This is a genomic window from Azospirillum sp. UENF 111221, from assembly GCF_058780625.1.
On record NZ_JBSNCH010000004.1, the window covers coordinates 317,714 to 373,957 of the forward strand.

General features: G+C 68.9%; 50 protein-coding genes and 2 pseudogenes (2 of these 52 only partly in view). 26 read left to right on the forward strand and 26 right to left on the reverse strand.

Annotation, left to right across the window (positions count from 1 at the left end; all coding sequences use genetic code 11):
* The 3 genes from ACWPN3_RS13460 to ACWPN3_RS13470 form a co-directional block, all read right to left on the reverse strand.
* Positions 1-913: the 5' portion of a LysM peptidoglycan-binding domain-containing protein gene (locus ACWPN3_RS13460; protein ID WP_492239573.1), read on the reverse strand. Its footprint begins 74 nt before the window's first position; 913 of the gene's 987 nt are visible here — the first part of the coding sequence; its start codon is at positions 911-913; its stop codon lies off the left edge, out of view.
* A gap of 260 nt (positions 914-1,173) precedes the next feature.
* Positions 1,174-2,073: a c-type cytochrome gene (locus ACWPN3_RS13465; RefSeq protein WP_492261480.1), complete on the reverse strand. Its 900-nt coding sequence runs from the start codon at positions 2,071-2,073 to the stop codon at positions 1,174-1,176.
* Positions 2,074-2,076: 3 nt separating this feature from the next.
* Positions 2,077-2,562 (reverse strand): c-type cytochrome, encoded by a 486-nt coding sequence (locus tag ACWPN3_RS13470; RefSeq protein ID WP_109446438.1) that lies wholly within the window; start codon positions 2,560-2,562, stop codon positions 2,077-2,079.
* Between the two features lie 146 nt (positions 2,563-2,708).
* Between ACWPN3_RS13470 and ACWPN3_RS13475 the strand changes: the two genes are divergently transcribed.
* From ACWPN3_RS13475 to alr, 3 genes are all read left to right on the forward strand, one after another.
* Positions 2,709-3,293 carry an LOG family protein gene (locus ACWPN3_RS13475; protein ID WP_109446436.1) on the forward strand — a complete coding sequence of 195 codons (585 nt, stop codon included), beginning with the start codon at positions 2,709-2,711 and terminating at the stop codon, positions 3,291-3,293.
* A gap of 158 nt (positions 3,294-3,451) precedes the next feature.
* A complete protein-coding gene (locus ACWPN3_RS13480; RefSeq protein ID WP_492261507.1) occupies positions 3,452-4,936 on the forward strand; it encodes a replicative DNA helicase in 1,485 nt (494 codons plus the stop codon).
* Between the two features lie 5 nt (positions 4,937-4,941).
* Complete coding sequence (alr, locus tag ACWPN3_RS13485) at positions 4,942-6,054, forward strand: alanine racemase (protein ID WP_492239571.1); 1,113 nt, start codon at positions 4,942-4,944, stop codon at positions 6,052-6,054.
* Between the two features lie 18 nt (positions 6,055-6,072).
* Here the strand turns inward: alr and ACWPN3_RS13490 are convergent, their stop codons facing one another.
* Positions 6,073-7,293: a GGDEF domain-containing protein gene (locus ACWPN3_RS13490; protein ID WP_492261481.1), complete on the reverse strand. Its 1,221-nt coding sequence runs from the start codon at positions 7,291-7,293 to the stop codon at positions 6,073-6,075.
* A 504-nt stretch (positions 7,294-7,797) separates the two neighbouring features.
* Here ACWPN3_RS13490 and ACWPN3_RS13495 point away from each other — a divergent pair.
* The 4 genes from ACWPN3_RS13495 (at position 7,798) to ACWPN3_RS13510 (ending at position 10,423) form a co-directional block, all read left to right on the forward strand.
* Positions 7,798-8,574: an MlaE family ABC transporter permease gene (locus tag ACWPN3_RS13495; RefSeq protein ID WP_012978311.1), complete on the forward strand. Its 777-nt coding sequence runs from the start codon at positions 7,798-7,800 to the stop codon at positions 8,572-8,574.
* Between the two features lie 10 nt (positions 8,575-8,584).
* Entirely contained in the window at positions 8,585-9,358 is a 774-nt protein-coding gene (locus ACWPN3_RS13500; protein WP_098735151.1) for an ABC transporter ATP-binding protein, read from the forward strand.
* A 74-nt stretch (positions 9,359-9,432) separates the two neighbouring features.
* The gene (locus tag ACWPN3_RS13505; protein ID WP_492239569.1) at positions 9,433-10,113 is read left to right on the forward strand and encodes an endonuclease III domain-containing protein; all 681 of its coding nucleotides are present in this window, start codon (positions 9,433-9,435) and stop codon (positions 10,111-10,113) included.
* A gap of 85 nt (positions 10,114-10,198) precedes the next feature.
* A complete protein-coding gene (locus tag ACWPN3_RS13510) occupies positions 10,199-10,423 on the forward strand; it encodes a DUF1178 family protein (RefSeq protein ID WP_492239568.1) in 225 nt (74 codons plus the stop codon).
* A 22-nt stretch (positions 10,424-10,445) separates the two neighbouring features.
* Here ACWPN3_RS13510 and ACWPN3_RS13515 read toward each other — a convergent pair whose 3' ends face one another.
* On the reverse strand, positions 10,446-11,417 hold the full coding sequence (locus ACWPN3_RS13515) for a peptidoglycan-binding domain-containing protein (RefSeq protein WP_492239567.1): 972 nt from the start codon (positions 11,415-11,417) through the stop codon (positions 10,446-10,448).
* A gap of 244 nt (positions 11,418-11,661) precedes the next feature.
* Between ACWPN3_RS13515 and ACWPN3_RS13520 the strand changes: the two genes are divergently transcribed.
* Entirely contained in the window at positions 11,662-11,988 is a 327-nt protein-coding gene (locus ACWPN3_RS13520) for a hypothetical protein (protein ID WP_492239566.1), read from the forward strand.
* Between the two features lie 4 nt (positions 11,989-11,992).
* Here ACWPN3_RS13520 and ACWPN3_RS13525 read toward each other — a convergent pair whose 3' ends face one another.
* Positions 11,993-12,448 (reverse strand): hypothetical protein, encoded by a 456-nt coding sequence (locus tag ACWPN3_RS13525; RefSeq protein WP_492239565.1) that lies wholly within the window; start codon positions 12,446-12,448, stop codon positions 11,993-11,995.
* A gap of 22 nt (positions 12,449-12,470) precedes the next feature.
* Positions 12,471-13,958 carry a GH1 family beta-glucosidase gene (locus ACWPN3_RS13530; RefSeq protein ID WP_492239564.1) on the reverse strand — a complete coding sequence of 496 codons (1,488 nt, stop codon included), beginning with the start codon at positions 13,956-13,958 and terminating at the stop codon, positions 12,471-12,473.
* A gap of 180 nt (positions 13,959-14,138) precedes the next feature.
* Here ACWPN3_RS13530 and ACWPN3_RS13535 point away from each other — a divergent pair, with 180 nt between their 5' ends.
* The 5 genes from ACWPN3_RS13535 to ACWPN3_RS13555 all read left to right on the forward strand — a co-directional run bounded on the left by ACWPN3_RS13535 (position 14,139) and on the right by ACWPN3_RS13555 (position 17,747).
* Positions 14,139-14,303 carry a twin transmembrane helix small protein gene (locus ACWPN3_RS13535; protein WP_492261482.1) on the forward strand — a complete coding sequence of 55 codons (165 nt, stop codon included), beginning with the start codon at positions 14,139-14,141 and terminating at the stop codon, positions 14,301-14,303.
* Between the two features lie 9 nt (positions 14,304-14,312).
* The gene (locus tag ACWPN3_RS13540; RefSeq protein ID WP_492239562.1) at positions 14,313-14,882 is read left to right on the forward strand and encodes a cob(I)yrinic acid a,c-diamide adenosyltransferase; all 570 of its coding nucleotides are present in this window, start codon (positions 14,313-14,315) and stop codon (positions 14,880-14,882) included.
* A 187-nt stretch (positions 14,883-15,069) separates the two neighbouring features.
* Positions 15,070-15,819 carry an electron transfer flavoprotein subunit beta/FixA family protein gene (locus ACWPN3_RS13545; protein ID WP_492239561.1) on the forward strand — a complete coding sequence of 250 codons (750 nt, stop codon included), beginning with the start codon at positions 15,070-15,072 and terminating at the stop codon, positions 15,817-15,819.
* A 16-nt stretch (positions 15,820-15,835) separates the two neighbouring features.
* Positions 15,836-16,774, forward strand: coding sequence for an electron transfer flavoprotein subunit alpha/FixB family protein (locus tag ACWPN3_RS13550; RefSeq protein ID WP_492239560.1), 939 nt, complete (start codon positions 15,836-15,838; stop codon positions 16,772-16,774).
* Positions 16,775-16,868: 94 nt separating this feature from the next.
* Positions 16,869-17,747 carry a 3-hydroxybutyryl-CoA dehydrogenase gene (locus ACWPN3_RS13555; RefSeq protein WP_109448981.1) on the forward strand — a complete coding sequence of 293 codons (879 nt, stop codon included), beginning with the start codon at positions 16,869-16,871 and terminating at the stop codon, positions 17,745-17,747.
* Positions 17,748-17,812: 65 nt separating this feature from the next.
* Here ACWPN3_RS13555 and ACWPN3_RS13560 read toward each other — a convergent pair whose 3' ends face one another.
* The 3 genes and pseudogenes from ACWPN3_RS13560 to ACWPN3_RS13570 all read right to left on the reverse strand — a co-directional run.
* Positions 17,813-18,430, reverse strand: coding sequence for a glutathione S-transferase (locus tag ACWPN3_RS13560; protein WP_109448983.1), 618 nt, complete (start codon positions 18,428-18,430; stop codon positions 17,813-17,815).
* Positions 18,431-18,483: 53 nt separating this feature from the next.
* Entirely contained in the window at positions 18,484-18,882 is a 399-nt protein-coding gene (locus tag ACWPN3_RS13565) for an outer membrane protein assembly factor BamB family protein (protein WP_492261483.1), read from the reverse strand.
* Between the two features lie 154 nt (positions 18,883-19,036).
* A pseudogene (locus ACWPN3_RS13570) lies at positions 19,037-21,025 on the reverse strand (membrane-bound PQQ-dependent dehydrogenase, glucose/quinate/shikimate family); the annotation flags it as partial.
* 118 nt (positions 21,026-21,143) lie between these two features.
* Here ACWPN3_RS13570 and ACWPN3_RS13575 point away from each other — a divergent pair.
* On the forward strand, positions 21,144-21,665 hold the full coding sequence (locus tag ACWPN3_RS13575; RefSeq protein ID WP_492239558.1) for a BON domain-containing protein: 522 nt from the start codon (positions 21,144-21,146) through the stop codon (positions 21,663-21,665).
* 174 nt (positions 21,666-21,839) lie between these two features.
* Positions 21,840-22,049 carry a hypothetical protein gene (locus ACWPN3_RS13580; RefSeq protein ID WP_085090871.1) on the forward strand — a complete coding sequence of 70 codons (210 nt, stop codon included), beginning with the start codon at positions 21,840-21,842 and terminating at the stop codon, positions 22,047-22,049.
* A gap of 43 nt (positions 22,050-22,092) precedes the next feature.
* Here ACWPN3_RS13580 and ACWPN3_RS13585 read toward each other — a convergent pair whose 3' ends face one another.
* Positions 22,093-22,392, reverse strand: coding sequence for a hypothetical protein (locus ACWPN3_RS13585; RefSeq protein ID WP_492239557.1), 300 nt, complete (start codon positions 22,390-22,392; stop codon positions 22,093-22,095).
* Between the two features lie 320 nt (positions 22,393-22,712).
* Between ACWPN3_RS13585 and ACWPN3_RS13590 the strand changes: the two genes are divergently transcribed.
* Both ACWPN3_RS13590 and ACWPN3_RS13595 read left to right on the forward strand, forming a co-directional pair.
* Complete coding sequence (locus tag ACWPN3_RS13590; RefSeq protein WP_492239556.1) at positions 22,713-23,984, forward strand: allantoate amidohydrolase; 1,272 nt, start codon at positions 22,713-22,715, stop codon at positions 23,982-23,984.
* A gap of 13 nt (positions 23,985-23,997) precedes the next feature.
* Entirely contained in the window at positions 23,998-25,236 is a 1,239-nt protein-coding gene (locus tag ACWPN3_RS13595; protein WP_492239555.1) for a M20/M25/M40 family metallo-hydrolase, read from the forward strand.
* Between the two features lie 235 nt (positions 25,237-25,471).
* On the opposite strand, the gene ACWPN3_RS13600 is transcribed toward ACWPN3_RS13595, so the two are convergent.
* Genes ACWPN3_RS13600 through ACWPN3_RS13625 form a run of 6 tightly spaced genes read right to left on the reverse strand, consistent with a single transcriptional unit; the run spans position 25,472 to position 33,249 of the window.
* The gene (locus ACWPN3_RS13600; RefSeq protein ID WP_109448996.1) at positions 25,472-27,268 is read right to left on the reverse strand and encodes an alpha/beta hydrolase; all 1,797 of its coding nucleotides are present in this window, start codon (positions 27,266-27,268) and stop codon (positions 25,472-25,474) included.
* A complete protein-coding gene (locus tag ACWPN3_RS13605; RefSeq protein ID WP_492239554.1) occupies positions 27,265-29,784 on the reverse strand; it encodes a glycoside hydrolase family 2 protein in 2,520 nt (839 codons plus the stop codon). The genes ACWPN3_RS13600 and ACWPN3_RS13605 overlap by 4 nt, the downstream gene beginning before the upstream one ends.
* 6 nt (positions 29,785-29,790) lie before the next feature.
* Positions 29,791-30,738, reverse strand: coding sequence for a DUF1839 family protein (locus ACWPN3_RS13610; protein ID WP_492261484.1), 948 nt, complete (start codon positions 30,736-30,738; stop codon positions 29,791-29,793).
* 8 nt (positions 30,739-30,746) lie between these two features.
* The gene (locus ACWPN3_RS13615) at positions 30,747-31,667 is read right to left on the reverse strand and encodes an amino acid--[acyl-carrier-protein] ligase (RefSeq protein WP_109449002.1); all 921 of its coding nucleotides are present in this window, start codon (positions 31,665-31,667) and stop codon (positions 30,747-30,749) included.
* Between the two features lie 2 nt (positions 31,668-31,669).
* Positions 31,670-32,893, reverse strand: a complete 1,224-nt coding sequence (locus ACWPN3_RS13620; RefSeq protein ID WP_492239552.1) for an acyl-CoA dehydrogenase family protein — start codon at positions 32,891-32,893, stop codon at positions 31,670-31,672.
* Positions 32,890-33,249 carry an acyl carrier protein gene (locus tag ACWPN3_RS13625; RefSeq protein WP_492239551.1) on the reverse strand — a complete coding sequence of 120 codons (360 nt, stop codon included), beginning with the start codon at positions 33,247-33,249 and terminating at the stop codon, positions 32,890-32,892. Before ACWPN3_RS13625 ends, ACWPN3_RS13620 begins: the two co-directional genes overlap by 4 nt.
* A 2,146-nt stretch (positions 33,250-35,395) precedes the next feature.
* On the opposite strand from ACWPN3_RS13625, the pseudogene ACWPN3_RS13630 reads away from it, so the two are divergent.
* Positions 35,396-35,572, forward strand: a pseudogene (locus tag ACWPN3_RS13630) (HAMP domain-containing protein); the annotation flags it as partial.
* A 502-nt stretch (positions 35,573-36,074) separates the two neighbouring features.
* A complete protein-coding gene (locus ACWPN3_RS13635; protein WP_492261508.1) occupies positions 36,075-36,542 on the forward strand; it encodes a methyl-accepting chemotaxis protein in 468 nt (155 codons plus the stop codon).
* Here the strand turns inward: ACWPN3_RS13635 and ACWPN3_RS13640 are convergent.
* From ACWPN3_RS13640 to ACWPN3_RS13650, 3 genes are all read right to left on the reverse strand, one after another.
* Positions 36,539-37,240, reverse strand: coding sequence for a Crp/Fnr family transcriptional regulator (locus ACWPN3_RS13640; protein ID WP_492239549.1), 702 nt, complete (start codon positions 37,238-37,240; stop codon positions 36,539-36,541). The genes ACWPN3_RS13635 and ACWPN3_RS13640 overlap by 4 nt on opposite strands.
* A 109-nt stretch (positions 37,241-37,349) precedes the next feature.
* Positions 37,350-39,188 (reverse strand): ABC transporter ATP-binding protein/permease, encoded by a 1,839-nt coding sequence (locus ACWPN3_RS13645; RefSeq protein WP_492239548.1) that lies wholly within the window; start codon positions 39,186-39,188, stop codon positions 37,350-37,352.
* A 99-nt stretch (positions 39,189-39,287) separates the two neighbouring features.
* Entirely contained in the window at positions 39,288-40,652 is a 1,365-nt protein-coding gene (locus ACWPN3_RS13650) for a GH1 family beta-glucosidase (protein WP_492239547.1), read from the reverse strand.
* Between the two features lie 210 nt (positions 40,653-40,862).
* Here ACWPN3_RS13650 and ACWPN3_RS13655 point away from each other — a divergent pair, with 210 nt between their 5' ends.
* Positions 40,863-42,146 carry a family 4 glycosyl hydrolase gene (locus ACWPN3_RS13655; RefSeq protein ID WP_492261485.1) on the forward strand — a complete coding sequence of 428 codons (1,284 nt, stop codon included), beginning with the start codon at positions 40,863-40,865 and terminating at the stop codon, positions 42,144-42,146.
* A 90-nt stretch (positions 42,147-42,236) separates the two neighbouring features.
* Here the strand turns inward: ACWPN3_RS13655 and ACWPN3_RS13660 are convergent, their stop codons facing one another.
* The 3 genes from ACWPN3_RS13660 to ACWPN3_RS13670 form a co-directional block, all read right to left on the reverse strand.
* Positions 42,237-42,416 (reverse strand): hypothetical protein, encoded by a 180-nt coding sequence (locus ACWPN3_RS13660; protein ID WP_492239546.1) that lies wholly within the window; start codon positions 42,414-42,416, stop codon positions 42,237-42,239.
* 84 nt (positions 42,417-42,500) lie between these two features.
* A complete protein-coding gene (locus ACWPN3_RS13665) occupies positions 42,501-42,971 on the reverse strand; it encodes a hypothetical protein (protein WP_492239545.1) in 471 nt (156 codons plus the stop codon).
* Positions 42,972-43,052: 81 nt separating this feature from the next.
* Complete coding sequence (locus ACWPN3_RS13670; protein ID WP_492239544.1) at positions 43,053-44,204, reverse strand: MFS transporter; 1,152 nt, start codon at positions 44,202-44,204, stop codon at positions 43,053-43,055.
* Positions 44,205-44,413: 209 nt separating this feature from the next.
* Between ACWPN3_RS13670 and ACWPN3_RS13675 the strand changes: the two genes are divergently transcribed.
* Both ACWPN3_RS13675 and ACWPN3_RS13680 read left to right on the forward strand, forming a co-directional pair.
* On the forward strand, positions 44,414-45,229 hold the full coding sequence (locus tag ACWPN3_RS13675) for an alpha/beta fold hydrolase (protein ID WP_492239543.1): 816 nt from the start codon (positions 44,414-44,416) through the stop codon (positions 45,227-45,229).
* A gap of 41 nt (positions 45,230-45,270) precedes the next feature.
* A complete protein-coding gene (locus tag ACWPN3_RS13680; protein ID WP_492239542.1) occupies positions 45,271-46,155 on the forward strand; it encodes a helix-turn-helix domain-containing protein in 885 nt (294 codons plus the stop codon).
* On the opposite strand, the gene putA is transcribed toward ACWPN3_RS13680, so the two are convergent.
* Together putA and ACWPN3_RS13690 are read right to left on the reverse strand one after the other, a co-directional pair.
* Positions 46,152-49,895: a trifunctional transcriptional regulator/proline dehydrogenase/L-glutamate gamma-semialdehyde dehydrogenase gene (putA, locus tag ACWPN3_RS13685; RefSeq protein ID WP_492239541.1), complete on the reverse strand. Its 3,744-nt coding sequence runs from the start codon at positions 49,893-49,895 to the stop codon at positions 46,152-46,154. The two genes, ACWPN3_RS13680 and putA, sit on opposite strands and share 4 nt — an antisense overlap.
* A gap of 360 nt (positions 49,896-50,255) precedes the next feature.
* Complete coding sequence (locus ACWPN3_RS13690; RefSeq protein ID WP_109449020.1) at positions 50,256-50,873, reverse strand: metal-dependent hydrolase; 618 nt, start codon at positions 50,871-50,873, stop codon at positions 50,256-50,258.
* 444 nt (positions 50,874-51,317) lie between these two features.
* Here ACWPN3_RS13690 and ACWPN3_RS13695 point away from each other — a divergent pair, with 444 nt between their 5' ends.
* From ACWPN3_RS13695 to ACWPN3_RS13710, 4 genes are all read left to right on the forward strand, one after another.
* Complete coding sequence (locus tag ACWPN3_RS13695) at positions 51,318-52,811, forward strand: glycosyltransferase family 87 protein (protein WP_109449022.1); 1,494 nt, start codon at positions 51,318-51,320, stop codon at positions 52,809-52,811.
* A gap of 92 nt (positions 52,812-52,903) precedes the next feature.
* Positions 52,904-53,509, forward strand: a complete 606-nt coding sequence (locus ACWPN3_RS13700) for a hemerythrin domain-containing protein (protein WP_109449024.1) — start codon at positions 52,904-52,906, stop codon at positions 53,507-53,509.
* A gap of 100 nt (positions 53,510-53,609) precedes the next feature.
* A complete protein-coding gene (locus tag ACWPN3_RS13705) occupies positions 53,610-54,782 on the forward strand; it encodes a zinc-dependent alcohol dehydrogenase (protein WP_492239540.1) in 1,173 nt (390 codons plus the stop codon).
* Between the two features lie 9 nt (positions 54,783-54,791).
* Positions 54,792-55,343 carry a cyclase dehydrase gene (locus tag ACWPN3_RS13710; RefSeq protein ID WP_492239539.1) on the forward strand — a complete coding sequence of 184 codons (552 nt, stop codon included), beginning with the start codon at positions 54,792-54,794 and terminating at the stop codon, positions 55,341-55,343.
* A gap of 87 nt (positions 55,344-55,430) precedes the next feature.
* On the opposite strand, the gene ACWPN3_RS13715 is transcribed toward ACWPN3_RS13710, so the two are convergent.
* Positions 55,431-56,244, reverse strand: the 3' portion of a protein-coding gene (locus ACWPN3_RS13715; protein WP_492261486.1) for an MFS transporter. Its footprint extends 452 nt past the window's final position; 814 of the gene's 1,266 nt are visible here — the last part of the coding sequence; the start codon falls outside the window, past its right edge; it ends in the stop codon at positions 55,431-55,433.

The following is a 56,244-nucleotide window of genomic DNA, read 5'->3' on the forward strand; positions in this document are numbered from 1 at the left end:
CGGTGTAGATGGTGGTGTAGAGCATGCCGTCGCCATAGGTGCGGCGTGCCAGCCGCCACAGGCTGTTGCCGGGCTGGACGACGATGTTGCGCCCGTCGGTGGCGGATGCCGGCATGGCGGAGACCTGGACCGGCAGTTCCGCCCGCGACACCACCTTGCCGGACAGGGTGACCTGATCGGCGCGGAGCGTGTAGAGGCCGGGGTCGATCAGCTTTTCCGGGGTCAAACGCCAGTTGCCCTTGGGGTCGCTGTGGGCGCTGCCGACGAGGATGTTGTCGAGGTAGAGCTGCACCGCGCTGTTCGGCGCCGCCCGCCCGCCCAGCGCCACCCGGCCGGCGGGATCGTAGTCCATCGTCTCCACCGACACGCCGCCCGGCGGCGGCGGCGCGCCATTGTCGGGAATCGGCGGGGCCTGCAGAAGCGAACTGCCGCCCATGGCCGGCGCCGCACCGGCCAGCCCGTCGCGCGGCACCGCCACCGCGACCGGTGCCGCCGGCAGGGGCGACTCGGGTCCGGGCTTCGCCGCGGGTTCCGGCACCATCACCACCATCACCTTGTCGGCGGGAAGCGGGGCATCGGCGCCGGGGCGGGTTTCGGTCAGGTTCAACTCGCGGGTGCCGGGCGACAGCGGCTTGTCAGGCAGCATCACCCATTCGCCGCGCTGGTCGGCCTTGGCCGAGGCGACGCGGGTGCCGGCGTCGGTGACGGTGACCTCCGATCCGGGAGCGGCGCGGCCCGCCATCACCGTCGCCCCGTCCGGCGCCACCCGCACCACGTCGAAGCTGGGTGCGGCGGGTTTCGCCTGTTCCCTGGCCGGTTCCGGTGTTGCCGCCGCCGGGGTCGCCGGTGCGGCCTTCTGCGTCTCGGTCCGCGCCGCCGTCTGTGCCGGAGCTGTCGTGGCAGCGGGGGCCACAGTCGCCGGTTTCCCGGCGGGCCAAAGGGCAATCGCCGCCGCCCCACCCATCAGAGCCACGCCCAAAGCTGCGAACAACGCGTTTCGTTTCACCTGAGCACCCATCCGGCGGCCCGCCACCCTGGCAGGATGGCTGACTATAGCAGAAGGACAGGTCGCAAAAGAATGGCGCCGTTGGAGCGGACCCCTCCGCCAAACGGGCTCGATTGCCCGAACGGATCATGAGTCCGCACCAAATCGGCGCCTGTTGCCGCGAAGACTCACTCCTTCGCCGGCACCGTCCGCAGATAGGCGACGATGGCGGCGCGGTCGTCCGCCGTCAGCTTGGAGGTGGTGTTGCGCACGACCTCGCCCATGGCGCCGCCGGCGACGTCGCCGTCGGGGGTCAGGCCGGCTTCCAGGAACAGCGACAGGTCGCCGTCGGACCAGTCGCCGATCCCCTTGCCCTTGGCCTTGGATCCGGTGATGCCCGGCACCTTGTCGTTGTCCGGCCCCTGCGGGTTGCCGGCGAGATAGCGGTCGGAGTCGAGCCCGCCGAGCTGGGTGCGCGGGCTGTGGCATTCGGCGCAATGGCCAAGCGCATCGACCAGATAGCGCCCGCGGTTCCAGGCCGGCGGCCTGGACGGGTCGTCGGCGACCGGGCCGGGGGTCAAATACATCCACTGCCAGACCGGGACGAGGAAGCGCCAGGAGAAGGGCGGCGACAGGTCGTGCGGCTTGTTGGCGGTGGACGCCGCCGGCAGGCTGAGCAGGTAGGCCTTCAAATCCAGCAGGTCGCGGTCGGTCATCCGCGTGTAGCTGGCATAGGGAAAGGCCGGGAACAGCGCGGCGCCGTCCGGGCGCACGCCCTCGCGCACCGCGCGGATGAAGTCGGCGTCGCTCCAGCGGCCGATGCCGTTCACCGGGTCAGCCGTGATGTTCGGGGTGTAGAAGGTGCCGAAGGGGGTCGCCAGCGCCCGGCCGCCGGCCAGCGGCTGGCCGCCGCCCTTCTCGTCCGTATGGCAGCCGAGGCAGCCGGCGGCGTTGAAGATGTAGGCGCCCCGGCTGACGAAATCGTTGGCGGGACCCTCACCCGTTTGAAGGGGGCCGGCGGCACGCGCACTGCCGCCCGCGAAGGCGAGCGGCAGCAGCAGGGCGGCGGCGGTCAGGAGGCGCCGCACCGGTCAGTTCTTCTTGACGCGGAAGTCCTCGTGGCAGCTTCCGCAGGTCTTGGAGGTGGCGCCGAGCGCCTGGGCGATCTGCGCGCGGTCGCCGGTCTTGATGGCGGCGTCGAGCTTCTCGGCGGCGGGCTGGACGGCGCTCCAGTATTTCTGGGTCTCGGCCCAGCTCTTCCACAGCTCCGGCTTGGCGGCGCTGTCGGCCACGCCGACGGCGGTGCCTTCGGGGAAGATCTTCTTCACGTCCATCTTCGACACCGCCAGCACGGCTTCCGCCCCCTTGGCCGCGTCCTCGGCGGTGGCTCCCTCGTTCTTCACGAACTTGGCGACGGCGCCCATGCCGCCGCCCAGCTTCTTCATGGTCTGCTGCCGGTCCTTGACCTGCTCGGCCGGATCGGCCGCGCCGGCGGCGCCGGCCGACATGCCGAACAGCGTGAACATCAGACCGGCGACGGATGCCGCCGCAAGAACATTGACGACCCGGTTGCTCATGTGGTCCCTCCCGATGATGCCGTGGCTTAAACGGTGCCTGTGCCGCTGTTGACGCGCCGCCCCCACCCGATATTCCATGGCATTCGCCAGATTTTTTTGCGGCCCCGCCTCCTTTGGAGGACGGTGGCGAGAAAGGTTGACCCGCGATGAAGAGCCTGTCGTCCGTCTGCGTCTATTGCGGTGCATCGTCCCGTGTCGCCGATGTCCACAAGGAGGCCGCCCACGCGCTGGGCGACGGGCTGGCGCGGCGCGGCATCCGCATGGTCTATGGCGGCGGCCGGGTCGGGCTGATGGGCATCGCCGCCGACGCCGCGATTGCCGCCGGCGGCGAGGTGGTCGGCATCATCCCGGAACACATCCAGTCGGCCGAAGTCGAGCACACCGGCCTGACCGAGCTGCATGTCGTCGACAGCATGCACACCCGCAAGCGCATGATGGTGGAGCGGTCGGACGCCTTCGTCATCCTGCCGGGCGGCCTGGGCACGCTGGACGAGGCCTTCGAGATCCTGACCTGGAAGCAGCTTCAGCTGCACGACAAGCCCATCGTCATCGCCGACATCGACGGCTACTGGCGCCCGCTTCTGGGGCTGATCGACCATATGGTCGCCCAGGGCTTCGCCCGCATCGACCGCTCCGCCCTCTACCGCGTCGCCGACCATGTCGACGGCGTGTTCGAGGCGCTGGGGGCGATGCCCGACCAGGCCCATCCGGCCCAGCCCGGGAAGATGTGAGGCTTAGGCGTCGAAGCCCTTCCCGCGGTTATCCCCAGACTTCCCAACCTGTGGATAACTTCTGTGCACAGCTTTTGTGGATGGCTCCCCGCCCTTCACCGAGCGTTCGCGTTCTGTTTCTGATACTGTGTCCTCCATGAGCAACCAGAACCTCATCGCTGTTCGATCCCCGCCCCTCCTCCGCGGTCAAGCCGACGGCGGAATACCGAACGCCTCCCAACAACGAGGAGGCGGAGCAGGCGCTGCTGGGCGCGATCCTGGTCAACAACAAGGCCTATGAGAAGGTCGGCGAGTTCCTGCGGCCGGAGCATTTCTACGACCCGGCCCACCAGCGCATCTTCGCCGCCATCACCAAGATGGTCGACCGCGGCCAGATCGCGAACCCGGTCACGCTGAAGGCCCTGTTCGACAACGATCCCGAACTGGCGGTCGAAGGCGGCAGCGCCTATCTGGCGGAACTGGCCGCCAACGTGGTGACGGTGGTCAATGCCGGCGATTACGGCAAGACCATCCACGACCTGTTCATCCGCCGGCAGCTGATCGAGGTCGGCACCGACATGGTGAACGAGGCGTACCGCCACGACCTCGACATCACCGCGCTCGACCAGATCGGCGAGGCGGAAAAGCAGCTGTTCGACCTCGCCTCCACCGGCGACGTGCAGGGCGGCTTCGTGGCCTTCGGCGAGTCGGTCAAGCACGCCATCACGACGGCGGAGGCAGCCTTCCGCCGGTCCAGCCACGTCACCGGCGTCACCACCGGCCTGATCGACATCGACCGCAAGCTGGGCGGCCTGCACCCGTCGGATCTGATCATCCTCGCCGGCCGCCCCTCGATGGGCAAGACGGCGCTGGCCACCAACATCGCCTTCAACGCCGCCAAGGCGCACATGCGCTCCAGCGGCCAGGAGGGCGGCGTCGTCGGCTTCTTCTCGCTGGAAATGTCGGCGGAACAGCTCGCCACCCGTATCCTCGCCGACGAGGTGCAGGTGCCCGGCGACAAGATCCGCCGCGGCGAGATCCGCGACACCGACTTCCCGAAATTCGTCCAGGCCAGCCAGGATCTGGCGCGCTGCCCCTTCTATGTCGACGACACGCCGGCCCTGTCGGTCGCCGCGGTGCGCACGCGCTGCCGCCGGCTGAAGCGGACCTCGGGGCTCAGCATGGTGGTGGTCGACTACCTCCAGCTGCTGCGCGGCTCGTCGTCGCGCGGGGCGGAGAACCGGGTGCAGGAAATCTCGGAGATCACCCGCGGCCTGAAGGCCATCGCCAAGGAGCTGGACGTGCCGGTGGTGGCGCTGTCGCAGCTGAGCCGCGCGGTCGAGCTGCGCGAGGACAAGCGCCCGCAGCTGGCCGACCTTCGCGAATCGGGCTCGATCGAGCAGGACGCCGACGTCGTGATGTTCGTTTTCCGCGAACAGTATTATCTTGAGCGCGCCGAGCCCTCGCGCCGGCCCGACGAGAGCGACGACAAGTTCAACGACCGTTATCAGCGCTGGCAGCAGCGCCTGGGCGAGGTGCACAACACCGCCGAGGTGATCATCGCCAAGCAGCGTCACGGTCCGATCGGCACCGTCCGTCTCTACTTCGACGGCCAGTTCACCAAGTTCGGCGATCTCGACCAGCACCACCAGACCGACGAGTGACCAGAGTGACTAGCGACCTGAGCCCGCGCGCCTGCGCAATCCTCACCGTGGATCTCGGCGCCGTCGTCGCCAACTGGACGCAGCTGCGCGACCGGGTGGCTCCGGCGGACTGTTCCGCCGTGGTCAAGGCCGACGCCTATGGGCTGGGGGTGGCGCAGGTGGTGCCGGCGCTGGCCGCCGCCGGTTGCCGGACCTTCGTCGTCGCCCAGCTGGAGGAGGCTCTGGCCGTCCGCCGGGCGTTGGAGCCGGTCGCGCCGCAAGCGCAGGTCTTCTCGCTGGGCGGCCTGCCGCCCGGATACGAGGGGGAGTTCATCGCCGGGCGCATCCTGCCGGTGCTGAATCACCTGGGCGACATCGCAGCGTGGCGGGCCTTCGCCGCCTCGCGCGGCGAGGTGCTGCCGGCGGTGATCCACATCGACACCGGCATGAACCGGCTGGGGCTCGGCCCCGACGAGCTGGACGATCTCGCCGCCCATCCTGAGTGGCTGGAGGGCATCGACGTCCGCTATTGGATGACCCACCTCGCCTGCGCCGACGAGTTCGACAGCCCGATGACCGGGGAGCAGCTGGAGCGGTTCCGCGGCGCGCTGGCCCGGCTGCCCAAGGCGAAGGCCAGCTTCGCCAACTCGTCCGGCATCTTCCATGGGCCGGACCATCATTTCGACCTCGCCCGGCCGGGCTGCGCGCTCTATGGCGTGAACCCGACGCCGCATCTGCCCAACCCGATGCGCGGCACGGTGCGGCTGGACGCGCGGCTCTTGCAGGTGCGCAACTGCACGGCGCCGATGACGGTCGGCTATGGCGCCGCCCACAGGGTGACCGGCCCGGCGCGGATCGCCACCATCGGCGTCGGCTATGCCGACGGCTACCTGCGCTCGCTGAGCGGCAAGGGGCACGTCTTCGTCGACGGCGTCGCCGCCCCCATCGTCGGCCGCATCTCGATGGACCTGATCACCATCGACGTGACCGGCCTGCCGGAAAGCGTGGAGGCCGGCCGCATGGTCGAGCTGATCGGGCCCAGCCGCCCGGTCGACACGGTAGCGGATGAGGCCGGCACCATCGGCTACGAAGTGCTGACCTCGCTCGGCCGGCGTTATCACCGGGTTTATGCATCGTGAGCCGATGGCCGGACGACGCTATCGGCCGGCCTTTTCATGCCGGGATCCCGGACGCATGAATTCTCCGCCGACGACGCGATTGCGCCCCTTGTTCTTGGCCTTGTAAAGGTAGGCGTCGGCGGCGGCCAGGATCTCGGGGCGTGGCGCGTTGTCCAAGCAACGAATCGTCAGCACGCCCAAACTCGCAGTCACCACTTCGGCGGCAGGCGACCCTGCATGCGGGATCGCCAGCGCCATGATCCCGGTTCGGATCCCTTCGGCAACCCGCATCGCACCCTCCAGCTCAGTGGCCGGCAGGATGCACGCGAACTCCTCGCCACCGAACCGTGCCGCCAGATCGCCCGACCGTTGAACGGCTCTGGACAGCACCCCGGCGATCTGCCGAAGACAATCGTCACCGGCCACATGACCGTAACGATCGTTGAAGGCCTTGAAAGCATCGACATCGCAGAGGATGAGGGAGAGCGGTGCACGGGAGCGCAAGTGGCTTTTCAACTCGGCATCGAATGCCGTGTCGAATCGGCGACGGTTTCCAATTCCAGTCAACGCGTCCGTAAGGCTGAGCTGAAGCGCTTTCTCATTCAAAAACCGCCATTCCGCCTCCATTCTTCTGCGCTCGGTGATATCCCTGACTATGCTGCAATTGTAGAATTTGCCTTTGTATTCGACAAGATTTGCCGTCACTTCGATAGGAATCTCAACGCCATCTCTTGTTTTGTTTATCGTTTCGATCCTGACCACGCCCTGGTCGACGAGATCCTGCCAATGCTCACGCCATATTTCTTCATTGAACAACGGATCGACGTCCCAAACTCTTTTCCGGCCGAACTCCGCTGCCGAATAGCCGAACATCCGCGTCGCCGCCCGATTGACGAAGACATACCGCCCATCCGCATCGAGCCAGATGATCATATCCGAAACTTTATCAACCGAAACTTGGGTGAGCATGGCACGATGCCCGCACTCCGCCATTTCAGCGAACCCGTTGATGGCAATCGAAAACACCCCCGGCGCGTCCGTCCGGCACCGCACCGTGAGTTCCACACGGCATGTCGAGCCGTCTCCGCAAGCTAAGGTTGCATCAACGATGGCGCCATGGATGTGGCCGGGCGCCTGCATGAACTCCCTGATAGCAGCCCCGCTTGCGCTGTCGAGGATGGTGTCAATCGGTCGCCCAAGGAGATCGGCCCGGCAATACCCTGTCCTCGACAGGCACCCGTCCGTGACGTCGAGGACCACTCCCTCCGGAGTGACGGCTACATCGCTGACGGAGCGGCCCGAACTCATGCGCTTCCGCAGACCGGCACGTCTCGCCGGTGAACGCCGGAATGGGGTTGCCCGGTCCCATTTCCTCGTCTCCACGGGTGTCGTCGGGTCGGCCATCCAGCAGCAGCTTGAATCGATCAGAACTCCATGGCGTAGCCCACGATGCTCTTGTGTAGAAGTGACGGAAAATGGCCGGCTGCAGCTTAGTCCTTTATACTGGAGTATGATGCTTTCCGTACAAATAAGAATCGACTATGAAAATAGATGTGATTATTACGAGGCTGTGCGGGCGGCCCTTCCCGCCCCTTGACCGGAGATCCCGGACTGCCAGCCGCTGCGGCCGCGACCGCCGACCGGACCAGCCCAGATGGTGCCGCAACGTCCCTCCCCTGCAAAGTCCAAGGATGACCTAGCCCTTCATCGGTGCTATGACCGCATCGCCCAAACAAGTCTCTAACCAAGGATGCGGGCCGACTGATGGGTTTCCTCGCCGCTACCGGCCGGGCCTTCCTGATCTTCCTGGAAGCGACCGGACGCCTTGCCCTGTTCACCGGGTCCGCCCTGTCGCACTGCGTGCGCCCGCCGCTCTATCCGCGCCAGATCCTGCGGCAGATGATCGACATCGGCTATTATTCGCTGCCGGTGGTCGGGCTGACCGCGCTGTTCACCGGCATGGTGCTGGCGTTGCAGAGCTACAGCGGCTTCTCCCGCTTCCAGGCGGAGGGCGCCATCGCCACCGTCGTCGTGCTGTCGATCACCCGCGAACTGGGGCCGGTGCTGGCCGGCCTGATGGTCGCGGGGCGCATCGGCGCCGCCATGGCGGCGGAGATCGGCACCATGCGGGTGACCGAGCAGATCGACGCGCTGTCCACCCTGTCGACCAACCCCTACAAGTATCTGGTGGCGCCGCGGCTGATCGCCGGGCTGACCATGGTGCCGCTGCTGGTGGTGGTCGCCGACATCATCGGCGTGTTCGGCGGCTTCCTGGTCGGCGTCTACCGGCTGGACTTCAACGCCGCCAGCTACATCAACCGCACCTGGGAATTCCTCCAGCCGGTCGACGTCATCTCCGGCCTGGTCAAGGCGGCGATCTTCGGCTTCCTGATCGCGCTGATGGGCTGCTACCACGGCTACCACTCCAAGGGCGGCGCCCAGGGCGTCGGGGCGGCGACCACCAATGCGGTGGTGTCGGCCTCGATCATGATCCTGGTGTGGAACTACCTGATCACCGGCCTCTTCTTCTCGACCAAGTGAGCGCCACCGCATGACCGTTCCCAAGATCGCGCTCAAGAACGTCACCAAGCATTTCGGCCCGAAGAAGGTGCTGAACGGCATCGACCTGGAGGTGGCGAAGGGCGAGTCGCTGGTCGTCATCGGCGGGTCGGGCACCGGCAAGTCGGTGATGCTGAAGAGCATCCTCGGGCTGCTGACGCCGGATTCCGGCTCGATCCAGGTTGATGGGCAGGAGACGACCCGGCTGCGCTCGCGCGAGCGCGAGAAGCTGCTGCACAAGTTCGGCATGCTGTTCCAGGGCGCCGCCCTGTTCGACAGCCTGAAGGTGTGGGAGAACGTCGCCTTCGGCCTGATCCAGGGCGCCCATATGCCGCGTGCCCAGGCCAAGGAGATCGCCGTCGCCAAGCTCGGCGCCGTCGGCCTCACCCCCGACGTGGCGGAGCTGTCGCCCTCGGAGCTGTCGGGCGGCATGCAGAAGCGCGTCGGCCTCGCCCGCGCCATCGCCGACGAGCCGGAGATCATCTTCTTCGACGAGCCGACGACCGGCCTCGACCCGATCATGGCCGACGTCATCAACGAGCTGATCGTGCAGTGCGTGAAGGATCTCGGCGCCACCGCGGTCACCATCACCCACGACATGGCGTCCGCCCGCAAGATCGCCGACCGCATCGCTATGATCTACCAGGGCCGGATCATCTGGACCGGCCACGCCCGCGACATCGACAATTCGGGCAACGCCTATGTCGACCAGTTCGTCCATGGCCGGGCGGACGGGCCGATCAAGATGCAGATCAAGGCGCTGTAAGCGGAACATTAGCGGGGACTGGCCGGTTACCGGACGGGCGCTTGTTGCCGCCCGTTCCCCGACGGTGGCCTCCCGTGAGCATACAGCCCGCGACATCCCAGCACTTCGACATCGACGAGGTCTTCCGCCGCCTGCGGGTCGCGGTCGCCCCCTACCCCAAGGCGGCGATGTTCGAGCTGCGCGACCGCGGCTATGCCTCCCCGTTCCAGCAACTGGTCGCCAGCCTGATTTCCGCCCGCACGCGGGACGAGACGAGCCTGGAGGTGGCAGAGCGGCTGTTCGCCGTCGCCGACACGCCGGCCGCCATGGCCGCCCTGCCGGAGGAGCGGCTTGTGGAGCTGCTGCACGGCGCCACCTTCCCCGAACCGAAGGCGCGCGACATCCGCGCGCTGTCCCGCCGCATCGTCGAGGAGCTGGGCGGCGAGGTGCCCGACACGCCGGACGGGCTGATGCGCTTCCATGGGGTGGGGCCGAAGATCGCGGCGCTGACGCTGGCGGTCGGCTTCGGCATCCCGGCGCTGGCGGTCGACATCCATGTCCACCGCATCGCCAACCGCTGGGGCTACGTGCAGGCACGCAACCCCGAGAAGACGATGGCGGCGCTGCTGGCGGTGCTGCCGAAACGCTACTGGGTCGAGATCAACGAGCGGCTGGTGCCCTTCGGCAAATGGGTGTGTACCGGCGAACGGCCGCGCTGCTCCACCTGCCCGCTCTTGTCGATGTGCGCGCGGGTGGGAGTGACCGAGTCACGGTGACGCTTGCGATTGATGCAGATCCTGGCGGGACGCCGGAGGGCTGACTAGAAGAGCGGCCGAAATTCCGCTTTTCGAGGCTCCCGCGATGATCGTTTACGCCCTGCACTGCGCCTGCGGCCATGATTTCGACCAGTGGTTCGACAATATGGCCGATTACGACGCCAAGAAGGCCGTCGGCATTCCCTGCCCGTCCTGCAGCGGCACCGAGGTCGCCAAGGCCATCATGGCGCCGCGCGTCGGAAAGTCCCAGCCCGCCCCCGCCTGCGGCCCTGGCGGCTGCGGCGGAGGCGGCTGCCCGATGATGATGTGACCGGACCCGGGCGCGGCGCCGTTCAGCGCCGCCGTGCCTCCGCCGTCAGGCGCGGGCCGGTGGTCAGCTCCTCGCGGCGGCGGGGGGTGCCGAAGCTCGGTTCGACGCGGTTTTCACGCGGCCGGTCGTCGCCGGCGGGCTTCCGGCTGAGCGGATCGACGCCGCGGCCGCTGCGCCACCAGGCGAAGCCGATGCCGCCCAGCGTCGCGGCGATCAGCCCGGCGACCCCGGCCCGCGCCGCATTGGACTGCCAGATCGACGGACCGCCGCCGACCGCCGCCGCTTCCTCGACCGGGGCCGGCTTGCCGTCGGGCGTGGTCGCCGCCACCGCCCCGCGCGGTGCCGCCTGCGGAGTCGGGCCTTCGGAGGCGTTGGACGCCGCGCTGGCCGATGGGGAGACCGATGGGCGCGGCGCGCTCTGGGGCGTGGCGCTGGATGTTGCGGCGGCAGCCGGCGCCGACGGACGGGCCGCCGGAGCCGCGGCGGGCGCGCTGTGGCTGGCCGAGGAGGACGCGGAGGAAGACGACGAGGAAGAAGACGACACCGGGGCGCCGCCGAACTGGGCCATGCCGCCGACGCTCTCGTTGCCGGATTCGACCCGGCCGGTCGGGGCGGCGCGCGGCGCCACCTCCTTGTCGTGGCGGGTCTGGCCGACCTGGCTCTTGGACAGGCTGCCCATGGTCGGCGCGGCCTTGCTCTCGCGCTCGCCCATCATCTTGGCGATGGTGGCCTGGTCGAGGTTGCCGGTGGCGGGAAGGCCCGCCGACTTCTGATAGGCGCTGAGCGCGGACCGGGTTTCCGGCGTCATCTGGCCCTTGGCCCGGCCGCCGATGTTGTAGCCCTTGTCCTTCAGGATGGTCTGCGCCCACTGGATGTCGGCGACCGACGCCTCGGCCCTTGCCGAACCGGGCGCTCCCACGGTCAGGGCCGAAACCACCAGTGCCACTGCCGCCACCGCGGCGCCACCATGCACCCGCCGCGAAATCCCAGACATTGCCTCTCCCTCCGTCCGTGACATCAGACCGACTTCAGAGCCACGACACTCCCCCGAATCGGGGACTAAGATCGTGTTACCAGATTGCGTCGCATTTCCGGCGGCGATTTTTCGGCGTCTGCTTTGTCAGCCGCGCAGCGTTGCCGAAAAGGCGCGTTCCCGGAAATGGTGCGCGAAAATGGATCGGAAAGGGCCGGACGTGGTAGCGTCAAATCGGGGGCGAAAAAGGAACAGGACGCACGCCATGACCGGGACCATGACCGGCGCCAAGACCGGAACCGACACCGCACGCCCGCGACTCCTGGCAGCCTTGCCGGGGCTGGCCTGCCTGTCCGCGGCCCTGTCCGCGCTGGCCCTGCTGTCCGGATGCAGCAGCCCGCCCGCCTACCGCGAATGGACCGCCAGCCCGGACGTGCCGACCGTCGCCTATGACGAATGCACCGAGCAGGTGGACACCACCATGCGCCTGCGCGGCTATCCGCTGCGCCCGCTGCCGGAAACGCCGCAGTTCGGCTACCGCAAGGAAATCTTCGCCCAGTGCATGCGCCGCAAGGGCTACACGACGGAGTGAGGGCTTATCTTCCGGCGAAGTGCAGATAGGCGAGGACGCCCGCCAGCGTGCCGATCAGGATCACCGCCAGATAGATGCGCAGCGGCAACGCGACGGCTTCCCCGGCCCTGCGCCTGTCCGTCGGTTTGCGCGGGGCCGTCGGACCAGGCTTGGGCGGGACGGGCTTGGGCAGGACGGGCTTGGGCGAAACCGGCTTGGCCGCCGGCCTGACCCGGCCGCCTTGGGTCGGGTCGTACAGCTCGATCAGCGTCCAGTTGAACTCCATGCCCTCATAGCCGGAGTCGGCGTTGTAATCGAGCTGGATCAGCCGGAAATAGGCCCGCGGGTTGACGCCGACCATCCGGTCGAAGCGCGCCTTGGCATGGGCCAGCTCCTCCCCGACCTCCAGCGTCTTCCAGCCCTTGCCGCGCGCCTTCTGGATGGCGAAACGGGTCGGCTGTTGCGGGCGGGGCGTCGGCATGGCCGGCAGTTTAACGCCGCCCTCAGACCAGCGGAACCGCGTTGTTGCGGATGACCGAGGCGTACCAGTCGTAGCTGGCCTTCGGCGTGCGGGCCAGCGTCTTGCGGTCGACCTGGACAAGGCCGAAATGGCGGCGGTAGCCCTCCGACCATTCGAAATTGTCCAGCAGGGTCCAGGCCATGTAGCCCTTGAGGTTGCAGCCCTCGTCGATCGACTTGGCGGCGGCCAGCAGATGGTCACGCAGGTAGGCGATGCGGTCGCGGTCCTCGACCCGGCCGTTCGGGCCGACGCTGTCGGGGTAATCGGCGCCGTTCTCCGTCACATAGACCGGCGGGTTGCCGTATTTCTCCTGCAGCTCAGCCAGGATCTCGCTGAGCCCGTCCGGCTCGACCGGCCATTCCATGCCGGTCTTGCGCGTGCCCTCGGGGGCCGAGCCGTAGCCGGTGCCGAACAGCCCCTGCGGGTCGGGCTGCTGGTGCATGCGGCTGTAGTAATTGACGCCGAGGAAATCGACCGGCTGCTTGATGCGGGCCAGATCGTCGGGCTTGGCGATGCGGGTGAATTCGGCCTCCAGCTGCTCGGGGAAACGGCCCTTGAACAGCGGATCCAGGCAGGAGCGGTTCCACAGCGCGTCCCACATCAGCGAGGCGGGATAGTTCGAGTCGAGCCCGCCGACCGGCCAGGAGGGCTGGAGCGACAGCACGGTGCCGAGCCGCCAGTTCTTGCCGCCGGCCTGGCGCAGCGCCGCGATCGCCGTGCCCTGGGCCAGGTTCTGGTGGTGGATCGCCTTCAGGCAGTTCTGCCGGCCGGTCAGGCCCGGCGCATGCCCGCCGGTGCCGTGGCCGAAGATGGCGACCACCGACGGCTCGTTCAGCATCGCCCAGTTGCGGGCGCGGTCGCCCAGCCGGGCGGTCACCGCCAGCGCGTAGTCGGTGAACCAGCCGGCGATGTCGCGGTTGGTCCAGCCGCCCTTGTCCTGCAACGCCTGCGGCAGGTCCCAATGGAACAGGCAGGGCCAGGGCTGGATGCCCTTGGCCAGCAGCGTGTCGGTCAGCCGGTCGTAGAAGTCCAGCCCCTTGGCGTTCACCGCCCCGGTGCCCTGCGGCATCACCCGCGGCCAGGCGATGGAGAAGCGGTAGGCCTTCATCCCGGCCTTCGCCATCAGATCCACATCCTCGGCATAGCGGTGGTAATGGTCGCAGGCGACGTCGCCGGTGTCGCCGTTGGCGATCCGCCCGAAGGAATGGCTGTAGGTGTCCCAGACGCTGGGCCCCCGCCCATCCTCGGCGACGGCGCCCTCGATCTGGTAGCTGGAGGTGGAGACGCCCCACAGGAAGTCCATCGGGAAGGACACCGACGGGACAACGGCACCGGCAGCACCCGGAGCGGCCTGGACGGTCTCGCGGCCCAGCACCGCCAGGGCGCCGGCGCCGGCCGCGGTGGCCGCGGTCGCCTTCAGGGCCGTCTTCAGGAAAGTCCGCCGCTGCATCGCCTGCTTCTCCAAAGTCATTTCAGTTCCGCCAGTCCGTTCCGCTGGCTTCCCCGGTCCCGACGCCGCGCACTGTATGCAGTCCAACGGCTTTGGCAACCGGGTGATTACCCCAAGTCCCAATTCCGTCGCCATAGGCGCGGGCCGGATGCTGGGATATAGTGAGCCCCATGCAGAACTCTCTTCCCCATCCTGATGGTCATGGCGATGCTGGCGGTGGTCGGCTCGCTGTTCGTCGGCCTCTTCTTCATGGCCCGCGGCGGACGGGGCGACCCGCGCCGCTCCAACAGGGCGATGCGGCTGCGCGTGATGCTCCAGGGTGCGGCCCTGCTGCTGTTCGTCCTCGCCATCCTGACCCAAGGCTGACGCTTCCCCATGGTTAAGCTGACCAAGATCTACACGCGCGGCGGCGACGCCGGCGAAACCTCGCTCGGCGACGGCAGCCGGGTGCCGAAGGACGACCGCCGCGTCGCCGCCTACGGCACGGTGGACGAGGCGAACGCCGTCATCGGCATGGCACGCCTGCACATGCGGGACTGGCCGGATGCCGACGCCATGCTCGGCCGCATCCAGAACGACCTGTTCGATCTGGGCGCCGACCTCTGCACGCCGGAGGAGGAGGCGCCGAAATACCCGCCGCTGCGCATCGTGCAGGCCCAGGTCGACCGGCTGGAGGCGGAGATCGATGCGATGAACGCCGGTCTGGCGCCGCTGACCTCCTTCATCCTGCCCGGCGGCTCGCCGGCCGCGGCCCATCTGCATCTGGCCCGCACCGTGGTGCGCCGGGCGGAACGGCTGATGACCGATCTGGCACGGCACGAGCCGGTGACAGCGGCGGCGCTGAAATACGTCAACCGGCTGTCGGACCATCTGTTCGTGCTGAGCCGGGTGGTGAACCGCAACGGGGCGGACGACGTGCTGTGGGTGCCCGGCGCCAACCGCTGAGCGTGCGCATTCCGATTGACGCCGTGCGGTCTCCCCTGCCGCGACAACCGGGGCGGCACACGAGGCCGCCCGCGCGTCCGGCGCGTCATTGACAGTGGTATTTCCAGATCCTATGGTCCGTTCGCAACCACAGCAATTTTCGCGGTGTTCGCCGTAACAGGCGCGCGCTCAGCAGCCAGGGTGAGTTATGAAAGTCCTCGTCCCCGTTAAGCGAGTGGTCGACTACAACGTGAAGATCCGCGTCAAGGCGGATGGCAGCGGCGTCGAGACCGCCAACGTGAAGATGAGCATGAACCCCTTCGACGAGATCGCCGTCGAAGAAGCCGTGCGCCTCAAGGAAGCTGGCAAGGCGACCGAGATCGTCGTGGTGTCCGTCGGCCCGACCCAGGCCCAGGAGACGCTGCGAACGGCGCTGGCCATGGGTGCCGACCGCGCCATCCTGGTGCAGACCGACGTGACGACCGAACCGCTGGCCGTCGCCAAGGTCCTCAAGGCGCTGGTCGAGAAGGAGGCCCCCGGCCTCGTCATCCTCGGCAAGCAGGCCATCGACGACGACTGCAACCAGACCGGCCAGATGCTGGCCGCCCTGCTCGGCTGGGGCCAGGGCACCTTCGCCTCCAAGATCGCCGCCGGTGACGGCACGGTCGCCGTGACCCGTGAGATCGACGGCGGGCTGGAGACGGTGGAGCTCAAGCTGCCGGCGGTGGTCACCGCCGATTTGCGCCTGAACGAGCCGCGCTATGCCTCGCTGCCGAACATCATGAAGGCGAAGAAGAAGCCGCTGGAGACCGTCACGCCGGACAGCCTGGGCGTCGACGTCACGCCGCGCCTGAAGACGGTGAAGGTGACGGAGCCGCCGAAGCGCCAGGCCGGCATCAAGGTGCCGGACGTCGCCACGCTGGTCGACAAGCTCAAGACCGAAGCCCGCGTGATCTGAGGGGAATGAACTGACCATGGCCAACATTCTCGTCATCGCCGACCACGACGGCGCCTCGCTGAAGCCCGCCACGCTGAACGCCGTCACCGCTGCGTCCAAGATTGGCGGCGATGTCCATATCCTGGTCGCCGGCAAGGGCGCGCAGGCCGCCGCCGATGCCGCATCGAAGGTGGCCGGCGTCGCCAAGGTGCTGCTGGCCGACGATGCCGCCTACGAGCATCAGTTGCCGGAGGATGTCGCCCCGCTGGTGGTGTCGGTTACCAAGACTGGCTACGGCCATGTGCTGGCCGGCGCCACCTCGGTCGGCAAGAACCTCCTGCCGCGCGTCGCCGCACTGCTGGACGTCGCCGCCATCTCCGACATCACCGCCGTGGTCTCCGCCGACACGTTCGAGCGGCCGATCTACGCCGGCAACGCGATCGCCACCGTGCAGTCGGCCGATGCGGTCAAGGTGATCACCGTCCGCACCACCGCCTTCGAGACCGCAGCATCCGAAGGCGGTTCGGCCGCCGTCGAGCAGGTCGCGGGCGCCGGTGCCGCCGGGCTGTCGAGCTTCGTCTCGGCCGAGCTGACCAAGTCGGAGCGTCCGGAACTCACATCCGCCCGCGTGGTGGTGTCGGGCGGGCGCGGCATGCAGTCGGGCGAGAACTTCCCGCTGCTGGAGGCTCTGGCCGACAAGCTGGGCGCCGCCGTGGGTGCGTCGCGCGCCGCCGTGGACGCGGGTTTCGTGCCGAACGACTATCAGGTCGGGCAAACCGGCAAGATCGTGGCGCCGGAGCTGTACATCGCCGTCGGCATCTCGGGTGCGATCCAGCATCTGGCCGGCATGAAGGACAGCAAGGTCATCGTCGCGATCAACAAGGATGAGGAAGCGCCCATCTTCCAGGTCGCCGATTACGGCCTCGTCGCGGACCTCTTCAAGGCCGTGCCGGAGCTGACGGAAAAGCTTGGATAAGGCGCGCTGATCCAGGCCGCCGCGGCGGTCGCCGGACGGAACCGGCGACCGCCATGGCGGACCAACCACCCACATCCTTCGCGGGACAGCCTCCATGACCACGATCAAGAAGATTGGCATCATCGGTGCCGGCCAGATGGGCAGCGGCATCACCCAGGTCTGTGCCCAGGCCGGCTACGACGTCTTCCTGTCCGACATCAGCGAAGCGGCGCTGGAAAAGTCGCTCGCCGGCATCTCCCGGAACTTCGACCGGCAGATCCAGAAGGGCAAGCTGAGCGAGGCGGACAAGACGGCGGCGCTGGCCCGCATCGTCACCGGCACCGACCTGTCGATCTTCGGCGACTGCGATCTGGTGGTCGAGGCCGCGACCGAGAACGAGGCGCTGAAGCGCGACCTCCTGAAGAAGCTGGTCCCGCACCTGAAGCCGGAGGCGCTGATCGCGACGAACACCTCGTCGATCTCGATCACCCGTCTGGCGGCGGCGACCGACCGTCCGGCCAAGTTCATGGGCATGCACTTCATGAACCCGGTGCCGGTGATGCAGCTGGTCGAGCTGATCCGCGGCATCGCGACCGACGAGCCGACCTTCAACGCCATCAAGGAACTGACGCTCGCCATCGGCAAGACCGCCGCGGTGGCCGAGGATTTCCCGGCCTTCATCGTCAACCGCATCCTGCTGCCGATGATCAACGAGGCCGTCTACACGCTGTATGAGGGCGTCGGCGGCGTCGACGCCATCGACACCGCGCTGAAGCTGGGCGCCAACCACCCGATGGGCCCGCTGGAGCTGGCCGACTTCATCGGGCTGGACACCTGTCTGGCGGTGATGCAGGTGCTGTACGAGGGCCTTGCCGACAGCAAGTACCGCCCCTGCCCGCTGCTGGTGAAGTATGTCGAAGCCGGCTGGATCGGCAAGAAATACGGCCGCGGCTTCTACGACTACTCGCAGACTCCGCCGGTGCCGACGCGCTGAGGATTGCCGGTTTTATTTGAAAAAGGCCCGCCCCGGAAGACCGGAGCGGGCCTTTTCATTGGCCCTCACTTGAAGTAGGCACCGCCTTTGGCAAGGGCGCGCTGCCATGCCGGACGGGCGTGCATGGCGTCGACGAAGGCGGCCAGCTTCGGCCAGCGGCTGCGGTTGCCCTTCATCATCGCAATCTCGACCGGGAAGCTGAGCATGATGTCGGCACCGGTCAGGCTGTCGCCGACGAAATGGCCGGACGGGCGAAGCTCGGACTCCAGATAGTCGAAATGGCTGGCCAGCTGCTCCTGGATGCGGGGATGCAGCGGCGCGCCCGCCTCGCCCAGCCGCCCGACATAGAGGTCGAGCAGCACCGGGGTCATCACCGAGCCTTCGGCGAAATGCATCAGCTGGAGATGGCGCAGCGCGTCGTCCGAGCCGGCCGGCGGCAGGAAGCGGCCGGCACCCTCGCACAGATGCTGGACGATGGCGCCGGACTCCATGACGATCCGTCCGTCGATCTCCAGCAGCGGCGATTTCCCCAGCGGGTGCACCGCCTTCAATTCCGGCGGCGCCAGATTGGTCGTCTTGTCACGCTGGTAGAAGCGGAGTTCATAGGGAAGCTCCAGCTCCTCCAGCAGCCACAGGATCCGCTGCGACCGGCTGTTGTTGAGATGATGGACGACGATGGTCAAAGGATGCCCTCCGGGAATGGATTGAGGTGCGGGAAGCGGCAGTCGGGGGAGGGTCATTTCGGCAGCGCGTAGGCGATCACCGAATCGCCGCCCTTGGTCCCGAGCGAGCCATGCCCGCCGGCCACCACCAGCACATATTGCCGGCCGTCCTCGCCCTGGTAGGTCATCGGCGTCGCCTGGCCTCCCGCCGGCAGGCGGCTCTCCCACAGCTGCCTGCCGGTGGAGACGTCGTAGGCCCGGACATAATAGTCAATGGTGCCCGACAGGAAGGCGACGCCGCCCGCGGTCATGACCGGGCCGCCCAGGTTGGGAACGCCCATGCGGAACGGCAGCGGGACCGGCGAGGCATCGCGGGTGGTGCCGTTCTTGTGCTTCCAGACCACCTTTCCTGTCGTCAGGTCGGCGGCGGCGACATAGCCCCAGGGCGGCGCCTGACAGGGCAGGCCGAGCACCGAGACGAAGGGGCCGAGCTTGATCGCATAGGGCGCGCCGGAAATTCTCGTTCAACGCCGGCAGGCTGAATTTGGGCCGCTCGCCGCCCTGGACATAGAGGTCGGTGTCGTTCTTGCGCGGCACCAGCTGCGAGACGAAGGCGAGATATGTCGGGGTGGTGAAGGCGACCTGCCGCTGGGGATCGACGGCGACGCTGCCCCAGTTGAAGACGCCGAAATTGCCGGGATAGATCAGAGACCCCTGCAAGGACGGCGGAGTGAAACGGCCGTCGTAGCGCAGGCGCTTCAGCGCGATGCGGCAGGCGAGCTGGTCGAACATCGTCGCCCCCCACATGTCGGCCCCGCTCAGCGGCGGCGGGTCGTAGGAGAGGGCCGAGACCGGCTGGGTCGGGGCGGCATGGTCGCCGTCGGCGGCGCCCTGCGGCGCCGGCGTCTCGGTCACCGGCAGCACCGGCTGCCCGGTGCGGCGGTCGAGCACGAACAGCTCGCCCTGCTTGGTCGGCTGGACCAGCGCCGGGACGGTCTGGCCATTGACGGTCAGGTCGATCAGGCTGGGCTGCGCCGGCACGTCATAGTCCCACAGGTCGTGATGCACGGTCTGGAAGACCCAGCGCACCTGCCCCGTCGCCAGATCGAGCGCCACGACGGAGGAGGAGAAGCGCTCCACCTCCGGGCTGCGGTTGGCGCCGAACTGATCGGGCGGCTGGTTGCCCAGCGGCAGATAGACCATGCCCAGCGCCTCGTCGACGCTGGCGATCGACCAGCTGTTGGGCGAGTTGACGGTGTAGGTCTGGCCGTCGGCGATCGGCGCGGTCTGGTCGGGCTTGGCCGAATCCCAGTTCCACACCAGCCGGCCGCTGTCGGCGTCGAAGGCGCGGACGACGCCCGACTGCTCCTTGGTCGAGACATTGTCGAGCACCGTGCCGCCGACGACGATCAGCTTGGCGGTCACCACCGGCGGCGAGGTCGAATAATAGGCGCCGGGCCGGACATTCGGCATGTTGGCCCACAGGTTGACCTGCCCGTTCTCGCCGAAGCCGGTGCAGATCGAGCCGTCCTCCGGGTTCAGCGCCACCAAGCGGCCGTCCGCCGTGGGCATGAACAGCCGGGCGGCGCAGGCACCGCCGGCCGCAGGGGTGGATGCCGCGGCCTGCGGGGCCAGGCGGTAGGACAGGCCGCGGCAGGTCAGGTGCTGCAGGGCCAGCTGCTTCGGGTCGATCTGCAGGTCGCGGCGCCAGACCTCCTTGCCGGTGGTGGCGTCGAGCGCGATGACATGCTGGTGCGGCGAACACAGGTACAGCCGGTTGCCGATCTTCAGCGGCGTCACCTCGAAGGTGGTTTCCTTCGGGTCGCCGGGCTGGCCGCGCAGGTCGCCGGTCTCATAGCTCCAGGCGACCTGGAGCTTGTCGGCATTCTCCGGCGTGATGCCGGTCAGCGGCGAATAGCGCTGGCCGAAGCCGGTGCGGCCATAGGCCTGCCACTCGCCGTCCGGGACCGCTGGACCGCTGCCGCCGGCGGGGGACGCGGCGGAGGCGGTCTGCTGGCGCGCCGGAACCGTGCCGTCGATGCGGTGCGGGTCGGTGAACCAGGAGGCGACGGCGACCAGCAGCACGATGGCCAGCGCGGCGGTCAGCGGGATGCCGGTGCCGCGGAAGGCGCCGACGGGATAGGCCCCCGGCGCCGGTTCGCCGGCCATCGGCTGGCGCTCGCCCAGGCGGCGGGTGACCCAGGGCAGCAGCAGCAGGAAGCCCACCACCGCGATCACGTCGCCGCGCGCCGACAGCGGCCACCAGTCCAGCCCGGCCTCCCACAAGGCCCAGATCAGCGTGCCGATCACCAGCAGCGCATAGACCGACAAGGCCGTGGGCGACCGCTTCGCCAGCAAGGCGGCGGTGGCGAGGAACAGCAGCCCGGCGACGGCGTAGTACCAGGAGCCGCCCAGCAGGATCAGCCAGAGGCCGCCGCCCAGCGCCCCCAGCCCCAAGACCGCCAGCAGGATGACCATCGCCCAGAGGGCGAAACCGCCCCGCGCCCGGAGGGCGACGCTTCGTTCGGACTGTTTCATGGCACTCAACCTCGACCGAAAGCTTTTCGGACCGAACAGCCGGGCGCGGCCAAGGTTGCGGCGGAATTCGCTCCCCATCCCCTTTCACCCCGCAGGGCTGACCTTCCGGGTGCGCCGGGCTCGAGCACCGGAACGCCGCGGGCGCAACTTTTGTTGAAGGGCAAAGGAGTCTGACATCAACAAGACGGAGGCCGCCATGCACCGCCATCCCTGGAGCGAAGAGTTCGTCAAGATGAGCCCGCAGGCCCGCTATCGCGGCGTCGGCCCACGCAACTACCGCCGCTCCGACGACCGCATCCTGGAGGACATCAACGAGCGCCTGACCGACGACCACCACATCGACGCCTCCGACATCGGCGTTCGGGTGGAGGGCGGCGAGGTGACGCTGTCCGGCACTGTCGGCGACCGCGCCGCGCGCCGCCGGGCGGAGGACATCGCCGAGAGCGTGTCGGGCGTCGGCCATGTGCAGAACGACCTGCGCGTCGCCAGCCACAATGCGCCGAGCCAGACGAATTCGGTCGGCATGGGCGAGCGGGTGGAGCCGGCAGCGCCGCAGGGCGAGGGCAGCGTGACCGGCCCCGGCGCCCCGGCGCGGGACGCGATGGTGGCGGCGCTCGACAACAGCTCCATGGTGCTGGGCAAGCGGCCGCTGCCGGAAGACGACACCCTGCGGCATGGGGACGCCATGGTGGGCAGCGGCGGGCACGACCGCCGCTGACTCAATGGGTTGCCGGGGGGCCATTCGCCCCCCTGCACCGCATGCGCTGCTGCCCTGCGCCAGGGGCGGAGAGCCGGAGAGGCTGCTTAACCGTTGGTTAACCGCCGGGGACCATTGTCCCGCGGCCAATCGAGTATCCCCTCTCAAGCCTTCTGGAACAGAGCAGCTGCCATCATGGGCACCAAGACCATCAAGCTTTCCGACAAGACCGGCTACCGCGACGTCGAACTGGACCAGCTGCCGCGCAATGTGCGCGCCGCGGTCACCGACCTGTCGACCAAGAACCCGGTCGCCGATATCATCGTCGACCAGTCCGGCATGCTGTACCGCATCCACCTGTCGGCGCCCGCCAACATGTATGTGGATGTCCTGTCCGTCGCCTGACGCGACGCCACGGCGCACCGGTTTCGCGAAGGGCGGTTTGCAGCTATTGCAGCCGCCCTTCGTCGTTCCTGCCCTCCAGCCGGGCCAGCGCCCGGTTCAGCAGCCGGGGCGGCAGCATCGCCACGGCACCCTCGCGCACGGCGCGCACATCCTCGATGTCCAACCCGGTGGCGACGGCCAGCTGGCGGTCGTCCAGATCGCGGTCCTCCGCCAGCAGCGTGATCCACCCCGCCAGCGTGCGGGCCTGGACCAGCTCGGTCCGGTTGTTGAACCACAGGCCGGCACCGGGCCGGCCAATCGGCGTTGCGTTCTCGAAAGGCATGTCGGGATCGAACGACGTCATGGACGCACCTCCCCTCAGCTGTTTCTTTCGCGGTTGCAGCAAATACGCGCCGTCATCCAGTGCTTTTGTTCATCCTCATCTATGAAGTCTGCCCGAGGCTTCCAGAGGGTGGTAGACATTATTCGGCACCACCAACGAATTCCCGCCTGTCTTTTTGCGCTGCGGCACGAGCGGACGGTGCCGGGGCTGCGCCTTTCCGGGATTCTTTGAAACTGTCTTCGCCGGCCGGGGGCTAGGGTGGACGTGCCGCTTCGGCGTATAACCGGCTCCATAGTCCTGATTCCATCGTCCCGCTTCCTCAGCGCATTCCGGAACCGCCGATGCCCGATTCCCTGCCGCCCGACACTCCGCAGCCCGAGTCTCTGTTGTCGGGAGCGGCCCTTCTCGACCGCATCGACGCGCTTGCGGCGATCAGCGCGGAGGAGGGGCGGCTGTCGCGCCTCTACCTGACGCCGGAACACCGCCGCGCCAACGACCTCGTCGCCGGCTGGATGCGCGAGGCCGGGATGGGCGTGCGCGAGGATGCCGTCGGCAACATCATCGGCCGTTACGAAGGCGAGCGGCCGGGGCTGCCGGCCCTGCTGATCGGTTCGCACCTCGACACCGTGCGGGATGCCGGGCGCTATGACGGCATGCTGGGGGTGCTGAGCGGCATCGCCGTGGTGGCCGAGCTGAACGCCCGCGGCCGGCGCCTGCCCTTCGCCGTCGAGGTGATCGGCTTCGGCGACGAGGAGGGCACGCGCTTCCAATCGACCCTGATCGGCAGCCGCGCCATCGCCGGCACCTTCGACCCGGCGGTGCTGGAGACGCGCGACGCCGCCGGCATCCGGCTGGCCGACGCGATGACCGCCTTCGGGCTGGACCCCGCCGCCTGGGCCAACGCCGCCTACAAGGCCGACGACGTGCTGGCCTATGCCGAGCTGCACATCGAACAGGGGCCGGTGCTGGAGGCGCTGGGCCGCCCGGTCGGCGTGGTCACCGCCATCGCCGGCGCCACCCGGCTGGCGGTGACGGTGGAGGGGATGGCCGGCCATGCCGGCACCGTGCCGATGACCCTGCGCCGCGACGCGCTGGCGGCCTCGGCCGAGATGATCCTGGCGGTGGAGCAGCTCTGCTCCGGGCAGGAGCGGCTGGTCGGCACCGTCGGCCGGATCGAGGCGTCGCCCGGCGCCACCAACGTCATCGCCGGCAAGGTCCGCTTCACCATCGACCTGCGCGCCGACCGCGATCCCCTGCGGCTGGAACGGGTCGGCGCGGTGCGCGCCCGGCTGGAGGCCATCGCCGACGCCCGTGGTGTGGCCATCGGCTTCGAGACGCTGCATGAAAGCCCGGCGGTGGCCTGCCACCCGGCGCTGATGGCGCAGGTCGCCGCCGCCGCATCCGCCGAGGGGCTGGACGCGCCGGAGCTGCCGAGCGGCGCCGGCCATGACGCGATGGCGGTGGCGGCGCTGACCGACATCGCCATGCTGTTCGTGCGCTGCGAACGCGGCATCTCGCACAACCCGGCCGAACGCATCACCGCCGCCGACGCCGAGGCCGGTGCACGGGTGCTCGCCCGCTTCGTCGAGAATTTCCAGCCCGCAAACTCCTGACGGACCGCCTGCCATGACCGACCTGTCCCCCTCCCTCGCCGCCACCCTGGATGAGGCGGTGAACGCCCGCTTCGACGAGGAGGTCCGTTTCCTGGCGGAGCTGGTGAAGGTGCCGTCCGACAATCCGGCGGGCGACTGCGCGCCCCACGCCGTCCGCGCCGCCGAGCTGCTGGAGGCGATGGGCTTCACGGTGGAGCGCCATCCGGTGCCGGCCGAGCTGGTGCGGGCCAACGGCATGATCAGCGCCACCAATCTGGTGATCCGCCACCGTTTCGGGGATGGCCCAACCGTGGCGCTGAACGCCCATGGCGACGTGGTGCCGCCCGGCGAGGGCTGGTCGAGCGATCCCTATGGCGCCGAGATCCGCGACGGCGTGATGTATGGCCGCGGAGTGGCGGTGTCGAAGTCGGATTTCGCCAGCTACGCCTTCGCGCTTCGGGCGCTGATGGAATCAAAGGCTCCGCTGAAGGGCACGGTGGAACTGCACCTGACCTATGACGAGGAGGCCGGCGGCGAGATCGGGCCGAAATGGCTGCTCGACCAGGGGATTCCCAAGCCGGATTATGCGGTGTCGGCCAGCTTCGCCTATTCGGTGGTGACCGGGCACAATGGCTGCCTGCATCTGGAGGTGCAGGTCGACGGCAAGTCCGCCCACGCCGCCCGCCCCGACACCGGCCACGACGCGCTGGAGGCGGCGACCGGCATCCTGGCCGCGCTCTACGCCCACCGGCCGGAGCTGGCGGCGCGCCGGTCGGGCGTCGCCGGCATCACCCACCCGTCGCTGACCATCGGGCTGATCCAGGGCGGCATCAACACCAACGTGGTTCCCGACCGCGTCACCTTCCGCCTCGACCGCCGCATGATCCCGGAAGAGAACCCGGCCGAGGTCGAGGCCGAGCTGCGCGGCCTGATCGAAGGCGCCGCTGCGGGACGGGACGGCATCCGCGTGTCGATCCGCCGCATCCTGCTGGCCCGTCCCTTCCGCTCGGTCGGCGACGCGCCACGGCTGGCGGCGCTGTTCGCGGCGCAGGCGCAGGAGGTGCTGGGCGTTCCGGTCGGCCAGACCGGCATCCCGCTCTACACCGACGCCCGCCATTATTCGGAGGCCGGCATCCCGACCATCCTCTACGGCGCCGGCCCACGCGACCTGCTGGAAGCCAACGGCCACCGCGCCGACGAGAAGCTGGTGCTGGAAGACCTGCGCAAGGCAACCCAGGTGGTGGCGCGGTCGCTGGCGGAGCTGCTGGGGTAAGGAGGGGGCAACGAGGTCAGGTCAAGGCGACTGCCTATAAGCCCTCTCCCCTCCGGGGAGAGGGTTGGGTGAGGGGGCAGCGCGGGCGGAACGCCTGCGCCAGGGGATTGCCAAGGGGCAGTATGCCCCTTGGCGACGCGCTTTGCGCGCCGGCCCCCTCACCCTCCCCACGCCTCCAGCGCGGGTCCCCTCCCTCTCCCCGGGGGAGAGAGGGCATTCTTCGCCCCCCTTTGCCCTACCCCACCCGCTCGCCGGATGGCAGCCCTCCCGATGACAGATCGAGGCCCCAGCCGGTCAGGTCCGAGGCGGCGGGGTCCGCCTGCGCCGCGCTGTCCAGACCGGCCAGATGGCGGTCGATCATGCGGTCCAGCCGGTCGCGCGCCTCCCAAACCGTCAGGCTGTGGTCGGAGCGGTCGAGATAGGCCACTTCGATGCCGGACAGGCCGTCCAGCGCCCGGCCTCCCTCGCCCAGATGCAGGTAGAACTCGGCCAGCGTCATGTCGCCGCTGCTGTAGACCACCAGCACCCGCCGGCCTTCCACCGACAGGCGGCGGAACATGCGCAGCGCGTGGCGCGTCAGGCCGGTGCGGAGAAGCACCTTGCGGAAGAAGCGCCCGGCCAGCCTCCTGGCCAGCCCGGTCAGGCGGGCGGGCTTGCGGAAGCTGGCGCGCAGCCGGGCCGGCTTCAGCGCCTCGATCAGATATTCCTTGGTGGAGCGGAAGGCGACCGTCCGCATCAGCTCCGACACGGCGATGCCGCCGCCCATCTCGAACCGGCCGGGATTCAGCACGATCTGCCCGACGACGCGGTCGTCGCCCAGCCCGGCATGCAGGGCGGGCGTGCCGCCGGCGCACAGGCCGATGACGACGACGCGCTCGTGCCCCTGCTCCTCCAGCCAGTTCAGCGCGGCGCGGACGTCGCCCATCACCTCCTTGTTGTAGAGGAGATTGTCGGGGAAGCCCGGACGGTCGGGGCTGTCGCCGATGCCGGCGGCGTCGATGCGGAGCGAGGCGTAGCCGCGCGCCGCCAGCCGGCGCGCCTGCACCACCGTGGCGCGGCCGGAGCCGACATGGTGGGTGGCGCCGCTGTTCAGGAACAGGATGGCCGGCCGGTTGCCGGCCGGATCGGCCAGGACCGGCGTGCAATAGACGCCGAACAGCTCCGGCGCGGTGCCGAAGAAGATCGGGCGTTCGACCGCGGTCGGCATCATCAGCCCGGCCGGGCGATCCGGCGGCGGGGTGGCGCCGGCGGCGACCGGAGCGGCGGCGACGATCCAGCGCAGGACCGGCTCGAACGCGGCGGCGGCCTGGGCGCGCTGCGGCTGCTGGGTCAGCTCCATCATGCCGCTGACGCCCATCGGCTCCGCCATCGCACCCAGCGTGCGCCAGCGGGCGGCCAGCTTGACCGGGGTCTTCCCCTCCGGCCGGTCGGCGATCAGGATGCGCGGCGCCGGCAGGGCCGGCGCGTCGCAGGGGTTGAGGCCGCCCAGCGTCAGTGCGGTTTCCGGCGTCAGCGGCATGCCGATGACGTTCAGCCAGGAGGAGCGCTCCGGCGGTTCCGGGTTGCAGACCGGACGCAGCACGATGGAGGACAGGGTCTGCATTTCACGGACCGCCTTGCGGCCCGAGGTGATCGGCGACATCAACACCAGCCTGTCGATGCCCTGCCCGTCTTCCGCCATCTCCAGCGCGGCGGCGGTGGCGAGCAGTGCTCCCATGCGGAAGCCGACCAGGGTCACGTCGGTGACGCCGGTGTCCTCGCGCAGGCGGCGGACCGCCGCCTTGACGCCGTCCAGCCAAGCGCGCACCCGGTCCGGCTCGCCGTCGTCGCCGGCCGAATCGCCGGAGCCGGGATAGTCGAACCGCAGCGTCGGCAGCCCGGCGGACGCCAGGCTTTCGGCGAAGCTCTTCCAGGCGCGGTGGGCGCACAGCTCCTCATACCCGTAGGGACCGCAGAGGACCACCCCGCGCAGCCCCTCGGCCGGGTGCAGCCATCCGAAACAACCCTCGAACACCACCGGTGTCGGCTTCATGCGTTCCCCCTGTAGCGGACGGGCGCCAGCGCGTTCAGCGCATGGACCTCGCCGTCTGGCACCATCCGTCCGGCCGATGCCGTCCCGTCCGTAACCCCAACCCCATTCCCACTTTGCGAACCTGCACGCGGCCGCAAGGTGACAACCCGCTCGACGCCGGGGGCGAGATGGAACCAGCCGTCATCCGCCTGGAACCGCTCATCCTCGACATGCACCGAACAGGCGAACCGCCCTGCCGCCAGCCGCAGCGCCCACGCGTCGCCGTCTCCGCTCCCCTGGCGCTCGACCACCGCCGTCAACCCCAGGTCGGCGCGCGGCAGCGAGCGTCCCTTTGGAAAATAATGAGACTCGTCAATTGGTTCCGCGTCCCTTTCGGCCAGCAGCACCTGCGCCGTGACCACATCGTGCGAGATAGGCCCAAACCTGTAGGCGTAGGTCGTGTCAAAAAAGCGGTCGGTCAGTTCGGCAGCGGCCAGCGCCACCGCACCCCTCGCCGGAACCGTCACCGGACGCTCCGCCTTCAGCACCGGGACCGAGCCGTCACGCCCCCCCTCCCGCCATGCGGTCAGCCGCAGCAGTGCCTCCACCGGCCGGGCGGTGTCGTTGACCAGATGCACGGCCAGCCCGTTGACACCCTCGTCGGTCAGGATGACCCGCAGCGGGCGGAAGGCGCGCTTCAGCGCGTAATAAGCCGGCTTCGGCGTGCCGTCGGCGGCGACCACGCCCCAGCCGGCGCCCGGAGCGATGTCGCGCCACTGCCAGACCAGACCGCCGGCACAACTGGAGCCGGCGCGCCGCCATTCGTCGAACACCGCCTGCATCACCTCGCCGGTCACCGCGCGCGACAGGCGGCGGTAGCGGTCGGGATCCTCGTAGCGCAGGCGGCGCGGATCGACGGCGTAGAGGCTTTCCAGATAATGCTCGCGCACATCCTCGAAATCCCAGGAGGCGCCGGGATCGCGCGGCACCCGCGCCTTCCAGCGCGGATGGTGGAGCGCCGGAACGCCGAGCGGATCCTCCTCGGGGAGGTTGGCGAAGGCGAGGCATTCGCTGGCGAAGCACACCCCCGCCCGCCGGGCATCGTCGAGCGGCTTCATGTAGGCGCCGACGCCGTAATAATGGGTCACCCCGGCATTGGCGATGAAGGGCAGCGGCCCGCCGCTGGGGGAGTTCGGCACCTGGATCAGGTCGGGCCGCCGGGCCGTCGTCTCCTCCGCAATCACCGCCGTCAGGGCCGCTTGCGCCCAGGAGGCGCGGGGCAGGCCCAGCATGGCCGCCTGCTGCTCCATCTCGCTGCCGCCGCAGAGCACGGCCAGCGACGGCGACGCCTGGGTGCGGTCTAGCAGCTGGGCGATCTCCGCCCGCACGCTGCCGAGGAAGGCGGCGTCGGTCGGATAGTCGAAATTGGCGAACATGGCGTCCTGCCAGACCAGCAGGCCCAGCTCGTCGCACAGCTCGAAGAAGGCGTCGCCCTCATAGAGCATGGTGCCGCCGACGCGGACCATGTTGGCCCCGGCCTCGCGCAGCCGGCGCAGCTCCGGCTCGTAGGCGGCGCGGTCGGACGACAGCCCGACAAGATCGACCGGCACCCAGCAGCCGCCGCGGCAGAACACCCGCTCGCCGTTCACCAGCAGGGCGAAGCCGGTGCCGTCCGCGCCGCGGTCGACCACCAGCGAGCGGAAGCCGACACGGCCAAGGTCGACTTCGACCGATCCAATGCGGGCGGCGACGCCGTGCAGGACCGGCTCGCCATGGGTGTGCGGCCACCAGGGCTCGACACCGGGCAGGGTCAGATCGGCGGTGAAGCCGTCCACCCCGTCGAAGACGAGCGGCGCCGTGTGGCCGGCGACCTCGACCGAACCGGTCGCCCCAGCCGACGCGCCTTCCACCGTCAGGCGCACTGAAAGGTGGCCGTCCCGTCCGTCATAAGCGGTGCGCAGGTCGGCGGCGAGGACACGGCAGGGGCCGGTGTCCTCCACCAGCTCCACCGGGCGGAACGGGCCGACGGCATGGATCGGCGGGCACCAGCCCGGCATATGGCCCAGCAGGGTGGTGCGGACGAAGCGCAGCCCAGCCGGCTCGGCCAGCTTGGGACGCCAGCGGGCGCGGCCCTTCTTCGCCGCCAGCACCGGGTGCAGGGCGTGGAAGCGGATGGACAGTTCGGCCTCGCCGGTCAGCGTCACCGGCACCTCATGGGCCAGATACATGCTGTCGGAGGTCAGGATGCGCTCGCCGTCCAGCCGCACCTCCGCGATGGTGGCGAGGCCGTGGAAGCGCAGGACATGGGGGCCATGGCCGCTGAGGCGGGTGCGGTAGACGAAATCCCTGTCATGCAGCGGCGCCGGATCCTCCGCCGACCACAGGCCGGCGGCCTGGAGGGCCTCGGCGGCGGTGCCGGGAACCGGGGCGGGGATGCCCTCCCCGCTGTCCGGTCCGCCGGGCGCCGAGACGGTCAGCGTCCATCCCCGATCCAGAAGGGTCCGCCGCTGTCCCGTGACCGCTCGGATTAGGGCCATCGCTGCTCACCCGTACCGGCGGGCCAGACTGCCCATGACGGTGTCGTAGCCGCGCTCCAGCCGGTCGAAGCTGTCGGTCAGGTCGGGCGCCTTGCGCCGCGCCACCGTACGGGCAAGCTGGAACTGCATCGCCTTGGCGCCCTCGGCGATGGATTGGCAGGCCTCCACCGCTTCCCCAGGGCCGTCGAGCCAGCGGAGATGGGCGCCAAGCAGTTCGAAATTGGCGCCGAGCTGGCGCAGCAGGTTGAAGGCGTAGAGGTGGAAATATTCCATCGGCCGGGCGAGCAGCCGGTCGAGATGCTCCGGGAAGGCGGCGCGGTAGGCCGTCACCGGGTTGCCGGCGGGACGGCGGGCGAGATGGCGGCGCAGCAGGTCGAGCGAGGCGGCGACCAGCGCCCCGCCCTCCAGCGCCGTCCCGCCGGGCTTGACGAACTCGACATAGGGGAAGAGCGGCCCGGCCGCCGCGGCGGCGACGCCCTGGTAGTCGGCACCGTCGAGCCGGTAGAAGCCGGCATTGTGGAAATAGTCCATCGTCCCGGCGGCCGGATCGATGCGGACGATGCCGACCGTGGTCTTCACATGGGTGGTGCCATAGGAGGTGCCGCGGGTATCCGGCAAATGGAAGCCGTCGACCTCCACCAGCACCAGACCGCCATCGGGACTCCTCCGCAGCTGCTCGGCCACATGGGCCTCGACGCTGTCGTAGATCGCCAGCTCCTGCACGCGCAGGCCGTACAGCGTCTCCAGATCCTCCAGCGGCACCTTGAAGAAGGTGAACTGGTCGCCTTCAAAATCCTGGGTGACGGTGAAGCCCAGCATCGCCCGCGGTTCCAGTCCGCGGGCGTGCAGCGCCTCGATCCACAGATCGACGTAGCAATTGGTCTCCGGCCAGATACGCTCGCCCTGGTGCAGGGGATGGCGGTCGTAGCCGTCGGGGTGGCGCGGCGTCCACATGGCCCCGGTCACCCCCACAGGACCTTGCGCACCGACGCCGGCCACTGCGCCGTGTCGAAGCCATGGTGGCGGAACAGCGCCAGCGCCACGCGCTCCATGCCGAAGCCGACGCAGGCGGTGTGGGCAACGCCGTCATCGGCGGTGTGGATGTCCCACAGATGGCCGAAATGGTCCTGGTGGTAGTTGAAGCTGAGGCAGGCGGTCGGCTTCTCGGTGCTGGTGATCGGGATCAGCAGCTCGAACTTCAGCTTCTGCTCGCGCTGGCTGTTCGACAGCATGGTGCCGGCCCGGCCGAAGAAGGGGTCGTTGGCGACATCGACGTCGAGCGGCACCTCCAGCGAGCCCATCATCGCGCGCCCGCGCTCCAGCCACAGCTCGCGGAACTCCACGACCTGATCGGGGGTGCCGATGCGGATGTATTCGCGCATGCGGAACAGCTGCATGCGGGCGGGGTCGATCGACGGCTCATGCCGGAAGCAGTAGGAGAAGACGTCGATCAGCTTGCCCTCGCCGGGCAGCGGGCCGCGCCGCGCGATGGTCGGATAGACCGGGTAGCAGGCGGCCGGCGTCATCACCACGTCGGTCGCGACCTGATCCTCGGTCCAGTCCTGGCCCTCCTCCAGCCGGCGCAGCAGGGTGCGGTGCGCCTTCTCGTCGCCGCCGAAGCTGTGGATGGTGCCGGCCAGATGGGGGAAGCTCTTCAGATACTCGCTTTCCTCGAAATACTGGCGGTTCAGCGCCGGCGGGAAGCGCATGACCTCCGCCCCGTCCTGGCCGCCCCAGCGGGTGACCAGCGCGTCGAAGCGCTCCACCACATCCTCGAAGACGCCGCTGCGGCCATAGAGGCCGTCCACGCCCGTCGGGATCAGCAGGCCCGCCTCCACCAGCGCGTCGCGATAGGCGGCCTGGGCGGCCGTGATGTCGACCATGTTCATTCGAAGGCCCCCGACCCGTCGCGCTGGACGAGCAGCTGTGTGGAGATGTGCGACATGATGCGGTCGTTGCCGATCATGAGGGCGGCGGAATGGGCATCGCGCAGGTGGCGGCCCAGGCTGTAGGGGGTGTCGTTGCGGTAGCCGGCGAGACCGCAGGTGCGGATCGACGCTTCCACGATCTCGCGCACCAGCTCCGACGTGGTCACCTTCAGCGTGCCCATGGCGGTGGCGAAGGACAGGCTGGTCAGCCGCTCGGGCGAGCCGCAGGCCAGCTCGTACTGGCGGATGGCGGCCAGGATGACCGCCTTCATCTGCTGGAGCTTGGCGGTCGCCTCGGCCAGCCGCACGGCGGACGCCGGGGTGGTGCCGGGCTTGCGCTTGGCCTCCGAGCGGACGAAGGCGCGGGCGCGGCTGACCGCGTCGGCGGCGATGCCGAGCCAGGTGCTGCTCCACAGGATGTGGGTGACCGGCAGCATGGTCTGGGCCGACAGGTCGGCGTAGGACAGCGGCAGGATCTGGTCGAGGACGCCCGCCGCCTCCAGCCGGTAGCCGTCGGAGCAGGTGCCGCGCATGCCCATCGCGTCCCAGAGGCTGGTCTTCTCCAGCCGGTAATCGTCCTTGGTCACCACCACCAGCACCTGGTCCGACGACGGGGCGTCGGGGTTGCGCCGGGCGGTGACCAGGATCACGTCGGACTGGTCGCCGTAGGAGATGACCGACGCGTTCTTCGCCAGGGTGAAGCGGTCGCCGCCAGCCTCCTGATCCGCCTGCACGGCGCAGACGCTGTTGCGGATGTCGCCGCCGGTCTCCTTCTCCGTCGTGGCGGAGCCGAGCAGGAGCTGGCCGGCGGCGATGCGCTGCATCAACTCGCGGTGCCAGCCGTTGCCGCCATGGTTGACCAGACAGGCGATCTGGATCTGGTGCATGGCATAGATCATGCCGGTGGCGGCGCAGCCGCGGGCCAAGGCATGGCAGGCCGCGGCCACATCGAACAGCGACGCACCGCCGCCGCCGAGTTCCGCCGGGATCATGACGCCCAGCAGCTTCTCCGCACGCAGGGCGTCGAAGGCCTCGATGGGGAAGCGGCCGTCGCGGTCGACGTCAGGGGCGTGGCGCGCGGCGATCTCGGCGCCGATGGCGCGCGCGCGGGCCACGATATTGGCTGGGGCCTGGACCGATGCTGGAGTCAGCTCGGCCAGGCCGGCCAGGGCCGCGTTCACGCCTCGCCCCCGTCGACCAGGCCGCGCACCGCCTCGCGGATGGCGGCGATGCTCTCGAAGGTGCGGCGGTTCAGCAGCTTTTCCGGAAACTCGACGTCGAACTGCTCCTCCAGCCCCAGCATCAGGCCGACGCAGCCGTGCGAGGTGAGGCCGGCGGCATAGAGGTCGTCGTCGATGGCGAGCGTTCCGGCATCGACCGCCAGCCCGCCGCATTCCGCCAGGACGGAGCGGATGCCGGCGACCGTCTCGTCGTCGGCGCCGCCGACGGGCGGACGTCCGAGACCCCCGGCGGCCCCGGCGGCCTGGAAGCCCTCATGGGAAGAATTGGCGTAAGGCGGGCTGGCATCCTGCGGCATTCTCGAATTCCCTCGGGCAAACTTGCTGGTCTGAAGCTAGCCACGCCATCCCGGTGCTTCCACTCGGCATCGGTATGGCCGCACCGCTATCCAAGTGATCGCTTTTTCACCGGTGGGGGTAAGCAGAGGGATAGGGTCGGTCGATAGCCCGGATAGCTTTGGTGCTGCCCGCTATGGCCATGATCCTTGCGCATAGGCTCAAGCCGGGGCTTGGGCTTGGCCGCTGGAAGACAGGCGGCTCCTGCCCCCGCGGCACATGAGGGCGGACCCCACCGGCGGTGGGCAACGGAGTTTCCTGCGAGCGAAATTTTCCCATCCATTTTACCTACCTCTTCCGTATAGCGGAAGGACGGCGACTATCTTTTCTCGGTCACGGAAAAAGAAGTTGACGGCTGCTCGCGCTGTCGAAAAGCATGCAAGGGCCGGTGTGGCCGATGGTCGCAAGCACTTCGCGGCGCTTGCATTGCCGTGATTGCGCACAATGCGGACGCGCAGCCCCCCTCCCCCCAGGCGAGGCTGCAGGCGCCCGGCCAGAGTTCGTGCCGGCCTCGTTTCGTGCAGGCCTCGTTTCGTGCAGATCGACCAGCGACCACACCCGCCTTCAAGGGACACCGACGCCATGACCATCGCCGAAACCACCGCCCCGCAAACCGGTCCCGACCTGTCCGGTACAGGCGGCGGACGCCGCCCCGGCCTGCGGTTGGGCGTGCGGGCGAAGCTGATGCTGGCCTTCGCCGGCATGGCGGCGATGACGGTGGCGGCCAGCGGCGTCGGGCTGGTGTCCTTCTCGGCGGTCGAGCGGCCGATGGCGCAGATCGCCGACACCAGCCTGCCGGAGATGGAGCTGGCGACCCGGCTGGCCGGCGAAAGCGGCGCCATCGCCTCGGCCGCCCCGATGCTGGATGGCGCCGCCAGCCAGGAGGAGCGGGAACGGCTTCGGACGGAGGCGCAGGAGCGCGCCCGCGGCTTCCTCTCCCTGGTGGACGATCTGGCCGCACGCCGGCCGCAGGACCCGCTTTTGTCGGAGGTGCGCGAGACCGGCAACGCCCTGATCGGCACGCTGGACCGCCTCAACGACGGGGTGGCCCGGCGCCTGTCGCTGCATGACCGGCGCGAGGCGGCCTCGACCCGGCTGGCCCAGACCTATGACGGCTTCCTGAAGACGCTGGCGCCGCTGGTCGACGGGTCGAGCCAGGCCTTGCAGGAAAAAGGCATGGCGCTCGACGGCGGCACCGACCGCGAGATGGGGGCCCTGTCGGACGCCGTGCGGTCGATGATCGCGCTCTACGACCTGCGCGGCGGGATCGCCGGTGCGCTCGACGCCATGAACCGCTCCGGCGCGGCACAGGACGCCAAGACCGTCGGCGACCAGCAGCAGTCCTTTCTGGAGGCCTCCTCCCAGGTGACGGCCACGCTCGGCACGCTGGGCGACCGGCTGCCGGCCGACGCCGCCGGCAAGATCGACGCGCTGTTCCTGTTCGGCTACGGCAAGGACAATGTCTTCGACCTGCGGCGCGCGGCGCTGGAAGGGAGCGGCGGCGGCGCTGCGGACCGCCAGCTTGCCGAACGGCTGAACTCCGCCCGGACGCAGGCCGCACAGCTGCTGACCCTGCTGAACGCGCCGCTGCGCAAGGTGCAGAGCGACATCAAGCGCGCCAACTTCGACATCCGGTCCCAGGTGCAGGAGGCGGTGCAGGATCTGCTCGGCCGCGGGCTGGAGCAGTTCCGCACGAACCTGGAGCTGTCGACCTACGGCACCGCCCTGACCGGCGCGCTGAACGAAGCGTCGCAGGCCCCCGACGCCGCCCGGCTCGACCTGTTGGAAAAGCGCTTCTCCACCGCCTCCTCCTCGCTGTTCGAGCGGATCGGCACGCTGCGCGCCCAGGCCGGCGACAATGCCGCCGGCACCGAGGTGCTGGCCGCCCTGGTGAAGGCGCTGATCGGCTTCGGCCGCGGCGAGGAGGGGGTGATCGCGCTGCGCCGCGGCGAACTGGCGGCGATGGCCGACACCGAGCGGATGCTCGCCGAGAACCGGCAGCTGGCCCAGCGCTTCGCCGCCACGGTGGACCGCAAGATCGCCGCGATGCGCGAGGAGGCCAAGGCCGCAGTCGCCGGCACCGACGACACCATCGCCGCCGGCCGCAAGATGCTGGTCCTGTTCGCGGTCGGCAGCCTGATCGTCGCCGCCGCCCTGGCCTGGCTGGTGGTCGGCCGCCACATCGTGGCACGGCTCAGCGGGCTGTCGGACGCCATGCGGGCGATTGCCGCCGGAAACCTGAACGCGGCGATCCCCGCCGCCGGTGCGGATGAGATCGGCGACATGACCCGCGCCCTGATGGTCTTCCGCGACACCGCCAACGAGGCGAAGGCCGCCAATGCACGGGCCGAGGCCGAACGCGGCCGCGCCGCCGGCGAACGCCGCCGCGCCATGGTCGAGATGGCCGAGAATTTCGAAAGCAGCGTGCGCGGCGTGCTGGACCGCGTCTCGCAGGCGGCCGGCGAGATGCAGAGCATGGCCGAGCGCATGAGCCGCAGCGCCGACCTGACCGCCGGCGAGGCGACGACCGCCGCCGGCAGCTCCCAGCAGGCCGAGGGCAACGTGAAGGCGGTGGCGGCGGCGACGGAGGAGCTGTCCGCCTCGATCCAGGAGATCGGCACCCAGGTCCACGCCTCCAGCCAGATCGCCCGCAAGGCCGCCGACGAGGCGGAGCGCACCGACCGGACGGTGGAGGGGCTGGCCCAGACCGCCGGCCGCATCGGCGAGGTGGTCGGGCTGATCCAGAGCATCGCCGGCCAGAACCAACCTGCTGGCGCTGAACGCCACCATCGAGGCGGCGCGGGCCGGCGAGGCCGGCAAGGGCTTCGCGGTGGTGGCGTCGGAGGTGAAGGGCCTCGCCACCCAGACGGCGAAGGCGACCGAGGACATCTCCGCCCAGATCGCCGCCATGCAGTCGGTGACGCAGGAGGCGGTGGACGCCATCCGCTCCATCGCCGGCACCATCCGCGAGGTGAACGAGATCGCCGCCACCATCGCCGCCGCGGTGGAGCAGCAGAGTGCCGCCACCCGCGAGATCGCCCGCAATGTCGGCGAGGCGGCGGACAGCACCCAGCATGTCCGCGGCAACATCGACAGCGTCGCCGATGCGGCGCGGGAGTCGGGGAATCGGCCAACCGCGTGCTGTCGGCCTCCTCCACCGTGCAGGAGCAGCTGCGGACGCTGGCCGGTCAGGTCGACGGGCTGGTCGGGGAAATGCGGGCGGCTTAAGGCCGGTACGTTGCCGGGGACGGGCTAAGGCCCGTCCGCCAGCTCGCGCAGGGCGGTCACGTCGCAGCGGAAGCGGTTGGGCCGCAGTTCCTCCAGCAGGCCCTGCCGCTTCAGTTCCGCCACCACGCGGCTGGCGGTCTCGGTGGTGATGCCCAGCACGGCGCCGACATCCTCCCGGCCGAAGAAGTCGCACTCGCCGCGGTCGTCCACCAGGGTCAGGAACAGCCGGGCGACCCGCGCCCTGGCGCTGCCGGTGCCGAGTTCGACCAGAAAGGCGTCGGCCCGCTCCACCGCCTGGTGCCAGCGGCGCATCAGTTGCTGGTGCAGGTGCTGCGTCTCCTCCGACAGGCGCTGGATCACCGCGCGCGGGATGCGGCAGGTCAGGACCGGATGGATGGCGATGGCGGTGTGGCGGTAGGGCTCGCCCAGCGCCGCCTCCAGCCCGGCGGTGTCGCCGGTGCGCAGCAGCCGGACGATGCGCTGGCCGCCGTTCGGCAGATACTGCACCAGCTTCACCAGCCCGCCGCGCACGGTGTAGAGCGCCGCCGGCTCGTCGCCGACATGGTAGAGTGCGGCCCCCGGCGCCACCGTCATCTCGTCGATGGGCAGATGGATCAGGTTGAAATCCGGTTCCGTCAGGTCGGCGAAGAGTGCCGAGTCCCGGATGCCGCACCCCCGGCAGTTCGCCAGCCCCCGCCATGCCGCGTTGATGCTGGTCTTCTTCACGCTCATGTCCATGGTGGTGCGGGGCGGCTGCTTCTGTTGGTGCCAACGATGACCGCCGCGCAGTGTGGCAGCTTTTCGGACCGGTTCCAAGGATGCGGGAGGCGGCCGGTCAGGCCGCGCTCTCCTCCACCGGCCGGATCGGCCGCGCCTCCTCGCGCAGGGTGACGGCGCCGTTGGTGCGCTCCAGCACCAGCTTGCGGCCATGGTGGGCGGCCAGTGCCGCATGATGGCCGATGGTCAGCAGGGTGGCATGCGGCAGTTCGCGCTCCATCAGCGACAGAAGCTCCTCCTCCGCCGGGGGATCGAGGCTGTCGGTGGCGTCCTCCAGGAAGATCCAGTCGGGGCGGCGGATCAGCAGCCGGGCGAAGCCCAGCCGCTGGCGCTCGGGCACCGACAGCACCTCGTCCCAATGGTCGAGGCTGTCCAGCCGGCCGACGAGGTCGGGCAGCCCGACGCTGACCAGCGCGCCGGCCGCCTTGTCGTCGCCGACCGACGCCGCCGTGCCGGGATAGGCCAGCACCGCGCGCAGGCTGGCATGGGGCAAATAGGGGCGTTCCGGCATGAAGAAGACGCGGGTGTGGGCCGGCAGGGTGATCAGCCCGCGCCCCCAGGGCCAGACGCCGGCCACGGCGCGGAACAGCCGGATGGTCGCCGTCGCGTCGCCGCCGATCAGCACGCGGTCGCCCGGCCGCACCTCCAGGTCGAAGGGATGGACGACCGCCGTGCCGTTCGGCTCGTCGATGGCGACGCCGCGGAAGGTCAGCCTGTCGTGCTCGTCGGAACGCACCAGCTGGATGTGGGCGTCCGGCACCTCGCAGACATTGCGGTCCAGCCGCACCAGCGCGTCGTGCAGGTTCAGCACGCGCTCCACCGACGCCCGCCATTCGGCGACGCGCGGCAGATTGTCGATGGGCCAGGACAGGGCGCCGACCGTCTGCTGGAAGGCCTGCGCCGTCTGCATCAGCACGCCGAGCGTGATGGTGCCGGCGATGTAGCGCGGGGCGGCGACCAGAACCGGAAAGGCGGTGGACAGCACCGAATAGCTGGCGCTGAACACCATCATGTGGCTGAGCGCCCGGGTCTGGCCGTTCCAGCCCCGCACCACCCCGCCGAACAGGCCGGAGAGGTGGCCGCGCTCCGCCGATTCGCCATGCAGCAGGGCGATGGTCTGGCCGTTCTCGCGGATGCGGGCCAGCGCGAAGCGGAAATCGGCCTCGTAGCCCTGGCGCCGGTTGACCGAATTGACCAGCGGCTGGCCGATCAGCATGGCGATGGTGGTGCCGACCGCGGCATAGAGAAGCGCCACGAACAGCAGGTGGCCCGGCACCGCCAGCTCGGCTCCGAACAGCGTGACCGACAGGGTGCCGGACAGCATCCACAGGATGTTGGTGAAGCTGACCAGCAGCAGCGCGCAATAGGTCAGCGAATGGCCGAGATCGATGGCCATCTCCGCGGTGATGCGGATGTCTTCGGCGATGCGGCCGTCGGGGTTGTCGTGCTCGCCCGGCATGTAGGCGATCTGGTGGTGCCGGCCGCGGCGCAACCAGTCCTCCAGCAGCTTGCGGGTCAGCCAGTCGCGCCAGCCCATCTGCAACCGGCGCTTCACCCGCAGATGCAGGACGACGATGACGATGTTGTAGAGGATGATCAGCCCGACCAGACCGATCATGGTCAGGAAACGGTCCATGGAGCGCTGTTCGAGCGCGTCGAACAGCCGCTCGCTCCACAGGTTGATCAGGACGGGGACCGAAACCTGCCCCACCGTCAGCACGACCAGCGCCACGGTCAGCGCCCACACGGTCACCCGCGTGCGCCCATGCCAATAGCCGCCCGCCAGGCTCAGAAAGCGACGGGCAAAGCCGGGAGCCTTGCCGCCGGCATCATCGCCGCCCTTGCCAGTTCCGGAGCCTTTGCCGGCGCCCGTGTCGCCGCCTGTGTCCTCGGTCATCCCGCCCATTCCGGGCCTCCGCACAATCCCTCAACATCCGTATAACCAACGAATAGGACGCGGCAGGCCGAAAGTACAGGGGCTGCGACGAAAGAAAGATTAAAGCCGTCCAGTTCTCACAACCTCCGCGAGGAAGCGGTAGCTGTCCTTCGGCGTGCGCTCCAGCGTGTCGTAATCGACCCTCACAATGCCGAAGCGCTTTGACAGGCCGTAGGCCCATTCAAAATTGTCCAGCAGGCTCCAGCACAGATAGCCCGTGACGTTGCAGCCGTCGGCCAGCGCCTGCGCCACCGATTCCAGATGCTCGCGGTAATAGAGAACCCGCTCGGCATCGTGGATCTGGCCGTCCGGCGTCACCACGTCGTCATAGGCGCAGCCATTCTCGGCGATGAAGACGGCGGGGTTGCCGTAGTCGGTGCGGAGTTCGCTCAGCAGGTCGTAGAGCCCCTCCGGCTGCACCGGCCAGGCCATGCCGGTCCAGCGCCGGCACCGGGCCTCGCCCCAGCCGACGGCGAAGGGCCGCCCCTCCTCATGCTTCATCGTCATGCGAGAGTAGTAGTTGATGCCCAGCAGATCGATGGGGTAACGGATCGCCTCCTCGTCGCCCGGCAGCACGAACTCCGCCATTTTGTCGGCCAGCAGCGCCGGGATTTGCCCGCGCATCAGCCCGTCCAGCGCCACCCGGTTCCACACCGCATCCCAGCGGGCGGCGGCGGCGACATCCTCCGGCCGGTCGCTGTCGGGAACGCTCGGCTGAAGGTTCAGCACGGTGCCCAGCGTCAGGCCGGACCGCTCCGCCGCGATGGCGCGCAGGGCGGCACCCTGGGCCAGATTCTGGTGGTGCAGGGCGCGCAGGATGCCCTGTTCGCCCAGCCGGTGGCCGGGGGCATGCTCGCCGACGCCATAGCCGAAGATGGCGACGACGTTCGGCTCGTTCAGCATCATCCAGCTCTTGACCCGGTCGGCCAGCCGGGCGGTGACGATGCGGGCATAGTCGGCGAAGGGGCCGACGATCTCCCGCCCCTGCCAGCCGCCGGCATCCTCCAGCGGCTGCGGCAGATCCCAATGGTAGAGGCAGGCCATCGGCGTGATGCCGGCCTCCAGCAGGCTGTCGACCAGCCGGTCGTAGAAGTCGAGGCCGCGCGTCTCCACCGCCCCGGTTCCCGTCGGCAGGATGCGCGGCCAGGCGATGGAGAAGCGGTAGCTGTCGAAGCCCGCCGCCTTCATCAGCGCGATGTCTTCCGGGTAGCGGTGATAATGGTCGCAGGCGACGGCGGCGCTGCTGCCGTCCATGATGCGGCCTTCAGCGGTGAAGCTGTCCCACACGCAGGGCCCGCGCCCGTCGATATTCACCGCGCCTTCGATCTGGTAGGCGGCGGTCGAGGCCCCCCAGTGGAAATCCGGCGGGAAACTCAGCGGCTTGGCATCGGCGGCCTGGGATACGGGCTGGCTGAAGCTGTCCATTCATTTCCTCCCGAGGGGCATGGTTCGTTTTCCCCAGCATGCCGCAGCGGGAGCCCGTGCGCCATGGGACAAGCATGCGAACGGTCCGGGCGCGACGCGGTGGCGCAGCCGCAGAGGGTTGCACACAGGCACTGTGCGGACCTGCCCGAACGGCGTAGCCTGATCCCACAAGACGGCGGCCAGCCGCTCCGTTTACGGAGGAAACGCAAGATGCCCAACACAACGAAGATCGTCTTCATCGGCGCCGGCAGCGCCGCATTCGGGCTCAGCCTGTTCCAGGATCTGTTCTCCACCACCGAACTGGCCGGCAGCACCCTGACGCTGGTCGATACCAACCAAGAGGCGCTCGACCGCATGGCGGCGCTGGCCGGGGTGCTGAACCGCCGGGGGAATGCCGGCCTCACCATCGAGACGACCACCGACCGCAAGGCGGCGCTCCAGGGTGCCGGCTTCGTGCTGTGCGCCATCGCCATCGACCGCAACCGGCTTTGGAAGCTGGACTTCGAGGTGCCGAGGAAGCATGGCATCCGTCACACGCTGGGCGAAAATGGCGGTCCCGGCGGGCTGTTCTTCACGCTGCGCACCCTGCCGCTGATCGTCGACATCGCCCGCGACGTGGAGGCGATCTGCCCCGACGCGCTGTTCATCAACCTGTCCAACCCGGAAAGCCGTATCGTGCTGGGGCTGTCGCGCTGCACGGGCGTGCGGACGCTGGGGCTCTGCCACGGCATCTTCCTGGCGCGCTGGTTCATCTGCCAGATCCTGGGCATGGCCGAGAAAGACGTCGATGTCTGGGGCGCCGGGCTGAACCATTTCCAATGGCTGACCGCCATCCGCGAGAAGGCGACGGGCCGCGACCTCTACCCGCTGCTGCGCGAACGGGAAGCGACGCACGACCCGTCTTTCACCCCGCTGGCGCGCCGCCTGTTCCACGCCTTCGGCCTGTGGGTCACCCCCAGCGACGACCACACCGGCGAATTCCTGCCCTATGGCTGGGAGGCCGGGGAGCATGGCTTCGACTTCAAACACGATGAGGAAGGCCGCGTCATCCTGCGCGACCTGATGGACGGGGTCATCGCCGGCAGCCGGCCGATCCCCGACGACTGGACCAAGCCGTCCTGGGGCGAGCGGGCGGTGGCGGTGATCGCCGGCCAGCTGCACAACCAGAAGCGCTTCATCGAAAGCGGCATCGTCATCAACCGCGGCGTCATTCCCGGCCTGCCCGACGAGCTGGCGGTCGAGGTGCCGCTGGTGGCCGATGCCGCCGGCGTCCATCCGGTGTCGCTCGGCCGCTTGCCCGACGGCATCCTGAAGCTGCTGTCGGTCCAGGCCAACGTGCAGCAACTGTCGGTGGAGGCGGCGCTGCACGGGTCGAAGGAGCTGGCGCTTCAGGCCCTGCTGATCGACCCCGTCGTCAATTCCAGCACGGCGGCAGCCGCCATCCTCGACGAGCTGTGGGAGGCGAACCGGCCCTATATCCGGGCGTGTTTGTGAGGAGCCTGGCGCTCCATCCGATGCGGAAACAGCCGGGAGCGCTGTCACTCACCGGCCGCTGGGCGGGGAAGACAGGGAAAACGGTCAAGGCTACGGCTTGCGGTCGGCACGGAGAGCGCGGGCGCGAAGGAATGCCTCACGGCAGGACTTGTTCACCGCCGTGGCGAGCGGTTCGGGCAAACGGCCACCGTTGGCATCCAGATGAGCCATCAGATTTTTGCCGTCCGCGCCGATGCCGCCCTTCTGCGGATCGCGTTTCGCAATGGTCATGGTCGCCTCCTTCCGCATTTTTCGGATCGGCCCGTAACGATCAGTAGGAATGTGACATGCATGACTGCGAAATTCCATAGCCGGTCATTCAGGTCGGTGCTCCCAATTCCAGCGGCGATCGACGTCCTGCAGGATCGCGCCCGCCCTGTAGCCAAGGCTTGTCAGGAAATCGACGGTCTTCCGGAAGCGCGGGGGAAATTCGCCAAGCGGGAGCTGCTCTTCGGTACGGCAAACGACCGCAGCAGGACGATAATGGTCGATCAGTATCCGCGTGCCATCGTGAAAAAGATCGAGCACATAATGCTTTACCTGAGGGTGATAGACCTTCCTCGCCTCTTCGCGCCTGTAATGCATCCATCCCCTGTCGAGCACCGCGTCATAAACGTGGATGCCATGCAGAAGCTCATACCTGCCGCCACCCAGATGCTTCAAAGCGGCAGCCGCCGAGATGATCTGCTCCTGCTCGAAGTCCATCGTGATGTCGGTCATGCAGATGGCATATGGCGGCTCTTCAAGCAGGCGGAACTCGTAAGGCGGCAGGCAGGCTTCTAACACGGGCGTTGTTCCCGGTTGTGGACTGCCACACTGTAATCGCGTCTCCCGAGCAGGGGAAGAGTATGACGCGGCTCCCCCTCCTCAAGCCGGCCTTCGCCGGATCAGCCGGGCCGAGGCGAAGCCCAGCCCGGCGGTCAGCGCGCCGACGCCAAGGAACAGCGGCGCAAAGCCGGTGTGGGAGGAAATATAGCCGTACAGCACCGGGCCGATGCCCTGGCCGATGAAGAAGCTCGACGCGAACAGGGCCAGCGCCGACCCGCGGGCGGTGGGGGCCAGCTCGGTCGCCTGGGTCTGCATGGTGTTGTGCAGCATGTAGAAACCGAAGCCGGCGACCAGGAAGGCGAGGCTGACCACCGGCCAGGGCACCGGGAAGGCGATGACCAGATAGGCCAGACCGGCCGCCAGCCCGCCGGCCTTCATCATGCCCCATTGGCCGAGCGAGGCGATCAGCCGCCGCACCACGGCGCTGTAGAAGACGCCACCGATGGCGAAGGCGGCGATGGTCAATCCGGCCTGGAAGGCGCCGGCCGCACCATGTTCGATCAGCACCGGTGCCACGAAGGGGAAGACGCCGAAGATCAGCAGCCCTTCCGCCGCCACCGTGGCGAAGACGAACAGCGAGGCCGGGTTGGTCAGCACGGTGGCATAGCGCCGTTGCGCGTCGGCCACCGACAGGGGCGAGCGCGTCTCGACCTCGCGCGCCAGCCCGATGAGGGCTGCTGCACAGATCAGCGCGGTCAGGCCGGCGGACAGGCCGAACACCGCGCGCCAGCCGAAGGCCTCGGCCAGCGCGCCCGACACGGCGGAACCCGACATCTGTCCCAGGATGACCGCCAACAGGAAGCGGCTGATGGCGATCTGCCGCTCCTCATAGGGAACCCTGTCGCCGATCAGCGCCATGGAGGCCGGGATGATGCCGCCGGCAAAGGCACCGGCCAGGATGCGCCCGGCCATCACCGTGCCATAGCTCGGCGCGATGGTGGACAGCACCAGACCGACCGTCAGCACCGACAGGGCCAGCCGGACCAGCCGCGACTTGCCGATGGAATCGCCCACCGGTCCCAGCACGATCTGCATCAGCGCATAGGGCAGCGTGTAGGCCGAGGCCAGCAGCGCCGCCTGCCGCACCGTCACGTCGAGATCGTCGGCGATCAGCGTCAGCATCGGATCGGTGGTGCGGAGCGAGAAGGCGCTGGCGAAGCCGGCAAGGCCGAGCAGGAAGATCAGGCGCATCGAGGATCCGAACGGCAGCGGTGACGGTTCAGGACCTTAACCGGATCGCGCAGCCGCGTACCGCAATGCGGCAGTGATGGCAGGCATGCGCGCGCCGCAGGAACTTTCGTGTGCCTCATGACCCGGCAGGTAATCGATTCCGCTCCCTCCGCCGGGCAATCCTGGGGTTGTCGGGACGATCCGGCGGACAGCAGGGGAGGATGAACATCATGGGCGTCATCAACACCGACGACGGCGTGCGCCTGTTCTACCGCGACTGGGGCAACAGGGAGGGAGGGCGCCCCATCGTCTTCGTGTCGAGCTGGTCGCTGACCTCCGACGCCTGGGCCTATCAGATGGCGCCGCTGTCCGAGCAGGGATGCCGCTGCATCGCCTTCGACCACCGCGGCCACGGCCGGTCGGACGAGTCGCCGTCCGGCTACGGCTTCGACCGGCTGGCGGACGACATCGCGGCATTGCTCGACGGGCTGGATTTGCGCGACGTGACCCTGGTCGGCCATTCGATGGCGACAGGAGAGATCGTGCGCTACCTGTCCCGCCACGGCGCCGGGCGGGTCAAGGGCGTGGTGATGGTCGGGACCATCACGCCGCTGATGGCGCGGACCGGCGACAATCCCGACGGGGTCGATCCGGCGCTGTTCGAGGCCTTCCGGACGGAACAGCTGCTGCGCGACTTCCCGAAATGGCTCGGCGACAACATCGACCCCTTCGTGAACGACGAGACCTCGGCGGAGATGAAGGGCTGGATCGTCGGCATGGCGCTGCAATCTTCGCTGATGGCCCTGCTGGAGTCCAACCGGGCAATCACCTCCGCCGATTTCCGGGCGGAGCTGCCGGCCATTGCCGTGCCGACGCTGGTCGTCCATGGCGACCGCGACGTGACGACGCCGCTGGCATTGGCCGAGCGCACGGTGGCGCTGATGCCGAACGCCAGACTGTCCGTCTACGAGGGAGCGCCGCACGGCCTGTTCATCACCCACCGCGACCGCTTCAACGCGGAACTGCTGGCCTTCGCCCGCGGATGACGGCAACCATCGACGGCAATACCGGTTCGGAGCCAGCTCCCATGCCCCAGGACACCCCGCAGACACCCGGCCGAAGCGGCAGGATTCCGGCCCCGCCGCCGGTCGGCGCCCTGTTGCGGTCCTGGCGCCAGCGCCGGGGGCTGAGCCAGCTCGATCTCGCCTGCGAGGCGGACATCTCGACCCGGCATGTCAGCTTTCTGGAGACAGGCCGGTCGCAGCCCAGCCGTGGCATGCTGATCCATCTGGCCGAACGGCTGGACGTGCCCTTGCGCGAGCGCAATGCGCTGCTGGTCGCCGCCGGTTTCGCCCCGGTCTACAGCGAACACAGTTTGGACAGCCCGGCGATGCAGGCGGCACGCAAGGCGGTCGATCTGGTGCTGACCGGGCATGAGCCCTTCCCGGCGCTGGCGGTGGACCGGCATTGGCACCTGCTGGCGGCGAACCGGGCGGTGGCGCCGCTGCTGGAGGGGGTGTCGGCCGAGCTGCTGGCCGGGCCGGTGAATGTCCTGCGCCTCAGCCTGCATCCCGGCGGGCTGGCCGGCCGCATCGGCAACTGGGCGCAATGGCGCGAGCATGTGCTGTCCCGCCTGACCCGCCAGATCGAGGCGGGCGCCGACCCGGTCCTGGTCGCCCTGCGCAGCGAGTTGCAGGGCTACCCGGCTCCGGCCTCCGGTCTCGGGGGCGGCAGCGAAGCTGGGCATCATCCCGACGTGGTCGTGCCGCTGCGGCTGCACACGTCCTTCGGGCTGCTGAACCTGTTCAGCACGACGACCGTCTTCGGGACGGCGATGGACGTGACCCTGTCCGAACTGGCGATCGAGGCGTTTTTTCCGGCCGACGCCGAAACGGCGGAGAGATTGCGCGAGGCTCTTGCAGACACCCCCTCTCCCCAAGGGAGAGAGGGGGCAGCCCCCTCCCGCTCTTAGCTCATCGCCACGAGGCTGGCGTTGCCGCCTGCGGCGGTGGTGTTGACGCTGAGCGAGCGCTCGTTCATCAGCCAGGCGATCTCCACGCCTGCGCCGCCGGCCGGAACGCCCTGGGTCAGGACGAGGGGGCCGGGCAATTCGGCGATGCGCCGGTTGGCGGCCAGCAGGCGGGTGGAATCACCCTCCACCAGCGCACCGGCCAGCGGTCCGAAGCCGGTCCAGTTCGCGCTCACCCGGACACGGGCGGCCAGTTCCGGCGGCAGATCCGCCAGGCCGGAGGTGACGGCGCCGTCGCCATCGACCACCGCCTCGTTGCCGGCGGCGAGTGCCGCCCCCAGCAGACGGTACAGCCCGTCCTCGGTCTGCGGCAGCAGCAGGATGCGGCCGCGCGGGATCAGGCTGTAGAGGTTGCTCTCACCCACCGGACCGGCCAGTTCGACGCTGCCGCCGACGAGGGACCGCTTGGCCAGCGACCGGACGTTGGTGGCGATCTCCGCCTTGCCCCGGTCGGCCAGCCAGTCGGCCAGCGCATGGGCGGGCGCACGTACGGCGTCGTCGCCGCGCAGTCCGAGATCCAACGCCGGACGTACGGACAGCAGGCGCGACAGGTACAGCGGGCCGCCGGCCTTCGGGCCGGTGCCGGACAGGCCATGGCCGCCGAAGGGCTGTACGCCGACCACCGCACCGATGGTGTTGCGGTTGACGTACAGGTTGCCGGCCTCGATCCGGCTCGTCACCCGGTCGATGGTGGCGTCGATGCGGGTGTGCAGGCCGAAGGTCAGGCCATAGCCGGTGCCGTTGATGGCGTCGACCAGCCGGTCCAGATCGTCGCGGCGGAAGCGCAGGACATGCAGGACCGGGCCGAACACCTCGCGCTCCAGGTCGGCGATGGCGTCGATCTCGATGATGGTCGGCGCGATGAAGGTGCCCTCGGCGGTCTCCGCCGGCAACGGCAGCGATTCGACCCGGCGGCCCTTGGCCTTCATCGCCTCGATGTGGCGGACGATGCCGTCGCGCGCCTCCGCCGTGATGACCGGGCCGACATCGACGGCCAGCCGGTCGGGGCTGCCGAGGCGCAGCTCGCGCATCGCGCCCTTCAGCATGGTCAGGGTGCGGTCGGCGACATCCTCCTGCAGGCAGAGGATGCGGAGCGCCGAGCAGCGCTGGCCGGCACTGTCGAAGGCAGAGGCGATCACGTCGCCGACCACCTGTTCCGCCAGGGCGGAGCTGTCGACGATCATGGCATTCTGGCCGCCGGTCTCGGCGATCAGCGGGATCGGCGCCCCCTGCCCCTCCCCTTGGGGCGACAGGCGCCCGGCCAGCTGGCGCTGGATCAGGCGGGCCACCTCGGTGGAGCCGGTGAACATCACCGCACGGGTGCCGGCATGGCCGACAAGGGCGGCGCCGACCTCGCCCGCACCGGGCAGGAGCTGGACCGCGCCGGCGGGAATGCCGGCGGCGCGCAGGAGGCGCACGGCCTCCGCCGCGACCAGCGGGGTTTCCTCCGCCGGCTTGGCCAGCACCGGGTTGCCGGCGGCCAGCGCCGCGGCGACCTGACCGGAGAAGATGGCGAGCGGGAAGTTCCACGGGCTGATGCAAACCACCGGCCCCAGCGGCAGATGGGTGTCGTTGGCGAAGCCGTCGCGAACCTGGGCGCCGTAATAGCGCAGGAAGTCGATGGCCTCGCGCACCTCGGCGATGGCGTTGGCGGCGGACTTTCCGGCCTCGCGGATGATCAGGCCGAGCAGGGTCGGCAGGCGCGCCTGCATCGCGTCGGCGGCGCGGAACAGGCAGGCGGCGCGCTCGGCCGGCGGGGTGGCGGCCCAGACCGGAGCGGCGGCCTCGGCGAACAGGAAGGCGTCGGCGATGTCGGTGGGGCCGGCCTCGATGCACTGCCCGACGACATCGCGGTGGTCGGCCGGGTTCAGCACCGGCTGAGCGGTTCCGCTGCGCTCACCGTCCGCCAGCAGCGGGGCGGCGGTCCAGGCGACGGCGGCGCTGTCGCGCAGGGCGGCGGACAGGTCGGCCAGGACCGTCTCGTTCGACAGGTCGAGGCCGGCGGAGTTCGCCCGCTCGGTGCCGTAGAGATCGGCCGGCAAGGAGATCAGCGGGTTCTTGGCGCCCACCGGCAAGGCTGCGCGGGCAATCGCCACCGGATCGGCGACCAGATCGTCGATCGACACGCTCTTGTCGGCGATGCGGTTGACGAAGGAGCTGTTGGCGCCGTTCTCCAGCAGGCGGCGGACCAGATAGGCCAGCAGCGTCTCATGGGTGCCGACCGGGGCATAGACGCGGCAGGGCCGCTTCAGTGGGCCGACCACCTCCTTGTAGAGCGGCTCGCCCATGCCGTGCAGGCACTGGAACTCGTACTGGCCGACCTTGAAGGCGCCGTTCAGGTGGGCGGCCATCTGGTAGATGGTCGCCAGCGTCTGGGCGTTGTGGGTGGCGAACTGCGGGAACACCGCGTCTGGGGCGCCCAGCAGCCGGCGGGCGCAGGCGACATAGGAGACGTCGGTGTGCAGCTTGCGGGTGTAGACCGGGAAATCCTCCAGCCCGTCGACCTGGGCGCGCTTGATCTCGCTGTCCCAATAGGCGCCCTTGACCAGACGCACCATCAGCCGGTGGCCGCTGCGCCGGGCCAGATCGACGACGAAGTCGATGACATAGGGACAGCGCTTGCCATAGGCCTGGACGACGAAGCCGATGCCGTCCCAGCCCTTCAGATCCGGGTCGAAGCACAGCGCTTCCAGCAGGTCGAGCGACAGTTCCAGCCGGTCGGCCTCCTCGGCGTCGATGTTGAGGCCGATGTCGTAGCTGCGGGCCAGCCGGGCCAGCTCGGCGACGCGCGGCAGCAGCTCCGCCATGACACGGTCGGCCTGGGACCGGGAATAGCGCGGGTGCAGGGCCGACAGCTTGATCGAGATGCCGGGGCCGTCATAGATGCCGCGCCCGGCCGACGCCTTGCCGATGGCGTGGATGGCCTTTTCATAATCGGCGTAATAGCGGTCGGCGTCGGCGGCGGTGGTCGCCGCCTCCCCCAGCATGTCGTAGGAATAGCGGAAACCCTCGGCTTCCATCTTGCGGCTGTTGGAGAGCGCCTCGTCGATGGTCTGGCCGGTGACGAACTGCTCGCCCATCATGCGCATGGCGAAATCGACGCCGCGGCGGATCAGTGGCTCGCCGCCGCGCAGGATCAGCTTGGTCAGCGCCGACGACAGCGCCTGTTCGCCGCCGAAGCCGGCGCCCAGCACGCCCGTGACCTTGCCGGTGACCAGCAGCCCCCAGGTCGCGGCGTTGACGAACAGCGACGGGCTGTTGCCGAGATGGGCGCGCCAGTCGCCGCCGGCGATCTTGTCGCGGATCAGCGCGTCGCGGGTGGCGCGGTCGGGAATGCGCAACAGCGCCTCCGCCAGGCACATCAGCGCGACACCCTCCTGGCTCGACAGGCTGTATTCGTGGATCAGCCCCTCCACCCCGCGCCCCTGCGGCTTGGCGCGCAGCGCCGCGATCAGCGTGCGCGCGGTCTGGGCCGCCGCATCGGTCACCTCGGCCGGCAGCGCCGCCTGATCGACCAGCCACGCCACGCAGTCCGGCTCCGGCCGGCGGTAGGCGGCGGTGATCGCCTGGCGCAACGGCCCCACCGGACGAACGACGGGGGCGAAGGCGGCGAAGGGGCCGGCTCCGCTGGAGAGGGACGGCTCGGAAGCGAGGGCAACGCTCGGGTCGGTCATCTGGTTCATCGCGTGGCTGGCTCTGGTCGGGGGGCTCGGGGCGGCTTTGGAAAGCCCGGGTCCGGCAGTCAGGAAAGCCGGTCCAACGCCTGTCAGGCTAACCGATTTTCTAGGATCCTTTCCATCTGGTATTTTATCGATTATGCCGAATAAAGTTCCGATTTTTAGCTTATACGCAGAATAGATAATGGGTTCTGCGGCTAAATGTCAGAACATCCAGCCTGTTTTGCGAGGCAAATTTTCGGCAATTCCATTTTTACGGAATAAAATTCGGCCATGCGGCTCCATTTCCGACAATCCGTCTGGATTTTCGGGTTCGCTTCGGAAAATTCGACGGGATGCCGGCGCGAACGCCCGAACGGCCGGGAGTCAGCCCTTCAGCGGCTTGGTCCGGCTGGTTTCCGGCGGCTTGCGCACAGGCAGCGGGGGAGCGGCCTTCTCCACGCCGCCCTCGCCCAGGTAGGTCTGGGCCGCGGCCACGACCGAGCGCCAGGGCCTTTGCAGCGGGAACTCCGGCCAGCCGCCGGAGAACAGGCCGGAGATCATCCAGCCCGCCATCAGCGTCACCGCCAGTTGTTCGGAAAAACCGCCGGTTTTCAGAATGGGCAGGGCGAAGTTGCGCCGCCGCTTGATCGGCCACAGCAGCGGCAGGCCGGCCGGCGTCAGCAGGTCGCCTGCCAGATGGGTGAGGTAGCCGACGATGAATGGGATCAGAACATGCTGATAGGCCGCATGTTCGTGCAGGACCCACAGGCAGCCGGCGATGGCCAGCGCGGAATGGGTGACGCCGCGATGGCCGAAGATGTTGGAAATCGCGGTGGAGAGCGGCTTGACCAGCTGGCCGAGCGTCGATTTCGGATGGTCGATGTCCGGGGCGAGCGCCCCCAGAATCGCCGCCCCGAAGGCGACCGCGTCGAAGGTCATCCCGTACCGGCTCGACAGGTAGAACCACGTGGCGCCACCGACGATTATGTGAGAGGACGCCATCACCGTCGGGTCACCGGGGGCCTGAAGCTGGTCTCTGTCGGGGCGGCATCCGGCCGAACCCGAAATTGGGGGTAGCCTGACATTAGAATATTCCGCACCCCCAGAACAATAAGCCAAGGTAAAACAAGGGATTCCGAAAACGCATAACGTCCATGCGTTCGACAACGGTGGGTTGCCGGCGCCACGACTTTGAATCGCCGACAGCCGGTGGCAGCCGGTCCGGGCAGCCACAGCCCCGACATTTTCCACGCCGCCCTTCTTCGTCCGAACGCGCCGGCAGCCGTCGCGGCGGGGTAGTCGGCTACCGCTGCGGGTGCCCGGCGCTTAATGGCATTACTCCGGTCCGGCACGGGTGGGGCACATTCCCCACACGCACTGCTCTGGCATAGTTTCGCCGACCTGCCGGCGGTTGAAGCCGGGACAAATGCCAGGGAGTGGTCGTCGATGAGATCGAAGGATTTCGTGCGCGCGGCGGAAGGAACGCTGGAAGGACCGCTGGGCGGCAGCAGGACCGGTGCGGCCGATGTCCTGGCCGCCAATGTTCTGGTCAGGGACCGCTTCGCCGCCTGGACGGTGTCGGTGGCATTCCTGTTCGTGCTGTGTGCCGACACGTTGCTCGGTGTCGTCTTCCGCCCCTATCTGGACGGCGGGACCGGCGACACCACGGTTTGGGATGTCCTGCTGCTGGTGGCGGGCCGGTCGCCGGAACGGCTTCCGCTCGACAGCTGGGAACCCATGATGACGGCCTTCACCTGGCTGCGCGAGCATGGGAAGGAGAATGTCTATGACGCCGTCTTCTTCACCCAGCATGTGAAGTTCCAGTATCCGCTGACTTCGCTGCTGGTGATGGAGGCGCTGTCGGCGGTCGGGCTGCTGCATCTGCGCATCTATGCGCTGATCAACCTGCTGATGGTGGTCGCCACCGCCGGCGGCATGGCGCTGCTGATGCGGGAGCTGGCGGAGCGCATGGGCTTCGACCGGGCGATGCGCGGCGGCGTCAGCCGGCTGACGCTTGCCGCCCTGGGGGCGGTGGCGGCGCTGTGCTTCTATCCGGTGGTCAAGGCCTTCGCCGTCGGCCAGATCCAGGTCTGGCTGAACGCCGCCTTCGTCTTCGCCACCCTGTTCACCCTGCGCGACCGGCGGGTGCTGGCCGGCGTGCTGCTCGGCGCCTCGACGCTGATCAAGCCGCAGATGTCGCTGTTCCTGGTCTGGGCGCTGTTGCGGCGGGAATGGGGGTTCGCCGTCGGCTGGGCCGCCGTTGTGCTTCCCGGCTTCGCCGCCGCCTGCGCGCTCTACGGCTTCGGGCCGTCGCTGCATTACCTCGACGTGCTGTCCTTCCTGGGCCAGCATGGCGAAAGCTACTACTCCAACCAGACCGTCAACGGGCTGCTGCACCGGCTGCTGCACAACGGCCCCAACCTGATGTCGACCACCAACGGCGACACCGAATGGCGGGGCAGCGCCTTCGCCCCCTACCACCCGCTGGTCCACATCGCGACCCTGGTTTCCGGCGTGGCCTTCGTCCTGTTCGGCCTGCTCTGGCGGATCAGGAATGGCGGGCGGCAGCCGATCGCGTCCTTCCTGGTGGCCGGCACCTGCTTCACCATCGGCACGCCCATCGCCTGGGTCCCGCATTATGGCGTCCTGCTGCCGGTCTGCGCCTATCTGCTGTTCGTGCTGATCGACCGGGCGGCGATGGAACGGACCAGCGGCGACCGGCGCCGGAACCTGGGCCGGCTGCTGATGCTGGGCGCCGGCTTCGCGATCCTGAGCAACGACTTCTTCCATCCCCTGAGCGAGCTGGCCGACACCTCCTACAACATCCTGCAATCCTACCTGTTCTTCACCGCCCTGATGCTTCTCCACCTGCTGGTGACGACCGCCGATGCGCCGGGCGAACCGTCGCCGGATGCATCGGGGGCGGCCCGGCGGTCCTGAGGGATATCACCTCCCGACGGGTCGCCGGAACGCCGGGGCTCGCGCGCCTGTTGGTGGGCGAGATGACCCAACCGGCAGGAAGGAGTCCCGTCATGGCACGTTACTCAGGATCGGATTACCCGCATCGCGACGGCACGGGCTGGCTGTCGCCGCGCGGGCTGGCGATGATGGCCGGCGGCGCGGCGCTGGCCCTGGTGGCGAGCCGGCTGCTGCCGCCGGTGGTGGCGCAGCTGGCCGGCACCGCCCGCCATGCCGCCGGGCGCGACGGCATCGACGCGCTGATCGACGACCATCGCCACATCCAGGCCCTGCTGGTCGAGATCGTGCAGACCCCCATCGACGCGCCGGGCCGCCGCACCCAGCTGCTGCTGCGGCTGAAGCGCCGGCTTGCCGCCCATGCCATGGCGGAGGAGGACGTCGTCTATCCGCTGCTGCACGAGGAGGCCCGCAAGGAGGAGGACGCCAAGCATCTCTACGGCGAGCATGCCGAGATGAAGATGCACCTCTTCACGCTGGAGCAGACGCCGAAGGACGACCCGCGCTGGCTCGCCGTGGCGCTCGACCTGAAGCGCATCGTCGACGGCCACATCCGGCAGGAGGAGGAGATCGACTTCCCCGCCCTGCGCAGCAGCCTGGACGACGGGCAGACCGCCATCATGTCCGGCAATGTCGCGCGCGAAAAGGCACTGATCCTTTGACGCTCCCCTGAAGGCCAGGGGCCTTCCGGGGGCGGAACGCTCCGTCGGAAGGCCCTGTTGCCCTGGCTACCAACGAGGTGGCCGAAAAGGGAAGACTTCGATGAGAGCACTGGTCTGGCACGGCGCCAACGACATCCGCTGCGACACGGTTCCCGATCCGGAGATCGAGCATCCGCGCGACGCCATCGTCAAGGTGACGACCTGCGCCATCTGCGGCTCCGACCTTCACCTGCACGACAATGTCATGCCGGGCATGGAGAAGGGCGACATCGTCGGCCATGAATTCATGGGCGAGGTGATGGAGGTGGGATCCGAGGCCAAGAGCGCTTTGAAGGTCGGCGAGCGGGTGGTGGTTCCCTTCACCATCTGGTGCGGCGAGTGCGACCAGTGCCGCCGAGGCAACTATTCGGTCTGCGAGCGCTCCAACCGCAACAAGGCGCTGGCCGACAAGGTCTTCGGCCACACCACCGCCGGGCTGTTCGGCTACACCCACCTGACCGGCGGCTATGCCGGCGGGCAGGCCGAATATGTGCGGGTGCCGATGGCCGACCGCACCCACATCAAGATCCCCGGCGGGCTGACCGACGAACAGGTGCTGTTCCTGGGCGACATCTTCCCCACCGGCTGGCAGGCCGCCGCCCAGTGCGACATCCAGCCGACCGACACCGTGGCGATCTGGGGCTGCGGCCCGGTCGGGCAGATGACGATCCGCAGCGCCATCCTGCTCGGCGCCCGCCAAGTGATCGCCATCGATTGCGTGCCGGAACGGCTGGCGATGGCCAAGGCCGGCGGCGCCATCACCATCGATTTCCAAGAGGAAAGCGTCGTCGAGCGGCTGAACGAGCTGACCGGCGGCAAGGGTCCGGAGAAATGCATCGACGCCGTCGGCATGGAGGCGCACGCCACCGCCACGCTCGATTCGATGTATGACCGGGCCAAGCAGGCGCTGATGCTGGAATCGGACCGCGCCCATGTGCTGCGCGAGATGATCTATGTCTGCCGCCCCGCCGGCACCCTGTCGATCCCCGGCGTCTATGGCGGGCTGGTCGACAAGATGCCCTTCGGCATGGCGATGAACAAGGGACTGACCTGGCGCATGGGCCAGACCCACGTCAACCGCTGGACCGACGACCTGCTGAACCGCATCCAGGAAGGGCAGATCGACCCGTCCTTCGTCATCACCCACACCGTTCCGCTCGACCAGGGCCCCGAGATGTACAAGACCTTCCGCGACAAGCGGGACGGCTGCATCAAGGTGGTCCTCAAGCCCTGAGGTGACATCATGGCTCTTTACGACCGCTCCTCGGCCGGAGACAACCTCGCCCGCGGGCTGGGATGGTTCAGCATCGGCCTCGGCGTCGCCGAACTGATGGCCGGCCGCAGCATCGCCCGCTGGATGGGGATGGAGGACAAGACCAACCTGATCCGCGCCTATGGCGTGCGGGAGATCACCGCCGGCGTCGGCCTGCTGGCGCTCGGCGATCCCAAGCCCTGGATCTGGAGCCGCATCGCCGGCGACGCCGTCGACATGGCGACGCTGGCGGCGGGGATGGAGAACAATCCGCGCGCCAGCAACGCCCGCATCGCCTTCGGCGCGGTGATGGCGGCGACGGCGCTCGACGTGGTCTGCGTCCAGAAGCTGCACCGGGAGGAGGCCTATTACCGCAGCCTGCCGGTGCCGGACTACAGCGGCCGCAGCGGCTTCCCCCGCCCAGTCTCCGCCATGCGCGGTGCCGCCAGCGACGCCCCCATCGGCGAGGATATGCGGACGCCGAGGATCCTGCGGTTCCAAAGCGCCACGGGGCCGGCGCACAGCCAATCCGCCCAGGGCTGACCGAAGCTTCCGACTCTCAAAACGAAGACCGCCCGCCGCAGGACTGCGGCGGGCGGTCTTTCCGTCGTCAGGACAACAGGGTCGCGGTCAGGACGACAGCGTCTTGTTGATCTTCAGGGCCACCAGCGTGCAGACCGCACCGGACAGCAGATAGAGGCCGGACGCGATCAGCCCGAAATGGCTGGACAGGAACAGGGCGACGAAGGGCGCGAAGCCGGCGCCGAACAGCCAGGCCAGATCGGAGGTCATCGCCGACCCGGTATAGCGGTATTGCTGGCTGAAGCCCGACGCCACCGACCCCGACGACTGGCCGAAGGACAGGCCGAGGATGACGAAGCCCAGCACCATGAACACCAGTTCGCCCACCTTGCCGCCGTCGAGCAGCATCGGGGCGAAGCCGCTGAACACCGCGATCGCCGCCGCACAGGTGCCGAGCAGCGTGCGCCGCCCGACCCGGTCGGCGATGTAGCCCGAGGCGACGATGGCCGCGACGCCGAAGGCGGCGGCGATCACCTCGATCACCAGGAAGACGCCGGTCTCCTGGTTGGCGTTCAGGAAGATCCAGGACAGCGGGAAGACGGTGACCATGTGGAACAGGGCGAAGCTCGCCAGCGGGGCGAAGGCGCCGATCACCACGCGCTTGCCTTCGACCTGCAGAGTCTCCACCACCGGGGCCGGCTGCAACTCACGGTTCACGAACAGACGCTCGAACTCCGGCGTCTGGACCAGCCGCAGGCGGGAGAACAGGGCCACCACATTGATGGCGAAGGCGACGAAGAAGGGATAGCGCCAGCCCCAGGCGAAGAAATCCTCCGCCGACAGGCTGTTGACCATGTAAGCGAACAGGCCGCTCGCCACGATCAGGCCGATGGGCGCGCCCAGCTGCGGGATCATGGCATAC

What these genes read in the sequence shown, in the direction of transcription:
- ACWPN3_RS13470 (WP_109446438.1), bottom strand. Translation starts at nt 2,562, where the DNA reads ATGAGCAACCGGGTCGTCAATGTTCTTGCGGCGGCATCCGTCGCCGGT.
- ACWPN3_RS13475 (WP_109446436.1), top strand. Translation starts at nt 2,709, where the DNA reads ATGAAGAGCCTGTCGTCCGTCTGCGTCTATTGCGGTGCATCGTCCCGT.
- ACWPN3_RS13495 (WP_012978311.1), top strand. Translation starts at nt 7,798, where the DNA reads ATGGGTTTCCTCGCCGCTACCGGCCGGGCCTTCCTGATCTTCCTGGAA.
- ACWPN3_RS13500 (WP_098735151.1), top strand. Translation starts at nt 8,585, where the DNA reads ATGACCGTTCCCAAGATCGCGCTCAAGAACGTCACCAAGCATTTCGGC.
- ACWPN3_RS13510 (WP_492239568.1), top strand. Translation starts at nt 10,199, where the DNA reads ATGATCGTTTACGCCCTGCACTGCGCCTGCGGCCATGATTTCGACCAG.
- ACWPN3_RS13515 (WP_492239567.1), bottom strand. Translation starts at nt 11,417, where the DNA reads ATGTCTGGGATTTCGCGGCGGGTGCATGGTGGCGCCGCGGTGGCGGCA.
- ACWPN3_RS13520 (WP_492239566.1), top strand. Translation starts at nt 11,662, where the DNA reads ATGACCGGGACCATGACCGGCGCCAAGACCGGAACCGACACCGCACGC.
- ACWPN3_RS13525 (WP_492239565.1), bottom strand. Translation starts at nt 12,448, where the DNA reads ATGCCGACGCCCCGCCCGCAACAGCCGACCCGTTTCGCCATCCAGAAG.
- ACWPN3_RS13530 (WP_492239564.1), bottom strand. Translation starts at nt 13,958, where the DNA reads ATGACTTTGGAGAAGCAGGCGATGCAGCGGCGGACTTTCCTGAAGACG.
- ACWPN3_RS13535 (WP_492261482.1), top strand. Translation starts at nt 14,139, where the DNA reads ATGGCGATGCTGGCGGTGGTCGGCTCGCTGTTCGTCGGCCTCTTCTTC.
- ACWPN3_RS13540 (WP_492239562.1), top strand. Translation starts at nt 14,313, where the DNA reads ATGGTTAAGCTGACCAAGATCTACACGCGCGGCGGCGACGCCGGCGAA.
- ACWPN3_RS13545 (WP_492239561.1), top strand. Translation starts at nt 15,070, where the DNA reads ATGAAAGTCCTCGTCCCCGTTAAGCGAGTGGTCGACTACAACGTGAAG.
- ACWPN3_RS13550 (WP_492239560.1), top strand. Translation starts at nt 15,836, where the DNA reads ATGGCCAACATTCTCGTCATCGCCGACCACGACGGCGCCTCGCTGAAG.
- ACWPN3_RS13555 (WP_109448981.1), top strand. Translation starts at nt 16,869, where the DNA reads ATGACCACGATCAAGAAGATTGGCATCATCGGTGCCGGCCAGATGGGC.
- ACWPN3_RS13575 (WP_492239558.1), top strand. Translation starts at nt 21,144, where the DNA reads ATGCACCGCCATCCCTGGAGCGAAGAGTTCGTCAAGATGAGCCCGCAG.
- ACWPN3_RS13580 (WP_085090871.1), top strand. Translation starts at nt 21,840, where the DNA reads ATGGGCACCAAGACCATCAAGCTTTCCGACAAGACCGGCTACCGCGAC.
- ACWPN3_RS13585 (WP_492239557.1), bottom strand. Translation starts at nt 22,392, where the DNA reads ATGACGTCGTTCGATCCCGACATGCCTTTCGAGAACGCAACGCCGATT.
- ACWPN3_RS13590 (WP_492239556.1), top strand. Translation starts at nt 22,713, where the DNA reads ATGCCCGATTCCCTGCCGCCCGACACTCCGCAGCCCGAGTCTCTGTTG.
- ACWPN3_RS13595 (WP_492239555.1), top strand. Translation starts at nt 23,998, where the DNA reads ATGACCGACCTGTCCCCCTCCCTCGCCGCCACCCTGGATGAGGCGGTG.
- ACWPN3_RS13600 (WP_109448996.1), bottom strand. Translation starts at nt 27,268, where the DNA reads ATGAAGCCGACACCGGTGGTGTTCGAGGGTTGTTTCGGATGGCTGCAC.
- ACWPN3_RS13605 (WP_492239554.1), bottom strand. Translation starts at nt 29,784, where the DNA reads ATGGCCCTAATCCGAGCGGTCACGGGACAGCGGCGGACCCTTCTGGAT.
- ACWPN3_RS13610 (WP_492261484.1), bottom strand. Translation starts at nt 30,738, where the DNA reads ATGTGGACGCCGCGCCACCCCGACGGCTACGACCGCCATCCCCTGCAC.
- ACWPN3_RS13615 (WP_109449002.1), bottom strand. Translation starts at nt 31,667, where the DNA reads ATGGTCGACATCACGGCCGCCCAGGCCGCCTATCGCGACGCGCTGGTG.
- ACWPN3_RS13625 (WP_492239551.1), bottom strand. Translation starts at nt 33,249, where the DNA reads ATGCCGCAGGATGCCAGCCCGCCTTACGCCAATTCTTCCCATGAGGGC.
- ACWPN3_RS13645 (WP_492239548.1), bottom strand. Translation starts at nt 39,188, where the DNA reads ATGACCGAGGACACAGGCGGCGACACGGGCGCCGGCAAAGGCTCCGGA.
- ACWPN3_RS13650 (WP_492239547.1), bottom strand. Translation starts at nt 40,652, where the DNA reads ATGGACAGCTTCAGCCAGCCCGTATCCCAGGCCGCCGATGCCAAGCCG.
- ACWPN3_RS13655 (WP_492261485.1), top strand. Translation starts at nt 40,863, where the DNA reads ATGCCCAACACAACGAAGATCGTCTTCATCGGCGCCGGCAGCGCCGCA.
- ACWPN3_RS13660 (WP_492239546.1), bottom strand. Translation starts at nt 42,416, where the DNA reads ATGACCATTGCGAAACGCGATCCGCAGAAGGGCGGCATCGGCGCGGAC.
- ACWPN3_RS13670 (WP_492239544.1), bottom strand. Translation starts at nt 44,204, where the DNA reads ATGCGCCTGATCTTCCTGCTCGGCCTTGCCGGCTTCGCCAGCGCCTTC.
- ACWPN3_RS13675 (WP_492239543.1), top strand. Translation starts at nt 44,414, where the DNA reads ATGGGCGTCATCAACACCGACGACGGCGTGCGCCTGTTCTACCGCGAC.
- ACWPN3_RS13680 (WP_492239542.1), top strand. Translation starts at nt 45,271, where the DNA reads ATGCCCCAGGACACCCCGCAGACACCCGGCCGAAGCGGCAGGATTCCG.
- putA (WP_492239541.1), bottom strand. Translation starts at nt 49,895, where the DNA reads ATGAACCAGATGACCGACCCGAGCGTTGCCCTCGCTTCCGAGCCGTCC.
- ACWPN3_RS13690 (WP_109449020.1), bottom strand. Translation starts at nt 50,873, where the DNA reads ATGGCGTCCTCTCACATAATCGTCGGTGGCGCCACGTGGTTCTACCTG.
- ACWPN3_RS13695 (WP_109449022.1), top strand. Translation starts at nt 51,318, where the DNA reads ATGAGATCGAAGGATTTCGTGCGCGCGGCGGAAGGAACGCTGGAAGGA.
- ACWPN3_RS13700 (WP_109449024.1), top strand. Translation starts at nt 52,904, where the DNA reads ATGGCACGTTACTCAGGATCGGATTACCCGCATCGCGACGGCACGGGC.
- ACWPN3_RS13705 (WP_492239540.1), top strand. Translation starts at nt 53,610, where the DNA reads ATGAGAGCACTGGTCTGGCACGGCGCCAACGACATCCGCTGCGACACG.
- ACWPN3_RS13710 (WP_492239539.1), top strand. Translation starts at nt 54,792, where the DNA reads ATGGCTCTTTACGACCGCTCCTCGGCCGGAGACAACCTCGCCCGCGGG.